Source organism: Saccharophagus sp. K07 (genome assembly GCF_014336955.1).
GTDB lineage: Bacteria > Pseudomonadota > Gammaproteobacteria > Pseudomonadales > Cellvibrionaceae > UBA5868.
The window spans coordinates 115,019-172,689 of record NZ_QRAI01000008.1; the positions used below are offsets into that span (position 1 = coordinate 115,019).

A 57,671-nucleotide genomic window follows, 5' to 3' on the forward strand; every position below is an offset into this window, starting at 1 on the left:
GTGAAGGAACGAATACAGCCAATTTTTCGAATGTCGAGGGTGCTTTTCCTGTATATCTGGGCAGCCTTGACGAATCCGGTATCAGTAATGTTTCCACGATAAAAGGCAACGGCCAAAGTACTTTGGCGGATAGGGGCGATGGTGGTGCTAACTGGCATCTATCTTCCCAGGGAGGGGAATATAAACCCGCTGAAGGAAAAATTGTCAAATTCAGCGAGTTTAATCAGTTGGTTGGAGGCTCGGGTGATGACATTTTTACATTTGATGCAGATCTTCCGGGAGCAGGGGCCAACGTCAATGGAGGTGACGGCAATAACGAATATGTCTTTAACGTTGGTTTTTCTGCAAATGTAACAGGCGGCTCTGGCGATGACCGTTTCAAGGTAGAAGAAGGTGCATTGGTCACGGGTATTTTGGATGGTGGCTTGGGGGGAAATAATAACCTGGAGCTCTATGATAAGGATCTTACCTGGATCATAAAGGCAGCCGCCGCCAATACAAGTGTGCAAGTTAAAGATCCTCTCAAAGACACTACACCCGTCGCAGCGGCGTTTAATATCACCCGTTTAAAAGGTGGTGAGGGCGAAGATACTTTTAAATATTTCGTTCACGATAGGAGTATCAGCGCTGACGGTGGTCGAGGAGTCAATACGGCGGATTTTTCTGGTGTTAAAGGCAAATTTGAAGTTCGTCTCGGCGAAGAGAGTGCTGAATTTGGTGTTACCAATATCGGACATCTGATCGGTAATGGTGCGACTAGTACTTTAATTGGCTCCAATCAAAACAATACCTGGACCTTAGAGAATAACCAGGATTACGGAATATTGAAGTGGGGGCCGGAAGATAATTCGCAGAGCACTGCTTTCAGCGGGTTTGGTCATTGGATAGGGGGTAATGATAAGGATATTTTTATCTTGGAAACTCTTTCAGGAGCTCCAGCTTCTATTCAGGGAGGCGGCGGTAACGACGAGTTGAACCTGTCCGCAATTAATGAAACGGTAAAAATTGGTTTGGGTACAGACACTAGTGAGGCGCTCAACCTACTGGATGTGAGGAAAATCACGGCAAACCCGGATTATGCAAATTATTTGACAAGTGGCGCCTCTCAATCAGACTGGAGTATTACGGGCCGAAATACTGGAACACTTTCGCAAACTGGCACTGTGATCACATTTGCCGGTTTTGCACATTTGCAAGGACTCCAAGCAAATACTTTCGATATTCAGGCAAGTGGATCTCTCGGAGTAGGAAGTTCCGCAGGTAGTGTACAAGGTAGTCTTAACAATAGTGTGCTCAAGTTCAATGAGAATGGTGCTTATACCTGGACATTGAATGGCGCTGGTGAAGGCAATGTGGCACGCGGTGGGTCGACACTTATCAATTTCTCCGGTATGACTGCGCTGCAGGGAGCGGACGGGCGTGATGATTTTGTGCTTAAGGATCAAAAAGCCAGCATCGGTAGTATTGACGGCGGCGGCGGTATCAATTCATTAAGTACAAAGTGGAATGGCAGGGAGCCCTTAATGTGGGCAGTGGTTAATAACGAAGGCAAACTCAATGATCACGTCTCTTCATTCAATAATATCTCCGAGCTGATAGGGCAATCTGGTGTTGATCAATTTCATATAAGTGGATCCACCAAGCTCAATTTTATTGATAGTGGTGACGGAAATGACGAAATCTATCTCTCTGGGGACAGTAAAGTTGATTTGATTCTCGCGGGTGCAGGAGCTGATATTATTGCAATTGCGGAAAATGCCTTTGTCGGCAATCCTGATATTTCGGAAAGAACATCGATTGATGGTGGTGAAGGCAACGATACCCTTGATCTCACCGGGCTGAATCGTAAAGTGCTGTGGGATATAGCAAACCAAAAAATAGGGGATTTTGCTTACTTAAGCATTGAGAAACTCAAAGCCCCCAATGATCCTGCTAACGCCATCCAGGCCCCTAATACCAATAACACTTGGACTATTACCGGTATAAATAGTGGCGAATTAAATGCTGGCAATGGCGTCATTGTAAGTTATGAAGGCATCGCCAACTTGATCGGCGGTAACTTGCGGGATGACTTTATATTGGATAGCCCAGATGCGGTTATTGGTAAAGTAGATGGAGGCTTGGGTGTTAATAAATTGCAGGGAGGCGATGCTGATTACCGCTGGTTCTTGACCGGCGAGAATTCTGGGTATTTGGAAAAAGCATCAGAAAAGATAGCTGATTTTGAGAACATCCAGCATTTAACTGGAGGGAGTGGTGTCGACCGCTTCGAGGTTGCAGAGAATGGCAATCTGTCAGGCTGGTTGGCGGGCGGTGCGGATGATGATCAGATTATTTTCAGCAATGGACAAAACATTTCGGTCTGGCTTGCTGATGGCACAGGGACGGGGCCAAAGGAAGGACAATGGTGGCGTTTGCGCACCGATATTGAAAGCATCTCGGCTCAAATAGCGGAAGGGCTGAATCACCTTCAGCTGGAAAGCAAGGCAACACATAATTGGAGTATTAGTGGCGTCGACCGGGGAAAAATCGAAACAGTCAATTTTTCGGGCTTTGGTCAATTGACGGGCGGTGCTGGTAACGACACATTTGTCTTTGAGAAAGAGGGAGGGGTAAATGGGTTGCTGGACGGCGGTTCAGGTACTAATCTGGTGGATCTGCGATTGTGGGATCCCGAGCGATCGGGTGTAGAGGTGCAGGGGATAGTGGTAGCTTTAGGTGAGCAGGCTGGAGCTGATTTACAGGTCACTAATATTTATAAAATTAAAGCCAATGCAGACCCGAAATTCTCCCACACTCTTCGTGCGAGCGATAATGATAATAAGTGGATCATCAGCGGCAATAATTCTGGGCGTATAGAAAGCAATACAAGGTTAGAGTTTGTTGATTTTGCAATTCTCATCGGCGGCGCAGGGGATGACGTATTTGAATTCTCGGCAAAGGGGGCGCTCAGCGGATCAATTGATGGCGGTGCACATAAAAATCGGGATGAGGTGAAATACTCGGGCCAGAGCAAGGAGTTTACGGTGAATTTGGGCGATAACGCTCATTTGCATAATATTGAGCATTTGGTCGGCAATAATTACTTAAATCTTCAGGTGCCGGCACTAGAGGCTACATGGAAGATTAATGGTCTTGATCAAGGTAGCGTGAGCTATGGTTCCGACCAACATTTGACCTTCGAGCAGGTGCAGCGACTGTTGGGGGGCGAAAACAAGGATATTTTTTCTTTCGAGCAAGGGGGCACGCTTACTAGAGGAGCTGATGGCGGACCTGGAAACGACCTGTTTTTTATAGATTTGGTCACTTCTAAATCAAATCAGCCGACCCGACTTGAGGGTGGGGACGGTTTAGACTTCCTTCTATTCTCGGGCGATGAGCAAGGCTGGAAAGCCACTTATTACGCGTCTGCAGACAATGAAACCAGGTTTGACTTTGATATTTCCGGCCAACAAATGCTCACCAAACGCGTTGGATATAGCGGCATGGAAGAAGTTACTCTGCTAGCCAGCCTCGATTGGGTGACATTAAAAGGGATCGAGGGGAAAAATCGTTTTGTGCTGGGTGAAGGTTACTGGGCATTAAATGATCTGACCAGCGTTCATTTTCAAAATTCAGTTAAGTCCATTGAAGTGCATGCAAATAAAGAAGACGTGATTATGATTGCCGGTCAGGTATCGGTTGAAGACGTGCTGGCGCTCCGGGGTGGGCGAATAGACAAAATGGATGAGAATGCCCTGATCAAAGCGAACCGATTGGATTTGGTCAATATGGGCGAAGTTGGCGCAGCAGAAGCGCCGCTGGATATATCTGTTGCCGAATTGAGCGTGCTCGATAACTCAGGCGCGGTGTATCTGCGAGAAGCGGATGGGGTTGAGCTACTTGGGTTGCGCAGTAACAGTATTTTTGATTTAACGGTTCTGAACGGCAATCTAAGTCAGAAAAAAGATGCCAGCGGCATTAGCGGCTCCGGCGCCTTTAATTTTAGAGCGAAAGAAGGTGAATTGGAGCTTGATGGTAAAAATTCTGTTGCTGGCCCAATTGGGCTTTTCGCTCGTACCGGCGCTCTATTTAAAAATACTACTGCTACGACCCTATCTGAAGTTCGTGCAGCCAATCTTACGGTCACCTCAGATGGTGATATTTCTTCCGAAAATGCATTGCGTGTATCCGATGAAACCAAACTGAATAGCAAAGGGAACATTGTTTTGAAAAACGAGGGCAATGATTTTTCTCGTGTTTCACTAGAGGCTGAAGGTTTTGTCGATCTGGTTAACAACATGGATGGTTCTCCCGAGGGTAGAACTTTGGATTTGACTGGTGGAGATATTGATGGAGATTTGAACGTCCAAACAGGTAATAATGGAATTTTAATTTCCGGCAGGGTGAGCAGCAAGGGCGACATTAGCTTTGTGACTGCTGGAGGAATTAGAAGCAAAGGAGAGGTGAATTCATACATTGAAGCACAGAAATTTATTGCCCGGACAGACAGCGGCATAGGCTCGGAAGATAGGGATCTTAATCTGCAGGTTGGTATCATTGATGCCATAAATAACGGCACGTCACCTATATTGTTAGCCAATAAAGGGATGCTAACAGTTGAGAGAATTCATAGTGCTGGTGACATTTATTTGAAAAACTCTGAAAGTGTCAAATTTCTGAAGAATAGTGTGAGTGCATTTTACCTTGGTGAAAATGAACCATTGTATCCACCGGGAGATAAGGCACAGAAGGAAAATCCGTCATATGGAGGTAATTTTCAGTTGACTCTTGAAACAGGGTATATCCTTACGGATCTTTCTGTGGATAGATATGAGCCTCATATTGCTGCAAGAAATGCTGAAATTCTTAATTATCATGGCGCATTTGGTGCGGTCCCTCCTGTTATCTATGTGCCTGGGAGGCTATTTATTCTCAGTGGCTTATCTCGCCAGCCTCCTATTCAAGGATTCGACGTAAAGCCGCATCCATATGAGGATGACACCATATATACTGGTGTGTTCGGGGCCGGGGAGCAGATAATCGAAGTGGAAAATTTGGCGGAAATCGATCCGGCAATTTTCACCCAGGTTAAAAATTATTTTTATCAAGATATATCCATTCGTCTCTCGTCAGATCAGTTGTTCGAAGATGAGGAATAAACAAATTTGTCCCCGGCTTTTCAGTTTTTTTAATTGCTTGATGTTGAGCTATATGAATTTTCGAATTAACAAAATTTTTCCAAAATCCGCCTTGGCTTTAACGCTTATTTGTTGTTGTTCATTGGGGTACGCCGGCTTTCTTGAGATGCCCACCATCGAAGAAGTCCCAGAACCAGAAAACGACATCCTGCTAAAGGATCTGGATATACCTCCAGTTCGTGACCGGAACCCGAATCCCGAGGCAGGTCCGCGTCTGAACGTTACAGCGTTTCGCGTGCAAGGGGTAGTGGAGTTTCCTGAACTTGGCATTACCTATAGATCGGTCATTGAGCTGATCGAAAACATCCGTTACGACATGATGAAAGAAGGAGAGTTGTTGTATTCGGGGTATACCTTGGAGGAGTTGAGCCAACTGCAAGACCTTATCGGAGAAATCGAAAAAGAGACCCGTGGCCAGCACGTGGAGCCAGTCGATGTGCAGCGTCTGGTCTTTCTCATTCGGGAGCAGCGTCGCAGTCGCGGCGTAACTCTTGGCATGCTGGAAACTGTGGCGGATCAAATTACCGACTATTATCGCCAGCGCGGTTTTGTACTTGCCAAGGCATTTATTCCGGAGCAGAAAGTGCGTGACGGCATAGTGACCATCACTTTGTTGCTCGGTAACCTCGGCGACGTCAGCCTCACCGGAAACAAACGATATTCGCAAAAAACCATAGAGAGTATTTTTCGCAGTTCTATCGGCAAGCCTGTCAACAGTGCCCTGATTGAAGAAAAGCTATTTTACGTAAATGATCTGCCCGGTCTGAATGTGCAAGGGTTTTTCTCTCCAGGAGATCAAGTGGGCGACACTCGGCTTAATATTTCGACGGTCAAAGAAGAGCCTTATACGGTTAATGTCCGGACAGATAACCACGGTTCCGACGTAACGGGCGAATACCGAATTTATTCTGATCTCCTTCTCAACAACCCTCTCAATTACGGTGATCGATTGCATTTGGCTGTTTTGGGAGCGTTTGATCCGGAAACAGCCACTTATGGGATGGCGCGCTATTCTGGTCCGCTCGGTCATTATCGCTGGAAGTTTGATTTTGGGGTTTCGCAGAATGCGTTTGTATCCGGTCTTGGCAACTCCTTGGATATAGGTGGTAAATCCACGACCTATGACTTGGGAATCGATTTTCAGATCAACCGCAGCCGGGTAAAAACCACATCTGTGGGCATTACTGCTTCGCGCATTCACACTACACAGGAGTATCGCAGCGGTTCTATTACCACCACATTTGATGAAGACGAAATAGATAACGTGGAATTGGAATACCGTTTCGATATTTTGCATGGCGCAAAGCGCACGGTGCATATAGGTGGTATTCGCTTGATTCATACCACACTGACTGAATCATTATTTAATGACCATTTAGATGATGGCTTGTTGCTGGATTTGGATTACACCACATTGAGATTTATCAAAATTCCTCTGCTCCAGCCAGAAGCTCGGTTGGTTATGCGCGCTAACGCCCATTACGCGGGGCGGCAGACCGCTTCGGTTAACCAATTTTCACTTGCAGGGCCTACTCGATCGAGAGGTTATCGCACTAATACTTTCTTTGCTGACGATGGCGTCCACCTTGGAGCTGATTTGGTTTTCGAGGCTCCGTCGCTATGGAATATGCGCAATTTTATGCAGCCGTATTTAATGTTTGATGCATCTTATGGGGTTTCGTATCTTACCGACCCTTATGACGGTTCTGAGGAGCTCAGTCATGCAGGACTTGTGAGCGCTGGCTTGGGTTTTAAAATGTTCTGGCGCAATTTTCGCGGAAATCTTTCTGTTGGCTATCCGTTAAAAACCGAATTGCCAAGCACTGCTAATCGGGGTGATGAAGATAAGGCCAAATGGTATTTTGATATGCAATATACATTTTAATCCGCCTTTAATGTTTATCATTCCGTCAACGTCTAATTAAAGGAGCGGGAAATGATGTCGAGTCAATTGCTGCAAGGGCTAAAATGGATATCGACATCTTTTCCGCTCTTCTTCCCTTTATTGTTATTGTCTGGGTGTTCTGGCGAACAGCAGCCTCCGGTGCCAGATAATGTCGGAAAAACAACTCCTTCGGTTGATCCTGTATATCGCCAGGCGCAAGCTCGTCAAAACGATACGGGAATCGTTTTTTCCGGCAATCACCCGCGATCAATCAATGAAAACTGTATCGATGGCGTTATCGATGATACTGACGAGTGGCTTATGGGAGAGCAATTCGCTGAATTGCGTTTTCGCGGGCAGGATTGCCAAAGTGGTCGCGATTTTGAGTTCGCTGATGATGCAGACGGTCATGCGGGATTTTCATTTGTAAAAATCGCGGCCGATGGCAGTGAATTGCCGGCGGATGCCGCTGAATGGCATTGCGTGCTCGATAAGGTCACCGGGCTGATGTGGGAAGTAAAAAGTGCTGCAGATGACATCAAGGGTAATGGCGGTCCCCACGATGCTGATGATGTATTTATGTGGTACAACACGGACACGGCAACCAACGGCGGTCATATCGGCAACTGGAATCGTGATGGCGCGGATTGTTACGGGTACGAAAACGGCAATCCTGCGAGTTTCTGCAATACCCAAGCCTTTGCTGAGCGCGCGAATCAAACCGCATTGTGCTCCTATAGCGATTGGCGAATCCCTTCGGTACGAGACCTGATCAGCATCGTTAATTTCGGTCGTAACCAACCTGCAGTTGATCTCGCCTATTTCCGCGCGCGCACAACAACGTGAACGTTCCTCTGTTTGTCGCCGGTGGCGGCGGTGCGATTGGGTTGAACAAAGTCACTAACGCCAACGGTAAAAACGTTAAAGACCTGTATCAGGCAGTGGCAAATGCTCTAGGGGCAAATGAGCATCCCAATGCGCGCAACTGGTCTTCAAGCCCTATCAGTCTGTAACTCGTGCTGCTTGGCCCATCGGTTCATTGATGGGCCTTTATTTTTCTCTTCTTTAACTCCGCTATTTGTTAGGATTTTGGCTTTTCCTGCTTTTGGATCGCTTTAATGTCCGCTGCGCTCTCTGAAATTCTCATCTGCCCCCGCTGCCACTCAGGTGGTTTGGATTTATCTAAACGTCTTTGTTTTTCGTGTTTCGCGGAATTTTTTGACCTGCAGGGTGTTCCGTGTGTTTTTCCTGCGGGAAAGACACAGCGAAATTTTTGGGAAGATCTGTTTGCCAAGTTTCTTGAGCAAACCGAATTAACGCGTGAACAACATCGAGCGGAAATATCTCGACCGGAATTGCTCGCAGAAACGCGAGAGCGCTTGGAGGAAATGCTGGCCTTGCGCATGGGTACGGCGGAGCGCATCGCAGGTTTATTGCGCGAAGCCGGACTTCGCCCACAAAAACATGTGCAATTCGCGGCATTTACACCGGAGAGTTTTGTGCAGTATTACGAGCTGATGCTGCGCGACTGGGCTTGGCATCCACTAACAAATCAGAATGGACAATATCGCATCTACGAAGATGAAAACCGCCAATCATTCGATGTGGTGCAAGATCTGCTGCAAAACGCGGGAATTACCCAAACGCACCGCATGCTGGTGATCGGCTCTGGAGCAGGGCGCTTGAGTTGGGATCTCCATTGCTCGTTGAAGCCGGAAATAACTGTGGCCTTGGATCAGCATCCGCTGCTGATTTTTCTCTCGCATTTTTTAATCAAAATGCAGCGGACGTTTTCTCTATTGGATACACGCAAATTTCCACAATATTCTCTGCCCAAAGTTCACGAATGGGTTTTGCAATGTCCTGATGCAGATGAGACATTGCGGGAGAGTTGGGTTGCCATTGCCGGAGACGCCTGGGCTGCGCCATTTAAACCGGGATCTTTTGATCTGGTGGTGACGCCCTGGTTTTTCGATATCACCGGGCGCGATGCGAAAAACCTGCTCGCCGTGGTGGAGCGCATGTTGTCGCCGAGCGGATGCTGGCTTAATCATGGGCCGTTGTTATATTCCGATGGTTTGCCGGAAAGTCAGAAATACACCTTTCACGAATTGCGCGAATTATTGCGCGTTGGACATTTTCAAATTCAAAGCGAAGATTTTTCCGTCGGCCCTTATACCTATTCACCTTTAAGTCAGCGCGGCCGTATAGAAGAAGTATGGTCGTTTGTGGCGCGCTCAGCGGATGATCGAGCGCATTTGAAAAATGCGGGAGAGTGCCCCACAACTGTGAGTCGAACAGATCCTCCAGCTTGGCTGATACTGCCGCATCTGCCGATTCCCAAGCTGACAAAACCCGATTTGATTCCTGCGGAACTGCAAGCCATCGCGCGTTTAATTGATGGCACGCACAGCATTAACGATCTCGCGGAAATATTGGCGCCCAATCTTCCGCAAGGACACGATGCAAAGGAATTTGTATACGGCTTTTTTGACGAATATGTTTTAGACAAATAACAAACGACACGAGGCATTTGCGCTAGCTTATGTCTTGGAATTTCGATCCAACCAAAACAACAAACTAAACGCTAAGAGCGCGGCGAGCATATTGGCGGCGTAGAGATTGCGGTAGCCGAATAAATCTGCCACCAGGGCGATCATCAAGGCGCCGAAAATATTGCCAAGCTGATTGGTATTGGTGAATAAAGTGGATGCGACACCAGTTCGGCCAGGCAGCATATTCTGAAAGAAGGTAATCCCAAGTCCGCCCAAACAGCCGACAAAAATAGCGTTGAGAATTTGTAACGCGAACATCTGCCACACAGCGTTCGCCTGCCACACGCACAAATACAGCACCACCGCCGCCGCGCAACCAAAACGAATAATCAGCAATAAACGCAAACGCGCTGCCAGCCAACCCGCCAGCAACATAATAGGAATTTCCAAACCTGCGGCGGTTCCCATCAGCCAGCCCGCCGTTTGTGCGGCACCGTCCAGTTCGCGGGTTACCAACAGCGGTAGGGCGAGCACATAGGCTTGATTGGCTCCGAATAACAGCGCAAATGCCGCCATCGCTAAAATAATTTCCTTGCCGGGGGAAGCAGCTCCCGCAGGCGCAGCGCGTGCCTTTTTGGGAATGCGTGGCAAGGCAATAAAAGCCAATACGCCAATCACGGCGTAAGCGGCTCCCACTGTCAGATATTGCCGCTCAAAACCGATACAGCTCTGCAAAAAAAATCCTGCCGGCGGCGCAGCAACCCAGGCCATGGCAATGCAGGCGCGCACGGCGGAATTAAAAAGGGTTGTCTGGTGGGGTGGTAAACAGTGATCGGCGTACTCCCGACTGAGGGCGAAAATCTGCGGCAGCACCGCATTGGACATACTGAACAGGGTCAGTCCGGCGAGTAATACGGTCCAGTAATTGGGGGCCAGGGCGAAAGCGGCGCAGGCCAGTGCCCCTAAACTCATGCCGGTCAGGATCAAACCATGGCGCTGCTGCAGGCGGTCCGACCAGCGGGCAATCGCCTGGCTGTACACAATGTTCGCCAGCGCTGTGCCGACAAAAAATCCGCCCACCGCCAGCGGGCGCATGCCGAATTGTTCCGCCAGATATAACGTCAAAGTCGGCGCCACCAGCGCATACATGCCGCCGAGCAGCGCGGTCAGCGAATAGATAGCCAGAGCTTGTGGACCGAACAAGGCGTTGCGACTGGACATGCCGGGAGGAGATGAGGCCATACCAAAGAGGATAAGCTGCGAAAGGACGGCGATTCTACCGGAAGTCAGGCGCGACCGCTGTCGCTAAATTGAATTACCCGGTTCAGCACGACGGCGGCATTCGTTACACTGGCGCACTTTTGAATCATGGCCGTTTGCAACATGCCTCAAGAAAATGCCTTGCCCGCTCGCGTCCGCCTGTTTTTGACAGGACACTCAGCCAATTCCCTTAACATCGGTATGCAAATGGTTCTGGTGGCATGGCTGGCCGCAAGCGTTCTGCGCCTGCCGGCTACAGGGATCGCCTGGGTTCAGGCCGCCGTACTGGTTCCCAACTTGATTCTGATCCTGCTCGCCGGAGCACTGACCGACCGGCACCATCCGGCGCGCATTCTGCAACTCACCAATATAGGTCTGTTTCTGGTGCACAGCGTCGTTTTACTGGTGTTGTTGAACGGACACTTCAACGTTGCGGCGCTATTGATCTATGCCTTTTGCCTGGGCTGTGGCAACAGCTTTGTGCAGGCTGCGCGGGAAAAATTAGTGGCGCAGTTGGACGACCGGCGTCTGCAGAAAAACATCTCTCTCGCCGGCATTTGCCAATATCTTGCGCAGGCTATCGGTATTCTGGCAGCCAGTTTAATGGATGTATTGGGCGCGGAGTTGCTGGTTGGTATACAGGCCGGACTTTGCCTGATTGCACTGATCAGTTACAGCTTCCTGGCCCGCCGCACTGATCCCGGCACTCGCACGGCTGAACCGATTGCACCAGCGGTGGGAGCGGCCTTCAAACTCGTCTGGCGGCTGACGGAAGTACGTCATCTTATTTTGCTGGTAGCGTTTAACGGCTGCATGCATTTGGGCATGTTTTTGGTATTGCTTCCCGTGCTGGCGCGCGACTATATGCGGTTCTCATCGTTGGAATACGGCCTATTGCAGTTATGTTTCACCCTCGGCAGCGTCTCGGCTTTTTGGATGCTCTGGCGCCGCCCGCCGGTGCGCTATCCGGGCCAATCGGTGCTGTTCTGTCTGCTCTACACTGGCATGATTGGTTTGGCATTGGCAGCCGGACCCACGTTATATGGATTGTTTGGCCTGATTTTTCTCTGGGGATGTGTGGCGGGGGCGTCGGCTAATTTAAGCCGCTTGGTGCTGCAGTCCACTGTAGCGGACGAGTTCCGCGGTCGCGCTATGTCGGTCTATCAGTTGGCACTGTTTGGCATGGCCCCTGTGGGCGCGCTGCTCGCGGGATTCCTGGTACAAGAGCAAGGCGTGCGCTTTACCTTTCACCTGATCGCTGGTTGCAGCTTTGGGCTGTTTGCCTTGTCTTTGTTATCGCGCGCCCTGTGGTCGGTACAACCGGCAGTGGATCATCAGTAGGAAGTCTGAAATCAACGAAACAGGCGGCGAAACGCCAGCAGACTTGCCGCGACACTGACATTGAGGGATTCCACGCCATTGCACATGGGAATGCTCACCTGATGTGTGCACGCCGCGCGCACTGCCGGTGACAGTCCCGCCGTTTCATTACCCATCACAAAAATACTGCGCGAGTTGGTTGCCAGGGTGGCAATGGATTCTTTGGCGTTGGCATCCAACCCGTAGATCGCACATTTCTGCGCGGCAAATTTCTTCAGCGTCTCCGCCAGATCGCGACAGCGGAAAATTTTTGCTCTGAACAAAGTGCCCGCGCTGGCCTTGATGACGAGTGCGTCCAAACGGGCACAACCTTTTTCCGGTAATAAAATCCCGGTCATGGGGGAGGCGCAGACGGAACGGATAATCATGCCCAGGTTCTGCGGATTGGTAACGCTATCCAGCGCCATCAACTCAAGTTCGGCGGGGAGATCGTTCAGCAAATCCTCGACATCAGTGAAGCCTTCGCACTCGATATCCAGAGCCACGCCCTGGTCCTGCTTGGCATTTTTGGAGATGCGCGACAGCGCCTGTTTGTCGTGGTACAGCACTTCCACACCGCGCTGTTTAGCGGCGGACAGAATCTCGTCCATAATGCCACCTTCCCGATTGCTTTCCGCCAGATGTAAACGGAATGGCTTGAGCTTGCGGTCCTGCAGGGCTTCGAGCACAGGTTTACGGCCAAAGATGGTAAGCATACGGCCAAAAAAGCGTTTCTTGGCCAGATAGGTCGTGCTGTCTTGACTCATAAATGGGAATGGGCTGACGGAAAAGGGGCGCCAGCATACCTCAGGAGTCCCTGATTGACGACAGCTGCCCTGAAAAACGACGGTGGAAAGGGGCTAATCACTGATGGAATAAATAGCAGTCTTCGCTGGTTTCCAGTAAGGCTGCCAACACGCGCGAGCGCGTAATAACACCCACCAAGCGGCCGTTTTGCACCACGGGATAATTTTTCGGTGCGGCGTTCGCCATTTTTTCCGCAACTTCGATGATGGACATGTCCGGCGGTACGGTCAGCACTTGTTTATTCATCACAGAGGTAACGGGCGGTGATTCCTCGCAATAGAAAGAGTCATTCAACATGCCTTTGATGCAGTCTTGTTCGCTGACAAAACCCACCACGTACTTGCCATCATCAACGACAGGAGCACTAATGATTTTGGCTGCGAGCATAGCCTCAACGGCTTTGCGGATCGGGGTGTCTTGATGTATGGCCCGTGGATTTGGGTCCATAAAATCTCTAACCAGAATGGATTGCATAGCGTCCTCCCATAGGGTTGCGCCGCTAAACGGCAATGAACCTATTGATTTTGACTGCTGGAATAAGCTTAGCGTTTTACGCCGCGAGATGTTCGCTATGGTTAGTCAAGATTGGAGTAACGCGGAGATGGCTATAGTCTGCAGTGTTATTTGTTGGAGGGATGAGCCGCCGGGCGACCGGCGGAATTGTTTAACCTGTTTTGCAAAGGTCGAGATAGGCTTTAACCGTTTGTTCCAGGCCCATGCGCAGGGCGTCCACCGTGAGTGCGTGGCCAATGGATACTTCCTGCAGACCCGGCAGATTACGGAACAGGGTCATATTCTCAAGATTCAGATCATGGCCGGCGTTGATACCGAGGCCTAGCGACCTTGCAAGCTCCGCTGCATCGACGTAGCGCTGATACAGGTTTCCAAGTTCTGGATCTTGTTGGGCATAGGCTTCCGCGAACGGGCCAGTATAAAGTTCGATGCGGTCAGCACCGAGCTGCTGGGCTAGGCGAATCTGCTCCAAATCCGGATCCATAAACAAACTCACCCTAACGCCCCAGCTCTGCAATTGTTCAAGGATGGGCACCAAACGCTCGCCGTCGGCTTTCAGATCAAAACCGTGGTCGGAGGTCAGCTGCTGCTGGGTATCCGGTACCAGGGTGCATTGGTGTGGTCGAGTTTCCTCGACCAGAGCCAACAATCCGGGATAAGTGCCGAGCGGTTCGGCAAATGGATTGCCCTCGATATTGAATTCCGTCCCCGCGTATTCCTTTACCAGTTGAGCAATTTCCCGCACATCCTGCGGCCGTATATGGCGTTGGTCGGGGCGCGGATGCACCGTCAATCCTTGCGCTCCTGCATCTAGACAAACCCGACCGTGGGCGGTGACATCGGGATAATTGCCCGCGCGGGAATTCCGGATGAGGGCGATCTTATTGAGATTGACCGATAAGGCTATGGACATGGGTTCAGTTCTTAGGTGTATCTACAGCTTTTGACTTCGTGGGAGCCTCTTTGGCTCCACTTTTTGGAGCTTCTTCTTTAGAAGTCTCCGGGTGGTAGCGATAAGCGCGCTCGATCACTATGGGTTTATTGGGTGCTTCGGCAAAAACACCGCTGTGCGCTCCCCGCGGTTGTTCGGCCATGGCATCTATAACCGCAAGCCCGTCAAGCAATTTGCCGAACACGGCGTAACCGGGTTGACCAGGGCGATAGTCGAGCTGCAGGTTGTCTTTCAAATTAATAAAAAATTGCGAAGTCGCACTGTTGGGATCAAAGGTGCGCGCCATGGATAAAGTACCGCGCAGATTTTTCAAGCGATTATCGGATTCGTTGGCGATGGGAGCCTGAGTGTCTTTGCGTTGATATTCCTGGTCAAAACCGCCGCCCTGCACGACAAACCCTGGCACTATGCGGTGAAAAATCACACCGTTGTAAAAGCCGCTGTCGACGTAATGCAAAAAGTTTTGCACGGTGATAGGCGCTTTATCCGGAAATAATTCAATGCGCAAATCACCCATATTGGTTTGCAAAATCACTTGGGGTGCAACCTGCACTTCCTCGGTTTTTTTATTGTCAGCGGGTGTTTCCGCGAACACGGAATTTACGCCAGCCAAACAGGCCAGACTGAAAAAACAGGCGAGAAATGATCGGCGGTTATTTTTCATGATGTTCTCCGTCAAGTCTTAATTAACCCAATCTGAGTGACGTTTTTGGCGCGCAAAGGCGGGCAAAATCAGCATCAATATCATGCCCAGAATCACCAGCCCGGCACCGAACATCCACTGGTTGATTGTCTGATTGGCTTTCAACTGATCGTTCTCGGCTCGGACGGCGTCAAATTCGGTTTGGATCAGCTCGTGCTTTTCCAGCAAATCCTGGTAGCGCTGATTGAGGTTGACCGCATCGGCGGACAGGGCGCGAATTTTACGCAGCTCTTCTGCGTATTGGTCTTTTTCGGAAGTGAGTGAATTGGACGCTCGCACTAGATTGCTGTGCTCCGCGCGCAGCTGTTTCAGCTCGTTTTCCAGTTCCTGAATTCTGGTGGTGGACGCGGTCAGTTTGGCTTCAGTCGCTGCGAGTTTCATGCGCGCAGGTTGCTCGCGCAAAATGTGCTGCGATCCCATCCAACCTTCGAGCCCGCCTTCGGTGCGGATTTTGGTCCACTCTTTATCTTCGGACACTTCCAGCAGCGTCATTTGCGTGCCGGTGCGAATGCCCTGATGCACGATTCGATACTGGTTACCCGGCCCGCTGCGCACTGGTACGTAAACGATGTCGGACACATAAACCGTCTGCGCCGCGGCATTGGCAGAAAAAACGGCTGTGACGGAAAAAATCCAGAAGCAGCTAAAAATCAATAAAAAGCGCGTCATGAAAATATCTCTGTGATTGGCTTGCCGATATTACGGCAGGACGAGTTTGAATGGCTTTACGGTGACCTGACGATACACGCCAGCGGCGACATAAGGGTCGGCGTCGGCCCAGGCTTGGGCTTCTTCCAAGGAATCAAAACGGGCGACGACTAAACTGCCGGAAAAGCCTGCATCTCCCGGATTTTCTGCGTCGATCGCCGGGTGCGGACCGGCCAGCAGAAGGCGACCGGCCTTGTGCAGTTCTTCGAGGCGTGCAAGATGCGCAGGTCTTGCCTGTTGTCGCAACGGCAGACTGTCCGGCACATCTTCGCAGATGAAGGCGTAATACATAAAAAATCCTCCTGTCCTTAGGCGACAGAGAACGCAATTGTACGGATGAAAAAAATTTAAAGATTAATTCTGATCAGGCTGGATCAGAATTTCCTCCCAGTGTAAGTGGGTTAATTTCGTAATACTGCGAAAGAGATAAAAAAGCGCTCCAATAAACACCAACATTGACGGAATGGTGATGACCGGAAAGCTCAAAGCGGTCATGGTGCCCAGCTCCGCGTTGTATTCCTCGGTGCCCGGAGGGCTGACGAGAACAACCTTCGCCAGTATGTAGTTGAGCGCGGAAGAGAGAAAAAACGACGCTGCCAACATGTAAGTGGCGTAGGTCAGAGTTTTTTCAAATGCCTCGACGTTGCCGAATTGTTCCAGCGCACGATGCACTTTATCCACCTGCATCACCTTATCGTTGTAGAGGAAAGTGCGCACCAACGGAAATGGGGTAAAAACGGATATGAGTGTTGCAAGACCGAGCAAGCCTGGAATAGTGGCCTCTTTAATCGCCATATATTCAGGCGGCAGTTTGAATAAGCTGATACCCCCCGTCAGCATGACGCTGACCAAGCCAATCGCAGAGAAAAAATTGATTTTGCGACTGCGCCAATAATCGTACAGCCCGTAGCCTATAGGAAATGCCAGTGCCACGATCAATCCCCAGGTAGGGCCGAGGTAAGCCTCTTTACTGCCTTTGGTCAGAATCAGTGTGGGAATGACAATATTCAGCAGAATATTCGCCAGCATGCTTTCTTTATGCTGTGGCTTTTCTTCTTTTGGTTTCTTATTGGCTAACAATTCGGCATTTGCCTCTGTAGTGGATGTCGTATCTGGGGAGCGCTTGGATTCCATTGAAGATCCCATAAAGAACAGTAAATTCGCCATCAGCCGCGAAACGCGGCTTTGCCGACGCTGGTTAGTCAGGGCTACAATGACCGGCTCACCCGCTCAGCAGAGGTTGCCTTGATATACGATTTGCACACCCATAGCAATGCCTCGGACGGTATTTTAAGTCCGGAAGCCTTGGTGTCGCGGGCAAAACAGCGTGGTGTCACCCATTTGGCGCTTACTGACCACGATACTGTCCAAGGATTGCAGAGTGCCCGTCAGCAGGCGGCATTGGAAGATCTGGTCCTCATTGATGGCATCGAACTGTCCTGCGTCTGGGCGGGGAGGGGAATCCACGTGGTGGGGCTAAACATAGACCCCGAAAGCGCCGAACTGCAAAGCGCCATAGCCGCCCAGAAAGAAGCGCGGGAAATGCGCGCCATCGAAATTGGCCGCCGACTGGAAAAGGCGGGCATTCGCGGCGCATTGGAAGGTGCTCAGAAACTGGCTGGCGAGGCGGTACTCGGGCGTCCGCATTTTGCGCGATTCCTGGTGGCGGAAGGCCATGTCAACAATATCGCCGGTGCCTTTAAACAGTACCTGGGAGCCGGAAAATTGGGTGATGTAAAACATCGCTGGCCGGATATCGCCGAAGTGACCGCGATCATAGTGCAAGCTGGGGGAGTGCCAGTATTGGCGCATCCGGCGAAATATGAACTGACCCGTACCAAGCTGAGAGAACTGCTGGCGGAATTCAAAGCCTGTGGTGGACTTGCGGTCGAAGTGATCTCCGGCCAGCAACCACCCAATGAAACTGAAACTATGGCAGGGATGGCAAACCTGTTTGGTTTGCACGCCTCCTGCGGCAGTGATTTCCATGTGCCGGATCAGCCGTGGCAAGAACTTGGCGGCTTTTCCGATTTGCCTTCCGGATGTACTCCGGTCTGGCAGCTTTGGCACTGAGTACTGCGTTGATTGCCGGCGATAATCCTTGCATCACCGGCCAAAACCTACAAAACAGGATTAAGTCGTGGCGCAATTTTTTTCTATTCATCCCGAAAACCCCCAGCAGCGACTGATTGACCAAACTGTCGATATACTCCGCCGCGGCGGGCTCATTGTTTATCCAACTGATTCGGCCTATGCCCTGGGTTGCCAAATCGGCGACAAGATGGCGCTAGACCGTGTCCGGGCGATTCGCCATTTGGATAAGCACCACAATTTCACCCTGATGTGTCGCGATCTGTCGGAACTGGCGACCTATGCACGCGTGACCAACGCCGATTTTCGCCTGCTTAAAGCTTATACACCCGGTCCTTTCACCTTTATCCTCGACGCCACCTCCGAAGTGCCGCGCCGCCTGATGCATCCGAAGCGCAAGACCATCGGCATGCGCGTGCCGGACAACCGCATAGCCCTGGCACTGCTGGAGCGTTTGGGCGAACCCTTGATGACCTGCTCGCTGATTCTTCCAGGGGAAGAGTTGCCGCTGACCGATCCTTACGATATTCGCCAGCTGCTGGAGCATCAGGTTGAACTGGTGATAGACGGCGGATTCTGCGGCCTTGAGCCCACCACCGTGGTGGATTTGACCGAAGAGGTTCCCCGTGTGGTCCGCCAGGGCCGCGGCAAAATCGAGGAGCTGGAAACGGAATAGCCCGGAATCCAGCCCAGGATTTTGTTCTAGCCGCAGCAAAACCGAAGTCGCTATAATGCGCGGTCTTTTTGGCCGCCCATCTCTCCGGGTTAAACCATTCCGTCCGCTTGCATGTTGAGGAGATCTGCATTTGTCTGGTGTTCAGCAAAACCCATCCGCCGAAATACCAGAGGAGGAAGTGCAGGTCGCGGGTGCGCCTGACGAAACCGTCAGTGATGAGTCCAGCGCCGCAAGCGAAAACGCTCCGACCCAATCGGAAATGCCTTTTGCCATTGTTTATGGCAAAGCCTTTACCGAGATTCCCAAGGACCTCTACATCCCACCAGATGCCCTGGAAGTCATTCTCGAAGCCTTCGAGGGGCCGCTCGATCTGTTGCTGTACCTGATCCGTCGCCAGAACATCGATATTCTGGAAATCGACGTTTCTGAGATTACCGTCCAATACGTCGCCTATGTGGAAATGATGGGCGCTATGCAGTTTGAGCTGGCAGCGGACTATCTGGTCATGGCCGCCATGCTGGCGGAAATCAAATCCCGCATGTTGTTGCCGCGTAGCAGTAGTGAAGAGGACGAGGAAGAAGAGGATCCGCGTGCAGCTTTGATTCGCCGCTTGCAAGAGTACGAGCGCTTCAAGCAGGCCGCCGAAGATGTGGATGCACTGCCGCGGCAGAATCGCGATTTTTATTTGGCAAAAGCCCAGGCGCCGGATCGCAACCTTACCCGGCCTGATCCGGACGTAGATCTGCGCGAACTGCTGCTCGCCCTAGCCGATGTGTTGCGGCGCGCGGACATGTTCGTCAGTCACCACGTGGAAAAAGAACGACTGTCCACCCGCGAGCGTATGGGGCAGGTGCTGGATCGCCTGCGCGGCCGCCAGTTTGTGCCGTTTGTCAGCCTGTTTACGGTCACCGAGGGACGTTTGGGGGTGGTGGTGACCTTCCTCGCAGTGCTCGAATTGATCAAAGAATCCCTGGTGGAAATCGTGCAAACCGAAGAGTTTGGCCCGATCCACGTTAAAGCCCGCATCAAGGTGGAAGAGGCGCCCGGCGATCCGGCTCAAGACTTCGCGGAGTTGGAGGAGCAGTCTGGTTTCGCAGAGCCATCTGAAGTTGAAGATCAATCTGATTTTGAAGACGAGTCAGATTCTGACGATGATCTTGATGACCTGTCTGATTTCGATGAGCAGACCGATTTTGATGAATTCGGTGAGCGAACCGACCTTGATTCGTCCGCAGAACAAGCCGAAGACTTCAGCGCTTCATTCATCGAAGATCTCGACGGCTCGGTACCTGGCGAGCCTGAAAAAAGCGACCCATCTCCCGACGCAGAACAAGATACTGATCAGACATGAGCTACGACCCACAACTCTTACAACGAATCGTCGAAGGCGCTTTGCTGGCAGCTGGTGAGGCGCTGAGCGTCGATCGCCTTCTCAGCCTGTTCGAAGAGCCGGATGTGCCGGAAAAGCAGGAAGTTCTGGATGCGTTGAAGGCATTACAGAGTACCTGCGAAGGGCGGGGCTACGATCTGGTGGAAGTGGCAAGTGGCTGGCGATATCAGGTGTCTCCGGATTTGGCGACCTGGGTAAATCGCTTGTGGGAGGAGAAACCTCAGCGTTATTCCCGTGCTCTGTTGGAAACGCTTGCGATCATTGCCTATCGCCAGCCGATTACCCGCAGCGATATTGAAGAAATCCGCGGTGTGGCGGTGAGTTCCCATATCATCAAAACCCTTGCCGAGCGGGAGTGGATCAAAGTCGTCGGCCATAGGGATGTTCCGGGCCGGCCTTCGTTATACGCCACCACGCGTCAATTTCTTGACTATTTCGGCTTGAAAAGCCTGGATGAACTGCCGACCCTGGGCGAATTGAAAGATATCGACAGTCTCAATGAAGACTTGGCCTTGCTCGACGATGAAGTAAGCGAGGAGCGCGAACAGATTGCCGTTGCCCAGGATGCGGATGAGCCCGTGACGGAATCCCTGTTCCCAACCGAAACAACCTCGGATGAACCTGCTGCGGATATTTCGGCTTCTGCGGATGTGGAAGACGCTGGTGAAGCTGAAGAAGATTTGCAGGAGCAAGCCGAACAACCACTGTCGCCAGTGGATAAACCCTCATCCCTCTTTGATCAGGTAGACCCTGACGAAAGTGTTAATTGATATGACAGATGAAAAGTTACAGAAAGTAATCGCCGCCGCTGGCCTGTGTTCTCGCCGTGAAGCGGAGCGTGCTATTGAAGCAGGCGAAGTGACGGTCAATGGCCGCACCGCCCACTTGGGAGAACGCGTAAAAGTAGGTGATAAGGTGGTTTGGCGCGGCGAAACTCTGGTTGTGCCCAAGTCGGCCAGAGCAGAAGTGCGCGTACTGTTGTACAACAAACCCGAAGGCGAAATTTGCAGCCGCAACGACCCTGAAGGCCGTCCTACCGTATTCGACGCCTTGCCTCATTTGAGAAACGGCCGCTGGGTTTCCGTCGGCCGGCTGGATTTCAACACCTCTGGCCTGTTGCTGTTCACCAATGACGGTGAACTGGCCAATAAGCTGATGCATCCCTCCAGCGAAATCGACCGCGAATATCAGGTGAGAGTCCAGGGCGAAGTGGACGACGAGGTACTCGAACGCCTGTGCGCAGGTGTGTTGCTGGATGATGGCGTAGCGCGCTTTACTTCCGTTAAACGCGGTGGCTCTGGCGGCGGATCCAACAGCTGGTTTAGCTGCGTCATTATGGAAGGGCGGAATCGTGAGGTGCGGCGTTTGTGGGAGTCTCAGGAGCTGCGCGTCAGCCGCCTGAAACGCGTGCGCTACGGACCTATCCTGATTCCGTCTTTCGTAAAACCGGGACAATGGTTGGAACTGGGTGAGCGCGATGTGGCTGAACTGTTCCGTCGAGCAGGATTGGAACCACCACCGAAGCGCCGTTTCCGCCCGGAAGAGGCCGGCGCGCAAGAAAGACATATCAAAAAATTGCGTGCGGCATCAGGACGACAAGTCCGCAAAAACCCTACGCCAAGCCGCAAGACCAAACCGCAACGGTAACCTCCTGCAGCCGGTCTGACTGCTCAGGGCAGTCAGACAGCGGGTTCTCTTATTTCCGCCGCCTCCCGGTTGATAACTCGGTTTCTCCCTGTACGTTTTGCCTCATACAGCGCCTGGTCACCGCGGCGGAACAGGGAGTCGCGGTCATCTTCCGGCACATTAGTGCATACGCCCAGGCTAATGGTTGCCTGTATTTCTCCAATATCAGTTTGGAACTGGATGTTGGCGAGTTGCTGGCGAATTCTCTCGGCAATATTCACCGCTTCTGAGTTACCAGTGTTTGCCAGCACTACTACAAATTCTTCACCGCCATAGCGAAATACTTGGTCGGTATCTCGCAGAGCTTGTTTGATAACTCGAGCCGCGCCTTGCAGCACCTGGTCGCCGACAGTATGGCCGTAGGTGTCATTGATCGCCTTGAAGCTGTCCATATCGGCAATCAGCAACGACAGAGGTCGGCGATTGCGCTGGCTCAGCTTTAATTCGCGTTGCAGTGTCAGCTCCAGATTGGCGCGATTGCCGAGACCAGTGAGTGGATCGCGCAATGAACTTTCCAATGCATCGCGGTAAAGCAGAGCATTGCGCAACGGCAGAAGCAGTAGGCCTAACAACTCTTCGAGAGTGGAAAGCTCTTTCTCACTAAAGCGCGCGCTGCGGAAAAAGGTCAATTCTCCGACAGCGAAATTGCCGTTGTGCAGGTTGTAATTCACTTTATGGGCGCGATGACTGCCTATGGCCAAGCGAATATCCCGCGCTGGCATTCGGTACTCCATGCCGCAACAGCGAACGGATCTGTGCAGCATTTGGAAAAAGGTGGCGAGTGTCTCGTGCAGCTCAAGGGATTTTTGCAGCGAGTTCGCCAACAAAAGACGAAATTCAGCGAGATTTGCCCCTGAAGCAGCAATATTGGTTGAGGCGTCGGGAGTGGCCAGGGTGCGTATCATAGCGTTTGGTCTCGTATCGGACTTAGATGCCCTCTAAAAGCCAAAGCTATGCCAAACAGGAAATAATATTAAAATTCAATTGGTTATAAATTCTTTTTCTTCTTTTGGCCGCCATTGTTGTCGGCTTTTTGGCGCAAAATGCTTCGCCTTCTAAGCAAGCAAATTGGGGTGCAACGAAACAGTAAATGGCCGTCAAAATCCTGTCATCAGCAGATTCCACATGGGAGGCGACAGACACAGATGTTGTGCCCGCAAGGCAAATGTTGAGAAAATGCGCGGCATTTCTAACCCCCGTTCCCAGGAGTACTAAGTGGCTCAGATCGGTCTTTTTTTTGGCAGTGATGAAGGTAATACCGAATCAGTGGCATATCGTATCCAGCAGCGCCTGGGTTCCGATGTTGTAGACGTGTTCGACGTCGCAGATGTCACCCAGCTGGAGTTCGCTGAGTACGACAAAATCATTCTGGGTATTTCTACTTGGGATTTCGGCCAGATCCAATCCGATTGGGAAGAGTTCTGGGGCGATATTGAACAAGTCCCCTTTGCCGGAAAAACAGTCGCGCTGTTTGGTTTGGGCGACCAATTTGGCTACGGGGATTTTTTCCTCGATGCCATGGGCATGTTGCACGATGTGGTCGTAAAAAATGGTGCGCGTATAGTCGGTCACTGGCCGACCGAAGGTTACGACTTCGAAGCCTCCAAGGCGAAAATTCCCGACCAGGACCTGTTTGTCGGGTTGGCTTTGGATGAAGATCAACAGCCTGAACTGACCAAGTCCCGCCTCGATCAGTGGTGTGCGCAAATCCATCAAGCCTTCGAGCTGACCACACCTTTGCATTCCATTGATGACTGACGCGTGAAAAATACCGGATTCATTCGCCTGCTGAAGGCAAGTCATTATTCCTGGAAAGGCCTTAGGCACGCATTTAAGAATGAGGCCGCTTTTCGCCAGGAAGTTCTCGCGTCTGTAGTGTTGATTCCGCTGGCTTTTTGGCTGAACGTCACATCGGTTGAGCGCATTCTGTTGGTAATGGCAGTGCTGCTGGTGTTGATTGTGGAGTTGCTCAATAGCGGAATCGAAGCAGTGGTGGATCGTATAGGCTCGGACTTTCATCCGCTCGCTGGTGCTGCCAAGGATGTAGGCTCCGCCGCAGTTTTTCTGACGCTGATTTTGGCTGTGTTTGTGTGGGGCAGCATTCTTTTGGGAATACTTTGAATTTTTAAGGAAAGGAGGCTGGGACGGCCTCGTTGGGATTTCGTCGGTTTGTCTATTCTCTAGCCCGGTTTGTCTATCCTTTAGAGAAGCAGGCTCAGGCAATTCGAGTCCGCCAGTGCTACCGTCGGCTGGCTAAGTGGTTGTGTTATGCTCGCCAGTTCCAATCACTTGTCGTACCGGCGAATCCCTTCGATAAAACCATAAGAGGAGCGGACCTTGGAAAGCAAACGATACGCGACCGTAAACGAGTTGTTACAGGACGCTTTTACCCAGCATAAACATCTGCCCGCGTTTACCTGTTTTGGTCACACGTTCAGCTACGCCGAAATCGACGCTCTCAGCGCACGTTTTGCGAGCTATCTGCAAAATCACAGCGGTCTCAAGCCCGGCGATCGCATCGCCATTCAATTGCCCAATATCCATCAGTACCCTATAGCGCTTTATGGCGCTATTCGCGCAGGTTTGGTGGTGGTCAATACCAATCCTCTGTACACCACTCGTGAATTGCTCCATCAATTGAAAGACAGCGGCGCGAAAGCGTTAATTGTGTTGGCCAATGTGGCAAATAGAGCGGCGGAAATTTTGCCGCAAACTCAAGTTGAAACGGTGATTGTGACGGAAGTAGGGGATATGCTTCCGCCGCTCAAGAGAACCTTGATCAACTTTTTTCTCAAATATGTGAAAAAGCAGGTTCCGTCGGTTCACTTTCCACGTTCCATATCATTTCGCGAAGCGCTTGCGCGCGCTGATCAACCCTGGCGACCCGTTGACATCAAGTCGGAAGATCTTGTGGTGTTGCAATATACCGGCGGCACCACTGGCTTGGCCAAGGGTGCCATGCTGACGCACGGGAATTTGTGTGCAAATGTGCACCAAGTTCTCAACCATATGACCAAATTGTTTAAAACAGAGTCGCAAGTCGTGGCGGTTGCATTGCCGCTCTATCATATTTTTGCGTTCAATATTCACGGGTTATGCGCATTGATTGGCGGCGCGCATAGCGTGTTGATTCCAAATCCGCGCGATATTCCAGCGTTTGTCAAAGCGATTAAGCCCTATAAAATATCGCTTTTTGTTGCGGTCAATACGCTTTATAACGCGCTGTTGCACTCTGAAGAATTCCGCCAGCTCGATTTTTCTGAGTTGAAAACTTCCGCCGCTGGCGGCATGGCATTAATGGAAGATGTCGCCAGGAAGTGGTTGGAGCTGACCGGCTGTGAAATTTGCGAAGGCTACGGTTTGACCGAAACTTCGCCAGTGTTGATTACCAATCCGGACAACGCCATTAAAGCCGGTACTATTGGTACACCGGTTGTCGGAACCGAAGTCAAAATTATCGATGAAAAAGGCAATGAAGTATCTGATGGTCAGCCGGGTGAATTATGCGCGAGAGGGCCTCAGATTATGCCGGGTTATTGGCAAAAACCCGAAGCAACTGCGGAAGTATTGAGTGCAGACGGCTGGTTTAAAACCGGAGATATCGCCATTCGCCGCCCGGACGGCTATTACAAAATCGTCGATCGCAAAAAGGATATGATTGTGGTATCCGGTTTTAATGTGTATCCCAATGAAGTGGAAGATGTGGTGACACAGCACCCGGATATTATCGAGGCGGCCGTTATAGGAGTTCCAAGCAAAGATACCGGGGAAGCGGTGAAGCTGTTCGTGGTCACAGGCAAACGCAAAGTGCCAGAAAGTGAAATCATTGCGTTTTGCCGTGAACGCTTGACGGGATACAAAATACCTAAGGTTATTGAATATCGTGACAGCTTGCCGAAATCCAATGTCGGAAAAATTTTGCGCCGTGAATTGCGTGATGAGTCCACGACGCATCATTAATAATTATTAAATCCTATTCATTCATAACACAAAGAGGACGAGTATTTTCATGGAAATTTCAGCCATTATTTTTTTGGGGTTGGCGATTGCGGTGGTGGTGTTGGGGGCCAAAAGCGTTCCGCAAGGACAGGAGTGGACCGTCGAGCGATTCGGTCGTTACACCCGCGTATTGCGCCCTGGGTTTAATTTTATTTTGCCCGTTATTGATTCCATCGGCCAAAAGCAGATTGTGATGGAGCAGGTTCTGGATGTGGATCCGCAAGAAGTCATCAGCTCTGACAATGCCATGGTGACGACTGATGCGGTCTGTTTTTTTCAGGTTATTGATTCCGTAAAAGCTTCATACGAAGTCAATAATTTGCATTTCGCGATGAAAAACCTGGTGATGACCAATATCCGTGCAGTATTGGGGTCCATGGAATTGGATGAGATGCTGTCCAATCGCGACGTAATCAATACCGCGCTTTTGACCAAGGTCGACGAGGCGACAAGTCCTTGGGGCATCAAAGTTACCCGTATCGAAATCAAAGATATCCGCCCTCCGACTGATCTTGTAGAAGCTATGGCGAATCAGATGAAAGCCGAGCGGGAAAAGCGCGCATTGATTCTGCGCGCAGAAGGTGAACGCGAAGCCGCCATTAAAGTTGCGGAAGGGCAAAAGCGCGCACAAATTCTCAAAGCAGAAGGTGAGCGGGAAGCGGCGTTTTTGGAAGCGGAAGCGCGCGAACGTGAAGCCCAGGCAGAAGCCCGTGCGACGGAAGTGGTCAGTGAAGCTATTGCAGCCGGAAATGGTCAGGCGCTTAACTATTTCGTTGCGCAGAAGTATGTGGAGGCACTCGGGAAACTGACAGCGTCCAATAACAGCAAGGTCATTCTGATGCCGTTAGAAGCAAGCCAGGTGATTGGCTCTCTGTCGGGAATTCAGGAATTGATTAAATCGGCTCAAGACTCAAAGAAAGGTTGAGGTAATACATGTTTGATACGCTCAACGGATGGCATTGGTTGGCATTGGGAATAGCCTTATTACTGCTGGATGTTCTAGGTGTCGGAGGAATTCTGATCGGCGCTAGTGGCGGTGCGATTGCTCTGGCGCTTTTGCTGGCCTTTGTCGACCTGTCATGGCAGTTGCAGTTGGTGGTGTTCGGTGTTTTTGCCATGGTCGGCACCTTCATTTTCTGGAAGTTCTTCCGCGTGAAACCCGTGGAAAATGCCACCAGCAAATTGAACAATCGCCGCGCGCAATTGATTGGCATGAGGGCATCCTTGATGCAGCCAGTACAAAGTGGCCGCGGCAAGGTGCAAATTCAAGACGCTCTGTGGACGGTCAGCTGTGATGAAGACCTGCCCCAGGGCACTTTGGTGGAAGTCACGGGGTACGACGACCAAACACTTATCGTGAAAAAAGTCTGAGCGAATTTATGCGCCATCCCCCATACTTAGTGATATCAACGTCAGTGGGGGGGGCTCTGTGCCCACGAATGCTCTGATCTTGTCCGGAGGCGGTGCCCGAGCTGCTTATCAGGTCGGGGTGCTGCAGGCTTTAGCCGATATTCTTCCGAACCTTCACAATCCATTCCCGATTATCTGCGGTACCTCTGCCGGAGCTATCAACGCCACAGCCATGGCTGCCCACAAGGGCGAGTTCCGCCAAGCGGCTCTGGCTTTGGCGGAAACCTGGCGCACGCTGGAAGTGGATAAGGTGTTCCGCTCCCGCGCGCTGGATTTAATGAGTGGCCTGTTCAAAGTCGGAGTTTCCGTTTTTAACGAAGGTGTCGGGCGCGACCGTCCTCTGGCGCTCCTGGACAACTCACCGCTGCGTCAACTGCTTACGGATGTCATCCCGTTTGACAACATAGAGCAACGCATAACGGAAGGGCAGTTGCGGGCGATCAGCATTACCGCCATGAGTTACAGTTCTGGCGAATCAGTTTCCTTTTTCCAAGGGGCTCCGGATCTGCAGCCTTGGCGCCGCGCGCGCCGACTGGGGCGGCCGACTCGTTTGACAGTTGATCATTTGTTGGCATCGTCGGCCATTCCCACCATATTCCCCGCGGTATATCTCGACCGTGAGTACTTCGGCGACGGCGCTATGCGCCAAGTGGCACCTATCAGTCCCGCGCTGCATCTGGGAGCGGATCGTTTATTTGTAATTGGTGTGAGCGCCAACCGCAGCCCTTCGCATTGGGGTAAGTCCAAGGTGCCGCCACGCCACTCGCCATCTATGGCGCAAATCATTGGCCAGATGTTTAACAGCGCTTTCATTGACGCCCTGGAAGGCGATCTGGAACACGTCGAGCGAGTCAATGCTTTGTTGGCTCTGATCGATAAAGACCGCTGCCAACAAACAGACCACCTTCGTTCTGTCGAAACATTGGTTATTTCGCCGTCCAAACCCTTGGACAAAATTGCCGGTCGCCGGGTGCGCGATTTACCAGCGGGACTGCGGTTTTTCCTGCGCCAGACAGGCGCCACTGCGCGCGGCGGCGGTTCAGCGGTAGCGAGCTATTTGCTATTTTCTCACGGCTATTGCAACGAGCTGATGGAGCTCGGTTATCAGGACGCCATGTGGGAGCGCGAGGCCATCGAGAAATTTTTCGCACCGTCGTTCGAAAAGTCTGAATCTCCGGCGGATGCCAATTCAGGCAGCGGAAAAAACTCCTCTCCTCTGCGTACTTTTTAAAAACCATTCCAAGTAGAATTGCTTGTTAGCGCGCTCAAAGAGAAGTGTGCTAGGGGCGTTTTACATTCAAACAATTGAATTGGGGGTTGGCGTGAAAATAGTAAAAGCACTCGCGGTTATTTTAATCGTGGCGCTGGCGTTGTTTATTGTCGGCGGATATTTCCTGCCTAGGCATGTTGTAGTCGAACGGTCAGTAATGATTGAGAGCGACCCTGCCACTGTATTTGAATTTGTGAATGACATTAAAAAGTATCACGCCTGGTCACCCTGGGCGGATATGGATCCAAACATGAAGCTGGAATATTCCGGCCCCGCAACTGGTGTCGGTGCCGCTATGAGTTGGTCTAGCGAAGTTCCTCAGGTTGGCAAAGGCTCGCAAAAAATCACGGAATCCATTCCGGAAAAACTCGTTGTCTATGAGTTGGAATTTGATGGCGAAACGGGCAACTCGACTGAGTTCGAGTTAGTACCTCAGTCCGCAGAAACCAAAGTTATCTGGCGTTTCCGCGCAGATTTCGGCGGCAATCCGGTCAAACGCTATTTTGGTCTGGTGATCGATGATGCGCTTGGAGATATATTCACAGCGGGTTTGGCAAAATTAGAGAATGCGGTGGAAAGTCAGCCGCGCATTGTGATCGAGGAAATTCACTATAACGTAGGGGATACGCAGTTGACCGGATACTTTGCCTATCCGAGCAATGTAGATAAAGCTCCTGGGGTTTTAATTGTGCACGAATGGTGGGGCCTCAATGATTACGTGCGCAAACGCGCAAATATGCTGGCAGAACTGGGCTATGTTGCTTTTGCACTGGATATGTACGGTGATGGCAAAGTGACTGGCCATCCAAAAGAAGCCAACGCCTTTATGATGGAAGTGATCAACAATGCCGAAGCGGCGAAAGCGCGTTTTGATAAAGCCTTGGAATTGGTGAAAGACCACTCTGCAACCGACGCGGAAAAAATCGCCGCGATCGGCTATTGCTTTGGCGGTGCGGTCGTACTGAGCATGGCGCGTTCGGGTGTGGATCTGGATGGGGTCGTGAGTTATCACGGATCCCTCGCAGGCTTGGCGCCTATCAATCAGGATCAGGTAAAAGCGCGGTTTATGGTATTTAATGGCGCAGCCGATCCATTTGTTGCGGAAGAAGCAAAACAAACTTTCAAAGCGGAAATGGACGCAGCAAATCTGCAGTATGAGTTCATCGATTATCCGGGTGCTTTGCATGGTTTTACCAATCCGGGTGCGGATGAAAAAGGCGAAGCCTACGGTCTCCCTCTGAAATACGATCCCGCAGCAGACCAGGATTCTTGGCAAAAAACTCAGGAATTTTTCCGCGCTATTTTTAATCCCTAATCTTTTAAATCTCTATTCATTTTCGCGGCGGATTTTCCGCCGCGTTTCTTCCATTTTTCGTCCGATCTTTCATGAACAGAACTCACCTGGCAACGCTTGTTTTGTTGTTTTCATCAACGCTTTGGGGGTTGGTGTGGATACCATTGAAAGCGTTGGAAGCGCGGGGAATGCACGGCCTATTGTTGATTGCTCTTTGTTATTCCGCAATGGCGATTGTGATATCGCCTTTAGCATGGCGGCATCGTGATTATGTTTTTACTCATCCTCTACCTCTTTTGGGAATTTTTCTGGTCGGTGGAGTAGCCAATATCTGTTTTAGCTTGGCCATGATCTATGGCGAAGTGGTGAGAGTGATGGTGCTGTTTTATTTGCTGCCTGTCTGGGGAGCATTGGGGGGCAAATTTATTTTGGGGGAGAGGACCAATATTTGGCGTTGGCTCGGTGTGGCGCTCGCTATTATGGGCGCGTTTATTTTATTGGGCGGGTTCGACATTCTGGCGATGCCTCCGAGCTGGCTGGATTTATTGGCCTTGCTTGCGGGAATCTTTTTTGCGATCACCATTATGTTGTTTCGCGCGGTAAAAACGCTTCCGGTCAGTGTTAAATTGAATTCCTTATTTCTGGGTGGGGCATTGATTTCCGCTGTCGCACTATTGGTGGGTGCTGGCGGCGAAAAAGGAGAGTTTCCTTCTCTAACGATTATTCTCTGGACATTGTTATATGCGCTGACCTGGTTGTTGCTTGCGAATATCGGCTCTCAATGGGCAATGACGCAACTGCCTGCGGGGCGCACATCCATTTTAATGGTGATGGAATTAGTCGCCGCCGTTTTATCGGCAATCTGGATTGGCGGGGAGATTTTGACGCCGCAGGTTGTGATAGGAGGGCTTTTAATTGTGTCGGCAACGGCAGTGGAAATTTGGCAGGGTGTAACGTCTTAAAGCGACTTCGATTTTTCTGAAATGTCCAAAAACAAAAAGCCCCCAAAATTGGGGGCTTTTTTTGACGTGGAAACCGCAGTTTTAGATACGGATTTCTTCGATTTGTGTTGCTGCAATACGTTTGCCTTCTTCCGCACCTTTTACGAACTGGGCAATTTGATCGAAGTTCATGTAACGGAAAATTTCTCCGCTCATGGAATCAATTTCTTTTGCATAGTTCAGGTACTCTTCCGGAGTCGGCAAGCGGCCCAGAATACCGCCAACAGCAGCCAGTTCCGCAGAGGTCAGGTACACGTTGGCACCATTACCCAAACGGTTGGGGAAGTTGCGGGTAGAAGTCGACAGAACAGTTGCACCGTCTGCTACACGCGCTTGGTTACCCATACACAGGGAGCATCCGGGCATTTCTGTGCGCACGCCGTTGCGACCGTAGATGTTGTAATAACCTTCTTCCATCAACGTGTGCTGATCCATTTTGGTCGGCGGTGACATCCAGAAGCGGGTTTTCAAACCAGCTTTGTTTTTCTCCAACAATTTTCCTGCAGCGCGGAAGTGACCGATGTTGGTCATGCACGAACCGATAAAGACTTCGTCAACCTTATCGCCGGCAACTTCGCTCAACAGACGAGCGTCATCCGGGTCGTTCGGTGCGCAAACGATAGGCTCTTTAATTTCGCTCATGTCGATTTCGATTACGGCGTTGTATTCCGCATCGGCATCGGCTTCCAACAATTCCGGGTTGGCCAACCAAGCTTCCATTTTGCGCGCACGGCGCTCCAGAGTTCTCTTATCGCCATAGCCTTCGCTGATCATCCAACGCAACAGCGTGATGTTGGAAGTCAGGTATTCCGCGATGGTTTCTTTCGACAACTTGATGGTGCAACCCGCAGCAGAACGTTCAGCAGAAGCGTCAGACAATTCGAATGCCTGTTCTACAGTGAGATTCTCCAGGCCTTCGATTTCCAGGATGCGGCCGGAGAAGACGTTTTTCTTGCCTTTCTTCTCGACGGTCAACAAACCTTGTTTGATGGCGTAATAGGGGATTGCATGCACCAGATCGCGCAAGGTGATGCCGGGCTGCATCTGACCTTTGAAGCGCACCAGAACAGATTCCGGCATATCCAGCGGCATTACACCTGTAGCGGCTGCGAACGCCACCAGACCGGAACCTGCAGGGAAGGAAATACCAATCGGGAAGCGGGTATGGCTGTCGCCGCCGGTACCAACGGTGTCAGGCAGCAACATGCGGTTCAACCAGCTGTGGATGATGCCGTCGCCAGGACGCAGAGACACACCGCCGCGGGTCATGATGAAGTCGGGCAGAGTGTGCTGAGTTTCAATATCAACCGGCTTCGGATACGCAGCGGTGTGACAGAAAGACTGCATAACCAAGTCAGCTGAGAAGCCCAAGCAAGCGAGGTCTTTCAGTTCGTCGCGGGTCATAGGACCAGTGGTGTCCTGCGAACCCACAGTGGTCATACGTGGCTCGCAGTAGGTGCCGGGACGGATGCCCTGAACACCGCAAGCTCGACCAACCATTTTTTGCGCCAGGGTGAAGCCCTTGCCTGTGTCGGCAGGCGCAGCAGGTGTGCGGAACAATGTAGAGGGTGGCAGACCCAGGCTCTCACGCGCTTTGGCAGTCAGGCCGCGACCGATAATCAGGTTGATACGGCCACCAGCGCGGACTTCGTCGAGCAGCACGTCGGACTTCAATTCGAACTCGCTGATCACTTCACCTTTCTCATTGAGGATCTTGCCGTCGAATACGCGGATCTCAATGACGTCGCCCATGTTGATTTGCTCAACCGGGGCTTCGAATACCAGGGCACCGGCATCTTCCATAGTGTTGTAGAAGATCGGCGCAACTTTTCCGCCGATGCAGATACCGCCGCCGCGCTTGTTGGGAACGCCGGAGATATCGTCACCGAAGTACCACAACACGGAGTTGGTAGCAGATTTACGGGAAGAACCTGTACCTACAACGTCACCGACAAATGCGACGGGCAGACCCTTGGCTTTGATTGCTTCGATTTGCTTCAGCGGACCTTTTACACCGGGCTCGTCAGGGGTAATGCCATCGCGCGCCATTTTGTACATGGCCAGGGCGTGGAGCGGGATGTCGGGACGGCTCCAGGCATCAGGAGCAGGGGAGAGATCATCGGTATTGGTTTCGCCGGTCACTTTGAACACAGCGACCTTGATGCTTTCTGCCAGGGCAGGCTTTTGGGTAAACCATTCGCCTTCTGCCCAGCTTTGCAGAACTGCTTGTGCATGCGAGTTGCCTTTTTTAGCTCGCTCTTCCACGTCGTGGAAAGAATCGAACATCAGCAGGGTGTGCTTGAGTTCTTCTGCGGCAAAAGGCGCGTATTGGGCGTGATCCAGCAGCTCAACAAGGGTTTCGATGTTGTAGCCACCGTGCATATTGCCGAGCAGTTTGATGGCGTGTTGGGCATCGATCAATGGAGAAGTGGCTTCGCCTTTGACGATAGCGGTCAGGAACCCAGCTTTTACATAAGCTGCTTCGTCCACGCCGGGCGGTACTCGCTCGGTAATCAGCTCCACCAAGGTAGCCTCTTCACCCTTGGGCGGGTTTTTCAGCAGCTCAACCAGTTCCGCAACCTGTTCTGGTGAAAGGGGTTTGGGGGGAATGCCTAGGGCAGCACGTTCGGCAACGTGTTTACGGTAAGCTTCGAGCACTGGGAAATCCTCTATTGAATGGGGGTTTACTCGCCATAACAGGATCGCTGCCAAGCGAGGCTATCGATAAGCGTATCGATGGGGCGGGCCTTAGACCGCAAGGTGCGGCCCGGTGGGCGGGCCTTTTTTCGGGCGCGAATTCTACACTATACGCGCCAGCGCTGTTAAGCGGGCTCGTCGACTGCGATTCGCCAGATTTTGCTCCTCTATTCTAGCAACGCCAAAAGTTCTTGCTGTCCGGCGCTGTGGCTGTGTCGCTCGTTCCCGCTTTTGGTAGGCCCAACTGGCATATCTGTGGTACCATCGCCGGCTTTTAATGACCGCATGAAGCTCGCCGACCAAAGCTTTGTCAGTAATGACGTTTTATTTGGCCGAGAGCTTCGTCCGTCCTCCAATTTTCTGCGTAATTGACAATAAGGAATGCCTGGGCTCATGGGCGAAATCGCAAAAGAAATTCTTCCCGTCAATATCGAAGACGAACTTAAACAATCCTATTTAGATTACGCCATGAGCGTTATCGTCGGGCGCGCCTTGCCCGATGTGCGCGACGGTTTGAAGCCGGTGCATCGCCGCGTGTTATTTGCGATGAATGAGCTCGGCAATGATTACAACAAGCCATACAAAAAATCTGCTCGTGTGGTGGGTGACGTTATAGGTAAATACCACCCGCACGGCGACTCGGCGGTATACGACACCATAGTCCGTATGGCGCAGCCGTTTTCTCTGCGCTACACCCTGGTCGATGGACAAGGTAACTTCGGTTCGATCGACGGCGACAGCGCTGCGGCCATGCGATATACCGAAATTCGCATGTCGAAAATCGCTCACGAACTCTTGGCCGACCTCGATAAAGAAACCGTCGACTTTGTGCCCAACTACGACGGCCAGGAGCAGATTCCGGATGTTTTACCTACCCGTGTTCCCAATCTGCTGGTCAACGGCTCTTCGGGGATTGCGGTGGGTATGGCCACCAATATTCCGCCGCATAATTTGCGCGAAGTCATCAAGGCGTGCATTGCGCTGATCGACAACCCCGATTTGACCATCGATGATTTGATGGAATATGTCCCCGGCCCGGATTTTCCCACTGCCGGCATCATCAATGGCCGCGCCGGTATAGTTGAAGCTTATCGCACCGGTCGTGGACGTATTTACGTGCGCGCCCGTGCTGAAGTCGTTACTGACGAAAAAACCAATCGCGAAACCATCGTCATTCACGAGATTCCTTACCAGGTCAACAAAGCGCGTTTGATTGAGAAAATCGCCGAGCTGGTAAAAGAGAAAAAGATCGAAGGCATCTCGGAAATCCGCGACGAATCCGATAAAGACGGCTTGCGCGTCGTTATCGAAATCAAGCGCGGTGATATGGGTGAGGTTGTGCTGAACAATCTTTATTCCCAGACGCAAATGGAAACCGTATTTGGCATCAATATGGTGGCTCTGGTCGATGGCCAGCCGCGCCTGTTGAACTTGCTGGAAATGCTCGAGCTGTTTATCCGCCACCGCCGCGAAGTGGTTACGCGTCGCACGGTCTATCTGTTGCGCAAGGCGCGCGAGCGCGGTCATGTGTTGGAAGGTTTGGCCATTGCCATTGCCAATATCGACGAGGTCATTGCACTGATCAAACAATCCTCTACGCCTGCGGATGCGCGTGAGGCTTTGATTGCGAAAGGTTGGCCAGTGTCGGTGGTCAGCCAATTCCTGGATCGCGCAGGCGCAGGCGCTTGCCGTCCGGATGATCTGGAGCCGCAATACGGCTTGCGCGAGGGGCACTACTATTTGTCACCTGTGCAGGCCAAAGCAATTCTCGATTTGCAATTGCATCGTTTGACCGGCATGGAGCACGACAAGCTGCTCGCCGAGTACGAAGAAAAACTCAATCAAATCGCCGAGTACCTGGAAATTCTGGGCAATCCTGTGCGTTTGATGGAAGTTATCCGCGAAGAACTGGAAGCGATCGAGCGCGATTACGGCGACGAGCGCCGTACTGAGGTGCAAACATCCCGCTCAGATCTGACGCACGAAGATTTGATCAACGAAGAAGATCGCGTCGTTACCATTTCTCACCTGGGCTACGCCAAGAGCCAGCCGCTGGATGCCTATCAGGCACAGCGTCGCGGCGGCATGGGTAAAGCCGCAACTGCGGTGAAAGATGAAGACTTTGTCGAACACCTACTTATTGCCAATACGCACGACTATCTTTTGTGCTTCACCAATATGGGCAAGGTGTTTTGGTTAAAGGTCTATCAAATTCCGATCGCCAGCCGCACCTCGCGCGGCCGCCCTATGGTCAACTTGTTGCCACTGGAGGAAGGTGAGCGCATTACCGCCATTCTGCCGGTCAAAGAATTCGACGAGAATCGTTTTATTTTCATGGCTACTGCGCTGGGTACGGTGAAGAAGACTCCGTTGGAGCAGTTCTCCCGTCCACGCAGTGTTGGCTTGCGCGCAATCGAATTGGATGAAGGCGACGTGCTGGTAGGTACCGCCATCACCGACGGCAGTCGCGACGTGATTCTGTTTGCTTCCAACGGCAAGGCTGCTCGTTTCAGCGAAGCGCAAGTGCGCTCCATGGGACGTATTTCCCGCGGTGTGCGCGGAATTCGCCTGGAAGAAGGGCACAAAGTTATTTCCATGGTGATCCCACAGGAAAACGGCAAAGTGCTGACCGTGAGCGAGACCGGCTACGGCAAACGCACCCAGGTAGAGGATTTCCCGAAGAAAGGACGTGGATCTCAAGGCGTTATCGCGCAGCAAACTACCGAGCGCAACGGCGCTTTGGTTGGCGCGGTGCAAGTTTTTGATGGCGATGAGATTATGTTGATATCCGACCAGGGAACCTTGGTGCGCACGCGTGCGGATGAAGTTTCGCTGTTGAGCCGTAACACTCAAGGCGTGCGACTCATTAAGACTAAGGAAGGGGAGAGAATTGTGGGGCTGCAGCGTATTGAAGAGCAGTCCGACGAGGATGGTGAAGTAATCGCCGAAGAGTAACCATTATTTGATGCTATCGGCAGCCGAGCGCAAGCGAGATCTGTCGATAGCGATTGAGAGATTCCGACGTGAGTCAGACCGACCAACCCGGCGGCGAACAGACCGCCACTGAGAAAGAACTGTTGGCACAGCTGCGCGACAAGATCGACGAGATCGATGCGAAGATCGGCGATTTGATCAGCGCCCGCGCTGTCTGCGCCCAAGAGGTCGCCGAAATTAAAAAGCGTTTCAGCCCGGGTGAAATGCCGATTTTTTATCGTCCCGAGCGCGAGGCGCAGGTGTTGCGGCGGGCGATGGAGCGCAACAAAGGGCCTCTGAACAATGAAGAAATTGCCCGTCTGTTTCGCGAAATCATGTCGGCCTGTCTGGCGTTGGAAAATCCCATCAAGGTTGCTTATTTAGGTCCCGAAGGGACTTTTACCCAACAGGCAGCACTCAAGCATTTTGGCCACTCGGCAATTACTGTTTCCCTGCCGGCCATTGATGATGTGTTCCGTGAAGTCGAAGCGGGCGCCGCTCAATTTGGTGTAGTGCCGGTCGAAAATTCTACTGGTGGAATCGTTGCCCACACGCTGGACAACTTTATGGATTCCAATCTCAAGATCTGCGGTGAAGTGGTACTGCGAATTCACCATCATTTGATGGTCTCTGACATCACCAAGATCGACAAAATCTCCCGCATTTATTCCCACTCACAATCATTTGCCCAATGTCGCAAATGGTTGGAAGCGCATTATCCAAACGCGGAAAAAGTCCCGGTCAATAGCAATGCCGAGGCGGCAAAACGCATCAAGAGCGAATGGAATTCGGCTGCAATCGCCGGCGATATGGCGGCAAAACTTTACGGCCTCACGATTTTGTCCAGCAACATTGAGGACCGTCCGGACAACGCCACGCGTTTTCTGATTATTGGTGCGCAGGATGCCGCGCCCAGTGGCGACGACAAAACATCACTGGTGGTTTCCATGCGCAACGAGCCGGGAGCGCTGCACAACCTGCTCGAACCCTTTCGGCGGTTTAATATCGACTTAACTCGAGTGGAAACACGTCCGTCACAAACAGGGCCTTGGACTTACGTATTCTTTTTGGATTTTGTCGGGCATCAACAAGATAGCAATGTGAGCGCCGCTTTAGCGGAAGTGGCTAGAAATGCCTCGGATTTGAAGATTTTGGGTTCCTATCCCAAAGGGGTGCTTTAAGCAGCCCTGCCAAATCATCTATTGGAAATGCCTCTGAGCAGGTGAGTGATATAAGAATGGCGGTGAGTCAGTCGATACCCGTGCGGCGGTTGGTAGTCATAGGTTTGGGCCTGATTGGTGGCAGTCTCGCTAAGGCGGCACGTCAGCGCCAAATTTGTGAGCAGGTTATTGGTATCACTCTTAGCGAGGAGGTTGCGGCTCAAGCACTGGCTCTGGGGGTGGTAGACCGCGCAAGTACGTCACTTGCAGAGGTGGCTCCAGAGTTGGGTAAAGGCGATGTAATTTTTATTGCAGTTCCAACCTTGTCGGTAAAAGCCGTTCTACAACGGGTAAAGGAATTGGTTTCGTCCCCGGAAGTCACCATCACAGATGGTGCCAGTGTTAAGGGCAGTGTGTTGCAGGACGTGAAGGACGTTTACGGCATTGTGCCGCCGCAAGTGGTGCTGGGGCATCCGATAGCTGGTTCCGAAAAAAGTGGTGTGACGGCATCCAATGGCGATCTCTACGTCCGTCACAGAGTGATTCTGACCCCGACCGAAGAGACTGCCGAAGAGCATCTCCAGCGTGTCACAACATTATGGGAAGGCGTTGGTGCTGAGGTTCTGCATCTATCGGTTCCCGAACACGACGAAATCCTCGGCGCGACCAGCCATCTTCCACATGCCATTGCGTTTTCTCTGGTCGATACCCTCGCGCACGACAGCAACAATGAGCAAATTTTTCGCTATGCGGCTGGCGGTTTTCGAGACTTTACCCGCATCGCTTCCAGCGACGCCGTTATGTGGCGCGACATAATGCTCGCCAATAGTGAAGCGGTGGTGAAAGCCATCGACCTGTTTACTGCAAACGTCACGCGGTTACGCCAAGCGATACACGACCGCGATGGTGACGCGCTCTTGCAGACATTTCAGCGTGCCAAAGCGGCGCGTGACCATTTCTCCAAAATGCTAGCTTTGCGTGAAGGAATAGCCTTAGAACAAGAATGATGTTTGGCTAGCGCAAGAGTTTTCCTATAATGGCCGCCATTTTGACCTAGGCCAGTTCTTCTCAGGATTCCAAAGATTTATGGCAACACAATATTCCATGACGCACCTCAAGCAACTTGAGGCCGAGAGCATCTATATCATCCGTGAAGTCGCTGCGGAATTCGAAAATCCGGTGATGCTGTACTCCATCGGCAAAGACTCTGCCGTCATGATGCATTTGGCTATGAAAGCCTTCGCTCCGGGCAAACCGCCGTTCCCACTGATGCATATCGACACCACTTGGAAATTTCGTGAAATGATCGAGTTTCGCGATAAACGAGTGAAAGAACTGGGCTGGGACTTGCTAGTGCACATCAATGAAGATGGCCTGAAAATGGGAATCAACCCCTTTATTCATGGCAGTGCCAAGCACACCGATATCATGAAAACCCAGGCGCTCAAACAGGCTTTGGATAAATACGGCTTCGATGCCGCTTTTGGCGGTGCGCGTCGCGACGAAGAAAAATCCCGCGCAAAAGAGCGCGTTTATTCCTTCCGCGATCGCAATCATCGCTGGGACCCGAAAAATCAGCGCCCAGAACTGTGGAATTTGTATAACAGTCGAGTCGACAAGGGCGAAAGCATCCGCGTATTTCCTTTGTCAAACTGGACTGAGCTGGACATTTGGCAATATATCCACCTGGAAAATATTCCGATTGTTCCGTTGTATTTCGCCGCTAAGCGACCCGTTGTGAAGCGCGATGGCGTTTTGATTATGGTGGACGATGACCGCATGCCCCTTAAAGAAGGCGAAGTGGTCGAAGAGAAAATGGTTCGATTCCGAACCCTGGGATGTTATCCGTTGACTGGCGCGGTTGAGTCTACTGCGCAGACATTGCCCGAAATCATTCAGGAAATGTTATTGACGAAAACCTCCGAGCGCCAAGGTCGTGTTATCGATCATGACAGTGCCGGCTCTATGGAAAAGAAAAAACAAGAAGGTTATTTCTGATCTGAAGTTGTTTCTTATCCAATAATGGCATCAAAACTTTGACAGGCGACAACGCCATCTGTAGCAGGTTTAATTTTTAGGAGTCTGTACGTGTCTCACCAGTCGGAATTAATCGCGACCGATATCAATGAATATCTTGCTCAGCATGAGAAAAAAGAACTGCTGCGCTTTTTGACGTGCGGATCGGTGGACGATGGTAAATCCACATTGATCGGGCGCTTGTTGCACGATTCAAAAATGATTTACGAAGATCAGTTGGCGGCGGTGAAATCTGACTCGCTCAAGCATGGCACGACTGGCGAAAAAATTGATTTGGCTCTGCTCGTCGATGGTTTGCAAGCCGAGCGAGAACAGGGCATCACTATTGATGTTGCCTACCGTTATTTTTCCACCGCCAAGCGAAAATTCATCATTGCCGATACTCCCGGACATGAACAATACACTCGCAATATGGCGACCGGCGCTTCGACCTGTGATTTGGCGATTATTTTGATCGATGCCCGCCACGGCGTTATGACACAAACACGCCGTCACTCCTATATCGCTTCACTGTTGGGCATTCGCCATCTCGTAATCGCAATCAATAAAATGGATTTGATGAATTTTGACGAAGCGCGTTTTGAAAGCATTAAAAACGATTATCTCGAGTTTGCAAAAAATCTCGGTCAGCGCGAATTTTTCTTTGTGCCTATTTCGGCGCTGGATGGCGATAACGTCGTCAACGTAAGTGAGCGTACTCCTTGGTACAAAGGTCAGTCGCTTATGCAGATTCTTGAAACGGTGGAGTTGTCCGGAGATAAAAATACAACGGATTTCCGTTTCCCTGTTCAGTTCGTCAATCGACCCAACCTCGATTTTCGCGGTTTCTGCGGTACAGTTGCTTCAGGGTTAGTGCGTCGTGGCGACGAAATCAAAGTGCTGCCATCGGGCAAAACCAGCAAAATCAAAGATATCGTTGTTTACGAAGGCAGCTTGGGAGAAGCGTTTGTCGGCCAGTCTGTCACTCTGACTCTGGAAGATGAAATTGATATCAGTCGCGGCGATATGTTGGTGAAAAAAGACGATGAGGTGCCGCTGACCCAATATCTCCAGGCACATCTTGTTTGGATGAATGATGCCGCTTTGCAACCGGGCAAACAGTATCTATTCAAATTCGCCAGCAAAGTGACTCCAGGCGTCGTTTCAGCTATCGAGTATCGCGTCGATATTAATACTCAGGCACATATCGAAGCGGCCGAAATGCAGCTGAATGATATTGCGGTAGTGCAGGTCGACCTGGAACAAAAAGTTGTGGCCGATGCTTACTCCGTGAATCGTGCAACTGGTGCTTTTATCATGGTCGACCGTTTGACCAATGCGACGGTCGCAGCGGGAATGGTGATAGCGCCATTGCAACAAAAGAAACTTGCCGAAACCGCGCAATATTCCGCCTTTGAGCTGGAGTTGAATGCGCTGATCCGCAAGCATTTCCCACACTGGAATGCGGTGGATCTGCAGAGCCTGCTTAAAGACAAATAGAGTCAATAAAAGCGCACATAATGTGCGCTTTTTCTTACATGTTTTTCCGCTTTTTTCCTTTAGACAAAACATGGGCAGGCCAATATATTTGGCTCGTCGGCTTGGTCTGCTGCGTTCATTCACCTGGCGAGAGGAAGGTTATCTCGTTATATCCGACGAGAGTTTGTAGCAGAGCGACAACTTAATGCATTGGGTCACGGAGTCGACCCTTTCCTCGCCAAACAAAAGAAGGAGCTTTTTATGAAATCATTCTCTCGTTCCCTGAGTCATTTCTTTCTCGCCTTTGTGCTGGCAAGCTTTGCCAGTGTCGCCCCCGCCGTATTTGCGGCCGATCAGTCGTCTTCAGTCCAAAAAGAAGCGGCTGACATCAAGGTCAATATCAATACAGCCAGTGCAGACGCTTTAGCGGAAATCTTGAACGGTGTAGGGCCAGCGAAGGCGGCGGCGATTGTCGCTTATCGTGATGAGCATGGTCCTTTTACGTCGGTTGACGATTTGATCAAGGTGAAAGGGATTGGACCCGCTACCTTGGAGAAGAACCGTCACTTGATCTCTCTTTGATACAGCCTTCCATTTGCCAAAAGCCCGAGGAAACCCCAACTCGGGCTTTTTTATGTCAAAATCTGCGGATCGTTGTGCAGTCCGGAGTTTTTATGGGGTCCCCCAGTCAAACAAATCCTAAACAAATCGTGGTGGCGTTGGATTTCGACTCCATCTCTCCTTGTGAACAATTATTGAATCGATTGGACCCAAGCTTGTGCCGAGTCAAGATCGGCAAGGAGCTTTTCACTTCTGCCGGGCCTAAGGTGGTTGAGCTGGCTCAGGCGCATGGTTTTGACGTATTCCTCGATCTGAAATTTCACGATATCCCCGTCACAGTCGCCAAAGCAGTAAAAGCCGCAGCCAATTTGGGCGTGTGGATGGTGAACGTTCATGCATCGGGCGGAAGGCGAATGCTGGATGCAGCTGTAGAAGCAATAGCGAATGTACAGAACCGGCCAATTCTGATTGGTGTTACGGTTTTGACCAGTATGGAACAGAGTGAACTGGAGCAGATTGGCGTGGCAGGTCCGCTGGATCAGCAGGTCGTGCGGTTAGCGAAATTGGTGCGTGATTCAGGGCTTGATGGTGTTGTTTGTTCTGCTCAGGAAGCGCGCCAGCTCAAGACCAATTTCGGTTCGGATTTTGTGCTTGTTACACCGGGTATCCGATTGCCGGGAGCCGCAGCGGATGACCAGCGCCGCATAGTCACGCCAGCGGACGCAGTTTCTTTGGGGAGCGATTACCTTGTAATAGGTCGCCCAATTACTCAGGCTGCGGACCCTGTCGCTGTTTGTCGGCAAATTGCCGAGTCCCTTTCCGCGTAATGTCTTCTATTTATTACTTCTTTATTGAGTGTTGGTCATGGCAAACCCAAACGAAAACACCGTACCTGTAATCGCAATAGATGGCCCAAGCGGAGCGGGCAAAGGTACTTTGTGTCGATTGGTGTCGCAGAGGACGGGATACCATTTGCTGGATAGCGGTGCGCTGTACCGGCTGACGGCTTTGGCGGCTATGCGAGCAGGCGTTTCGCTGGGTGATGAAAGAGTGGTTGCGGATGTCGCGGCCAATTTGGATATTCGTTTCGACGCAACTCCGGAAGGAACCCGCGTTTTCCTGAGCGGCCAAGATGTCTCCAGTGACATTCGCCGGGAAGAGGTAGGTATGAATGCATCCAAAGTGGCGGCCTATCAACCCGTGCGCGCCGCGCTTCTGGATCGACAAAGAGCCTTCGCCAGAACCCCTGGGTTGGTGGCGGACGGGCGGGATATGGGAACCGTAGTGTTCCCTGATGCCAAGGTCAAAATCTTTCTCACCGCATCAGCGGAAGAGCGGGCGAGACGCCGCGTGTTGCAGCTGGAAAGTGCAGGGCAGCAAGCTCACTTTGATGAGATTCTTGCCGATATTCGCGCGCGTGATGGACGGGATTCCAAACGATCGGCAGCACCTCTGGTCGCGGCCGATGATGCTTTGGTTATCGACAGTACAAACCTTTCTATAGAACAGGTGTTGGATCTCATCTTGCAGCAGCTGAAAAAGCAAAGCTTGGAAGGAAATCGTGATGCTTAAAAAGCTACTAAAGCGCATCGGTTGGGTGCTGTTGGTTATATGGTGCTTGGGCTTGGTGTTGCTGGGTGCGCGCTTTGCTCAAAATAATCCAGGTTTGATAGAGCTGGACCTGATTTTTTGGCAGGTTCCCCCCTTGTCAGTCGGTTTGCTATTCAGCATTTGTCTCTTGCTGGGCGTACTTGTGGGATCTCTGATGTTTCTACCTATGTTTCTCCTCGCTAAAAACCGTGTTCGTCGGTTGCAGGCTGAACTTCACAAAATCCAGCAAAATCAACTTCCTTCCCGCCCATAGAAAGCAGTGGGATGGTTGGGAATGGTTATAAATTGATCTTCTCAAGCCTGATCATCTCCTAACCTGCTTTAGTGCATGCCGATTGCATTGGGTCTGTGTTTCTGGTAAGGTCGCGCCGCCTAAAAGTGTGCACTGCATCAATCAGTCGTGCCTTTGGGTTTCGGTCGTAAAAATAGGCGATGGGCGTGATGCCAGCTTTGTAGCGTCTTGTCGTTTTTGTCAAAAACAACCCCGTGGTCTGGTAACGCGGAATCCCGGCTTTGTATCCGGGTTAATTGTGAAGGTTATTTTAATGAGCGAGAGCTTTGCAGAACTCTTTGAGGAAAGTTTAAGAACCATCGATATGGAACCCGGCACCATCGTGACCGGCGTAGTTATTGATATCGATGATGAATGGGTGACAGTTCACGCAGGACTGAAATCCGAAGGTGTTATCCCTGCGTCCCAATTTTTGGATGAATCCGGCAAATTGACTCTCGCCATCGGTGACGAAGTTCAGGTAGCTCTGGAAACTGTAGAAGACGGTTTCGGTGAGACCCGCCTGTCACGCGAGAAAGCAAAACGAGCTGAGTCCTGGAAGATCCTGGAAGCTGCCAATGCTGCTGACACCGTTGTTAAAGGTGTTATCAATGGCAAAGTTAAAGGTGGCTTCACTGTTGATGTTGCTGGTATCCGAGCGTTCCTGCCCGGTTCTTTGGTTGACGTTCGTCCAGTGCGCGAAACCACTCACCTGGAAGGCAAAGAACTCGAATTCAAAGTTATCAAGCTTGATCAGAAGCGCAACAACGTTGTTGTTTCTCGTCGTGCCGTTATGGAGCAGGCGAACTCTGACGAGCGCGAAGAATTGCTGGCTACCTTGCAAGAAGGTATGGCTGTCAAAGGTATCGTCAAGAACCTCACCGATTACGGTGCGTTCGTTGACCTGGGCGGCGTAGACGGCTTGTTGCACATCACTGACATGGCTTGGAAACGCATCAAGCATCCGAGCGAAATCGTCAGCGTTGGCGATGAAATCGAAGTTAAAGTCCTCAAATTCGACCGCGAGCGCAACCGTGTATCTCTGGGCTTGAAACAGCTCGGCGAAGATCCGTGGCATGAAATTACTCAGCGCTATCCAGAAGGTTCCAAAGTTAAAGCTCGTGTTACTAACCTCACCGACTACGGTTGCTTTGCTGAAATCGAAACCGGCGTTGAAGGTCTGGTTCACGTGTCCGAAATGGATTGGACCAACAAGAACATCCACCCATCCAAAGTCGTGCAGTTGGGCGACGAGATCGAGGTGATGATTCTGGATATCGACGAAGAGCGTCGTCGTATTTCTCTTGGTATCAAGCAGTGCCAAGAAAACCCATGGGATGCCTTCTCTCGTCAATACGCTAAAGGCGACCGTATCAGCGGTAAGATCAAGTCCATCACTGACTTCGGTATCTTCATCGGTCTGGAAGGTGGCATCGACGGCCTTGTGCACCTGTCCGACATTTCTTGGAACGAGCCAGGCGAAGAAGCTGTACGCAAGTTCAAGAAAGGTGAAGAGATCGAAACCGTTGTTCTGGCTATCGACCCAGAGCGTGAGCGTATCTCCCTCGGCATCAAGCAACTGGATGAAGATCCATTCTCCGTTTACGTTGCTCAGCACGACAAAGGCAGCATCGTTAAAGGTGTCGTAAAAGAAGTTGACGCTAAGGGTGCAGTCATCACTCTGGCGAACGACGTCGAAGGTACTTTGAAAGCGTCTGACCTCAGCCGTGACAAAGTAGAAGATGCGCGCAATGTGCTGAAAGAAGGCGAAGAAGTAGAAGCTAAAATCACGAACGTTGATCGCAAGAACCGCACGATCATACTGTCCGTAAAAGCTAAAGACGCCGACGACGAAAAGACCGCCATGAAAGAATTGAGCGCCAAAGCAGATCAAGTGGCGCCAGCTACCATTGGCGATCTGATCAAAGCTCAAATCGAAAAGCAAAGTTAATCATTTGTTATAAACAAACGGCCCCTTATGGGGCCGTTTTTGTTTGTGCGTCCAAAATTCCTGCGTTTAAATTGGTTTTGCTACCATTAAAAAGATTTTTGTTGTATAACAAAGACTTGCGGTTTGGCCGAGCATCTCAGTTGCTTGTCTCTGTAGCGCTATGTTGGGCGACCTTTCCATTGGACGAATCCCCGGAGCGAGTATTTCTATGACGAAGTCGGAATTAATCGAGCGTATCGCTGAGCGTCAGGATCAACTATCCCCCAAAGACATAGAACTGGCAGTTAAATTAATCCTGGAATATATGTCCCAGAGTTTGGCCAGCGGATCGCGCATTGAAATCCGTGGCTTTGGCAGTTTTTCCATCCACTATCGAGCTCCCCGGGTTGGCCGCAATCCAAAAACAGGAGAGTCTGTGCAGCTGGAAGGAAAATATGTTCCTCACTTTAAACCCGGAAAAGAGTTGAGGGATAGAGTTAACGAGACCCTTCGTTAATACAAAATCATCACAATTTTCTTCTAACTTTCGTTTGAGACTTCGTTATAATCCACAACTTTTGGATCACCCACTAAAGTAGGTGATCGATTGCCGCTTGCTATCGTCCTGACGTTAACGGCCCGATCAGCCAGTGATTAAACGCAAGGTTCATATGCCAACAGTCATACCGGTCATTCTTTCTGGTGGTAGCGGTAGCCGCCTCTGGCCAAAATCCCGTCATCATTATCCCAAGCAACTTCACCGTCTCTACGGTAATCACACCATGCTCCAGGAAACCTTGAAGCGGGTAGAGTGGCTTGGCGGTCGTCAATTTGTCATCTGCAACAACGATCAGCGCTTTATGGTTGCGGATCAAGTACAAGAAATCGGCATTGATGCAGAAATTATTCTTGAGCCGGTGGCGCGTAACACAGCGCCTGCTATAGTCATTGGTGCGTTAAAAAGCTTGGAAATCTCGCCAGATGCAGTGATTGCGGTATTTCCCGCCGATCACCTTGTTAAGGATTTGGATAAATTCAAAGAGTGCTTGACACAGGCGATCGAAATAGCCAGTAAAGAGAGGTTGGTCACATTTGGTGTTGTGCCAACAAGACCGGAAACTGGATACGGCTATATCAGAGCAGAGCAAGAAAACCAGGAAGGCTTACTGCGCATTGCCGCATTTGTTGAAAAGCCAAATCTGGAAACAGCGGAAAGTTATTTACGTAGTGGGGATTATTACTGGAACAGTGGGATGTTCATTTTTTCAGCAAGTCGTTTAATTGAGGAAGTGGAGCGTCTTCAACCTGAAATCCTCAAACACTGTCGCGATGCGCTGAACAAAAGTGTAAAGGATTTGGATTTTCTCCGGCTTGATAAGGCCGAGTTCGAAAAATGCCCAAATGTATCGATCGATTATGCTGTCATGGAGAAAACCCAGGATGGATACATGGTGCCGTTTTCTGCTCAGTGGAGTGACGTGGGAAGTTGGCAAGCGCTTTGGGAAGTTGGCGATAAAGATTCCGCAGACAATGTTTTTTACGGCGATGTCATTTCCGAGAACAGCCAAGGTTGTTATGTCAGCTGTGATGGCAGGCTTGTTGCGCTAGTTGGCGTTAAAGACCTGGTCGTCGTAGAAACTGCTGATAGCGTATTGGTGGCTCATAAGGATAGTTCGCAGGATGTAAAAAAAATCGTCGATGCATTAAAAGACGATTGCCGCAGTGAATATCTCGCTCATAGAGAAGTGCATCGTCCTTGGGGGAGTTACGATCTTGTTGATACTGGAAACCGTTATCAGGTTAAGCGAATCACAGTAAAACCGGGTGCGTCATTATCGTTGCAGATGCATCACCATCGTGCGGAACATTGGGTTGTGGTGTCAGGAACGGCGCAAATTCAAAAAGGGGAGCATAAGCAGATTCTTACTGAAAATCAGTCTGCTTTTATACCTTTAGGGGAAAAACACCGACTTTCAAATCCCGGTCTTGTTCCGCTGCATTTAATAGAAGTTGCCAGCGGGGCATACCTTGCCGAGGATGACATAGTCCGCTTTGAGGATGGTTATGGAAGAGCCTAGCTTATTTTTCTAGGCTTTTATCGGTATGAATGTTGTTTGGCGCACTATTGCGCAAACTTCAAAATGCCAAAATTTGTTACATAAACAAACATTCGATATTAACGTCAGTATAATTTGCGTAAATCATTGGGGGCTTTCAGCTTGGGAGCAAATGCATGGAAATAGGACTTGCAGTTTTGCTTGTGGCTTTTTTGATCACCTTCGGTATGGTTAAGGTGCTACAGCCTCTAGCGTACTTGATCGATTTAGTTGATAAACCTGGAGGACGCAAACAACATGATGGCGTCATTCCTTTAATTGGTGGCATCGCTGTCTTTATTGGTATTTTTTTAACTGCCTATCTGTTTCTCGATCAGCCAACCTTCATACGCTTGTTTATGGTGGGAGGTGGCTTTATGGTGTTCCTCGGTGCGGTGGATGACCGCTACGATCTAAGTCCTCGCCTGCGTCTAGTTGGTCAAATTCTTGTTGCTTCCATATTTGTATACGGGCTCGATATATACCTCGCCAATTTTGGCAATTTGGTTGGATTGGGAAATATAGAAGTCGGCTGGGCTGGATATTTCCTCGCCATTCTATCTCTGGTTGGTGTCGTTAATGCTTTTAATATGCTGGATGGTATTGACGGATTGATTGGCTCCTTTGGGCTTATCTCCTTTATGGGGCTTGCGTACTTATTTGGCGGCGCTGGGCAAACTAATCTTGCCCTTTTATCGATGCTGTTTATTGGCGCTGTTTCTGCGTTTCTGATTTTTAATATTTGGGGTGTTCCAAGCCGTCAGAAGCGGATCAATAAAATCTTTATGGGGGATGCCGGGAGTATGTTTCTGGGGTTGGCTTTGGGGGTGTTACTGATATACGGCTCTCAAGCGGAAATCAAAGCCTTCGACCCGGTAATTGCCATCTGGTTTGTATTGCTGCCTATGACGGATATGTTTACCCTGATGTATCGCCGTATTCGTCGAGGTAAATCTCCCGTCGCCCCAGATAGAACCCATATCCATCACATATTGATGCGAGCTGGGTTTAAGCCTTGGCAGGCGCTTTATATTCTGGTGCTGGTGCAAACGGTGCTTGTGCTATTTGGAATAACAGCCAGCGTATATGAATTGCCAGAATATGTTTCTTTTGCAGCAGCGCTTGGATTTGTCGGTTTTTACCAAGTGTTGATGAAGCGGTCTTGGCAGTTTATTAGGTGGAATAAGCGGCGGTTTGCAGCCGCTTCTTAAAAACGCTCGAAAGAGCGTTTTTTTTGTGTTGTTGTGTTCAATTGTTGAACATTCCGAAGATCATATATTTGTATATGTCAAATAACATCGACGAGACACGCTATCAATTGATCAGGCTTATTGAGAGGAATCCCGATATTAGCCAAAGGGAGTTGGCAAATCAGTTGGGTATTAGTGTTGGTAAGGTCAATTATTGTTTGAAGGCATTGATCAGTGTGGGCTGGATAAAGGCCGGCAATGTCGTTCGTTCTAACAATAGAATGCGCTACGCCTATGTTCTTACTCCTGCAGGTTTGCGCGAAAAAACAAAGATTGCGGCGAAGTTTCTGCAAAAAAAACAATCGCTATATGAATCTCTGAAAGAGGAGATTGCGCGTCTTAAACTGGAATTGAAAGACGACTCTGCTGAGTAGTAGTTGCCTCCAAGATTAAGGTCCGCTTTGTTTCTACTGTTCGGAATATAATAGCAATTTTTACAAAGATCAGAGAATTACCATGAAGGAAATAAATACTTGTTCAGGGGTTAAAGGCTGGCAGGAGGCAGAAGAAATAAAAGCGAAACATTCTCGCGTCCGAGAAGGGGGGTTAATTGATCTTTCCTTATTGATAGGTCGGTTGTGGATTAACAAATGGAAGGGAGGAGGGCTTGTAATTGTTTTCTCATTGGCTGCTATGGCTTACACCTATACTCTCCCAAACACTTATAAAGTGGAAGGTATATATGCTCCTGCTCAGAATTATAGTGGGAGTAATATGTCACAGCTTAGCGGGATTGCAGCTCTGGCTGGTCTGAACATCGCAAATTCAGATAGCAACGAAATAGACCGAGGGATTGCGCTTGTTAATAGCTTTCCTTTTCTTGAAAAAATCATAACGGAAAATGGACTGAAACCATACTTAATAGCAGTAAAGGAGTGGGATAAAAAGACGGGAGAGCTCGTTTGGGATAGAGATATATTTGACCCAATCACAAATAAGTGGGCTCTGGAGTCTCAAGAGGCTGCAGGGGAGCCATCCAATTACGAAGCATATAAACGTTTTAAAAAAATATTTAATGTATCCAGAGATGTTAAAACTGGAATGATAACTGTCGGCGTTGAATTTTATTCTCCAGATTTGGCCGTTCAGTGGGTTGATTTAATTGTCGGGAATTTGAATAAGCATTTTCAGGAAAGAGATATTGAACGAGCCAAACGCAATATTCTCTATTTGGAGAAAAAGATTCAGGAAACGAGCCTGTCTGGAATGCATGCCATTTTCTATTCCATGATAGAGGGGCAAACAAAAACGCTAATGCTGGCGGAAGTTGATGAAGAGTATCTTCTAGAGATGATTGTCGAGCCCCGCGCTTCTCTGGTTGCAGTCAGCCCGAATCGAGCCCTCATAATTGCTGGAGCAGCTTCCATTGCTTTATTGCTTTTTATGGGATTTGTTTTCGTTCAAAGTGTTCGTGATTGAGTGGCCTAGACAATGAAAATGAGTCAAGCGCTCGAGCATTTTTGGGCAAAAGGAGTTCTTTGCTTATTTTTTGGGGTGTCGATTCTATGCTTTATATCACCAGTCCAGACTGGACTCGATACTCAGCCTTATTATCTCATTCTCTCTTTTTTGGTTTTTATTCTTTATCATCAAACCAAATTTGATAAATGTATGGCGGCCCTCCTTCTTGTTTTGGTGTCTGGAGTCCCTCTTTATATTTTGGCGATTTGGGAGGCCAATATAAGATCTTTTATTATTTATATTTCTATATTTCCTCTTGTTTTCTCTATGTACCGGATATTTCTCTATGATGGCTGGAAAGAACGATATGTTATGTGTTTCGTGTTTTTATATTTTGGGGCTGCAATACTTCAAATAATCTATGGTAAAGACCTTTTTGGAGGGATTCTGCAGAGCAGGACTACTGAAAATAGGGGGGTGTCCTCGCTTGCAAATGAGCCAACCCTATATGCGTTGATGTGTCTTCTGGTTGGATTGATTTGTCATATATCTAGGTTTCCAAAACGAACAAAAATAATAATTTACGTTCTTTTGTTGTTGCAAATAGTTTTTCTGGCAAGATCATCGATGGCTTTGTTGGTTTTGGTTTTCTGGCTTTTTATGTACGTGTTAATTGTTAATCCCATTAGCGCCTTTTATTTTTTGGTTGTTGGTGCGGGCATTGCTTGGGTTGTGATAGGAATTCTGCCTGAGGACTCAAGAATTTTTTCGTTATTTAGAATAATTTTGGATTCCCCTCTGTTTTTGATTCAGAAGGATGCGAGTGTAAATGAGCGTATCGCTCACTTGGTGCTTCCCGTGTATGCATCTTTTGATAATTATCTTTTTCCCCAAGGGTTCTCCTCATTTTCAAATGTTTTGGGTCGGAGAGATGAGCTATTTGGTGGGGTTTTTTTTTGGGGGCCTAACACTAATAAAATTATGTCCGGATTTGGAGCTGTTTTATGGGAGATGGGGGTGGTTGGTTTGGCTGTCTTGTTTTGTTTTGCGTGGAGTTGTTTAAGTGCAGCTCATCTTCAGGTTAGAGATCGCCTATTTCTGCTTGCGGCATCGCTATCACTTATGTTTACAGCTATTCCCATAATTAATCCGGTATTCTGCGCGCTTTGGGGGGCTATTGAAGCTGACAAAATAAGATATGAAAGATAAAATTTTGATGTTTTTTGGTTTTATATTGTCCTCAATTGCGTATTTGATTTTTGTAAAGATAGTTTCGCAAAACTCATCTCCTGAATTTTGGGGGCAATTTCTTCTTGATATTGGGCTTGCCACAATTTTAAGTGTAGCGAGTTTTGAGTGGATAAAAAATTATTATTCAAGATTTTTTATAAAAAAAATAGAGGGAAAAATTGCAACTTGTGTAATTGCATTTTCTCTATTGGCATTATTGATGGCAGGTATCTTTGGGTATTGGAATCTATGTGTTCTAATCATTTCTATATCGATTTATAATATTTTTTTGCAGTGGCTAAGATGTCGGGGAAAGGGAAAGAGAATGGCATTATTTGTCCTTTTCCGGTGGGGTATGTTGATTATGGGAACTTTGGGAATATTGCATGCAGGAAGGCATGAGTTGCTTTATCCGCACTTTTTAATTTCGGCGCTGGTGAGCGTGTTGTTTTTTTTGCCTTGGGGGCAAGTGCATCTTATGGTGGTTAAGCCGAAAGAATGTTGGGAGATGATAAAGTATGGCGGCGGTATCTCGGTTTCAACGCTTGCCTCGACATCTGTTGTAATGTCCGATCGGGTATTATTGTCTGCTGCATTTGGTGCAGGTGCCGTAGCATCTTATTCGTCGACTTTTGATCTCGTCCAAAAAGCGGTGCTTATGCCATTTATGGTATACAACTTTATTTTCTTTCCAAAATTCGTTTCTTTCGGAAAGTGGGAGTATCCAAGGTTAAATATAGTATGGGTTGTCGCCATTTTATTGATATGTTCTTCATCGCTTATATTTCTGCCTAAAATCTTTACTGCGTTTTTTCCTGCTATTTATGATGAATCTCTTTACGATGTGTTGAAGTTGTGTTGTTTTATTGTTTTGTTTCAGGCTTATAAGGCATTCTATTTGGATCACTATTACATGATAAAAAAGAGGAGTGCCATGATATTAACTCTGGCAATATCTCTATTATCAATATACGGAATTTTATTGTTTTTTTGTGGAATTGCTACGCCGATTGATATCTATTTTTACATGTTGTATTCATACGTGATTATATGTCTTGTTAGTCTAATTTTTATTTGTTTAAAAGGGGGCAGAGTGCAATTTTTCACTCATTCCCTCCATTTTTATTGTTGATTTTGTTGGGTGCTTTTTTGCTATAAGAGCCTTGTGATGATTCTGAGAATAGTAAGTAATAATTTGAAGGGGGGTGCTCGCCGTTATTGCTATATTTTAAATCGAGCACTGCAAGATAGCGGTAGAAAAACTGCAACTTTTATTCCGAGGGCTCCCTCTGCCGATCCATTTTCTGATGCGGAACTGGTGCCGTTTGAATATCATAACACCCGATCGTTCCTTAAATTGCTTCTGTATGCATATCGCAATCGTACTAAGATTACTTTGATCCACTCTCATTTGAGAATGGCTAATATTTATGGGTTTATAATTTCATTGATTATTGGAAAGCCTTTGGTCATAACTTGCCATGGCCCTGATCCGAAGAAAAAAACTATTAGAGAGAGTTTTTTAATTTTTCTAAATAAATGCGCTGTTAAAAGGGCGAAAAGAATAATTCATATTAGCGAGTTCGTTAAACAAAACTTTCTGGAATATCATTCAATACTGGAATCAGATAAGCATGTTGTTATATACAATGGGTCTGATGATTTGGGTGTCAAATGTCGTGAACCATCTACTGTTTTGAAAATTGTAGTTGTGGGAGAGCTCACAGAAAGAAAAGGAATTCCTCGCCTTATCCAGGAATTGGAAAAGCTTGAGAAAGAGGGTGTAAAAAAAAGCATCGAGTTTCATATTTACGGGGAAGGAATCTATAAAAATGATCTCATAAAGCTCTCCAGGAAGGTTAAAAATTATAAGGTGAATGTGCATGGTTACGAAGATGATCTTGGAAAGATATATCATAATGCGGATTTGCACCTGATTTTGGCGATAAACGAAGGATTTGGTCGTGTTGTAACAGAAGCAATGAGTGCTGGGGTTCCAACAATCGCGTATAGATCAGGAGCTTTCCCTGAATTAATTCGTCATAAAGTCACTGGATATCTTCTCGGTGACGAGCCTTTAAGTGATGCTATTTCGTTTTTTAGTGACTCTAATATTTTGAGTGCGATTAGCCATCATTGTCGGTTGGAATTTGAAGATAGATTTTCCTCAATTGCGTTTTCTATCAATACTATACGTGCAATAAGTAGTTTATGAATATTCAAAAACTGGTTGTGGTAACTAATGTCTTTGGTCCGTTAAATCTCGGTGACTTTGAGTTATTTAGTGCACTTGTAGAAAAGGTACATAAGTGTTCTGATCGGGTCAGCTTGTCCGCTATTGCAAGGGATCCCGAATTGAGTAAAGGGTTCTTTCCTAGAGTGGCTTTTTATGAGCAGCTTGGCAAAGCCGAAGGCGCCGGCTTAAGACTCTTGAGGCTGTCTGCATCACTTTTATTTGTTAAATGGAAGTTTCCTGCTCGGGTGCTGTTGCCCAAAGCTCAGTATGATGGATTAGTCGAGCTAACGAAAGCGGACTTGGTTATGGGATGTCCAGGAGGTTTTCTAGAGGATTCTTCTTGTTCTTTTTATTCTCACTTAATTCAGGTTTTTTTAGCTAAAAAGTTGGCAAAAAAATACATGCTCGCACCCATGTCTATAGGGCCGGTAAGAAATCGTATTAATAAATTTTTATTGTTAAAAGTGTTAAAGGGGATAGACGCGATATATGTTCGGGAAAGAACTAGTCTGCGATTGTGCGAATCTCTTGGGGTTGAGTGCAAATTGAGCAACGATCTGGCATTTGATAAGTTTCAGAATAGTGTTGATTCGGTAGCGTCTTCTTCAAGTTATTTTTGTATGACGATTATTGACTGGAGTTTCCCTAGTGCTCCTGATGTTGCATCCGCAAGGAAGGCATATTTAGATGCTCTATCCCGTACAGCAGTGTATGTTTCGAGGAATTTTGGCTTGTCCTTAAAGATAATCGTCCAAGTGGCGAGCGATATGCCGGCAATAAAGGATTTTTGTGCTCTATTAGATGGACAAGGAGTTGATTATTGCTTGGTGACAGATGATCTAACCCCTGACAATATGATGAATTTAATATCTAAAGCTAGATTGGTCATTGCATCAAGGTTTCATAGTGCGATTTTTGCTTTAAATGTCGGAACCCCTGTTATCGCAATCAGTTATTTGCCTAAAACCACAGGGATGCTGGATCTTTATGATGCAAAGGAATTATATGTAGATATCGAAACTGTAACTTCTGATAGACTTATAAATATTGCGCAAAGATTTCTTCTGAATCCTGGGGAATTTCTTATAATTAGGAGTAAGTTTGCAAAGAGATTAACGGAGGTGGGTAGCGTTTTTGTTAATGATTTGGAGCGTGTTTTGTCATGATCTTGGCTATAGGTCCTTTGCCGCCTCCTGTCACGGGGCAGGCAAAAGCGTTTGAAGCGTATGTTTTGGGGACGCAAAAAAAGTGTCATGTAATTGACATAAATTATGAAGGTTTTGGCCATTATAAAAAAATTTTTAAAGCAACCAAATATTTGGTTCGGCTTTTGCTTTTGGTTTTTGGAAAAGAATTTTCCGTTCTTTATATCACAAATTCAAGGACAGTGTCGGGTTCTTTAAGGGATATAGCAGCAATCTTGCTTTTTAAATTGGGAGCAAGAAAAAGAAGTGTTGTTGTTCATCTGCACGGCTCTGATTTTTCGGATTTTTATTCTTCTCAAAAAGGGTTTTTCAGATTTTTATTGAGGTGTGCGTACGATAAGGTTGATTTCGGCATTGTATTAACTAAAGGCATGGTTGAGCAATTTGAGCATTTTCCAAAAATAAAGGTTTTTGTTGTTTCTAATTATTGTGAGGATTTTCTGCCGATTGGTTTTAGTATTGATGAAAAAATTTCAAATATTGAGGCGGCCCAAGAAATTAATGTTTTGTATATGTCAAACTGCATTAAATCGAAAGGACTTTGTGAGCTGGTTGAAGCGGTCGTTGCTTTTAATGAGGTTGCATTAAATGATGGTTTTAGGCCGATTGTTCTGAATATTGCGGGCCTTCCTATGGCCGATGAATATGCTACCGAAGAAGAAATGAGATCTTTTTTGAGCTTATTTAATAGTGAATATATTAGGTATCATGGATTTGTAGAGGGGCGAGCAAAGGCTGAATTATATATGGATGCGCATGTGGTGGCTTTGCCAACTTATTATAAATCGGAAGCTCAGCCCCTTTGTCTCATTGAGGGTGCTTATGCAGGTAATGCATTGTTGGTATCTCGTCACAACTACAATGAGGAAATGTTGAAGGTTTTGGATGGAGTCTTGATTGATAAGCGATCTGTATCTTCGATTGTTGAGGCATTTCAGGAGTTACAAGATGTTGGTCGTTTATCATCGATCTGCCGTGTCAATTATCATCGAGCGCGCGCAAATTTTTCAAAAATTAAATACATCGAAAGCATCGACGATGTCGTAGGAATTGGAATATGAAAAAGGCAATTATTACGGGTATAACAGGTCAAGATGGCTCATATTTGGCAGAGTTTCTGTTGTCCAAAGGTTATGAAGTCCATGGCATAAAACGTCGAGCGTCGCTTTTCAACACTGAGCGTGTTGACCATATTTATCAAGACCCTCATGAGGTTAACCCTCGGTTTTACCTGCATTATGGCGATCTAACGGACACGTCAAATCTTACTCGTATTTTGCGTGAAGTTCAGCCTGACGAAGTTTACAACTTGGGCGCTCAATCTCATGTGGCTGTATCTTTTGAGTCTCCAGAATACACTGCCGATGTTGATGCGATTGGTACGCTGAGATTGCTCGAGGCTATTCGCTTTTTGGAGCTTGAAAAGAAAACGAGATTTTATCAAGCATCAACTTCTGAATTGTATGGGTTGGTTCAGGAGATTCCTCAAAAAGAAACCACACCATTTTATCCACGCTCTCCTTATGCGGTGGCCAAGCTCTATGCTTATTGGATTACTGTAAACTATCGGGAGAGTTATGGAATCTACGCCTGTAACGGAATTTTATTTAATCATGAGTCTCCTCGTCGCGGTGAAACTTTCGTAACGCGAAAAATCACGCGTGGCATCGCGAATATTGCGCATGGTCTGGAAAAATGTCTATATCTTGGAAATCTAGATGCTTTACGTGATTGGGGGCATGCAAAAGATTATGTGCGTATGCAATGGATGATGTTGCAGCAGGAAAAACCTGAAGATTATGTTATTGCAACCGGAAAGCAAATCTCGGTTAGAGAGTTTGTTCGTATGGCGGCTAGGGAAGCCGGAATTGCGCTAGAGTTCTCAGGTGAGGGGGTTCAGGAAATTGCTACGGTTATTGAAGTTGATAACTTGATTTCGCCAAAAGTTAAGATTGGCGACGTAATTGTGCGAGTAGATCCAAGATATTTTCGTCCGGCCGAAGTAGAAACTTTGTTGGGGGACCCTTCGAAGGCCAAAGCTCTGTTGGGGTGGGAGCCGGAAATTACTGTTGAGGAGATGTGTTCAGAGATGGTGCTTTCTGATCTTGAAAAAGCAAAGAGACACGCATTGTTGAAGTCTCATGGGTTTGATGTCGCTGTCGCGCGGGAGAATTAAAATGACATCAAAAAAGCGCGTCTTTGTTGCTGGGCATAAAGGAATGGTTGGTTCTGCGATTGTCCGAAATCTAGAAAAACGGAATGATGTCGAATTAATCTTGGTAGACCGAAATTCTTTGGATTTGACAACTCAACAGGCTGTAAAAGAGTTTATGGAGAACTCTAAGCCTGACGAAGTGTATTTGGCAGCGGCTAAGGTTGGGGGGATTCACGCTAATAACGTATATCCCGCGGACTTCATTTATCAAAATCTAATTATTGAATGCAACATCATTCACAGTGCACACTTGGCCAACGTTCAAAAGCTCCTGTTCTTGGGATCGTCTTGTATTTACCCCAAGTTTGCAGAGCAGCCGATGCAGGAATCCGCCTTGCTAACCGGAGTCTTAGAGCCAACTAACGAACCCTATGCTATAGCCAAAATTGCCGGTATTAAACTGTGTGAAAGTTACAACAGACAATATGGTCGAGACTATCGCGCAGTTATGCCGACGAATCTATATGGCCCAAATGATAATTTTCACCCTGATAATAGTCATGTCATTCCTGCGCTTTTAAGGCGTTTCCATGAGGCGAAGTTGCGTGGTGATGTTGAAGTCGTGGCTTGGGGAAGTGGAACCCCTAAGCGCGAATTTCTTTACGTAGACGACATGGCTTCTGCTTGCATTGTAAGCGCTCGACAAACCCCACCCTAGCCA

At 49.1% G+C, this 57,671-nt stretch carries 49 protein-coding genes and 2 pseudogenes (1 of these 51 cut by a window edge); 41 read left to right on the forward strand and 10 right to left on the reverse strand.

What is annotated here, in order from left to right:
- The 5 genes from DWB84_RS18180 to DWB84_RS18200 all read left to right on the forward strand — a co-directional run.
- Nucleotides 1–5,141, forward strand: partial view of a filamentous hemagglutinin N-terminal domain-containing protein gene (locus DWB84_RS18180; protein ID WP_187411241.1) — the 3' portion only. 4,720 nt of this gene lie to the left of the window's left edge; only the last 5,141 of its 9,861 coding nucleotides appear in the window; the start codon falls outside the window, past its left edge; it ends in the stop codon at nucleotides 5,139–5,141.
- Between the two features lie 52 nt (nucleotides 5,142–5,193).
- Nucleotides 5,194–7,065, forward strand: coding sequence for a ShlB/FhaC/HecB family hemolysin secretion/activation protein (locus DWB84_RS18185; protein ID WP_187411242.1), 1,872 nt, complete (start codon nucleotides 5,194–5,196; stop codon nucleotides 7,063–7,065).
- A 51-nt stretch (nucleotides 7,066–7,116) separates the two neighbouring features.
- Entirely contained in the window at nucleotides 7,117–7,911 is a 795-nt protein-coding gene (locus tag DWB84_RS18190) for a DUF1566 domain-containing protein (RefSeq protein ID WP_187411243.1), read from the forward strand.
- The gene (locus DWB84_RS18195; protein WP_187411244.1) at nucleotides 7,908–8,078 is read left to right on the forward strand and encodes a hypothetical protein; all 171 of its coding nucleotides are present in this window, start codon (nucleotides 7,908–7,910) and stop codon (nucleotides 8,076–8,078) included. The genes DWB84_RS18190 and DWB84_RS18195 overlap by 4 nt, the downstream gene beginning before the upstream one ends.
- Before the next feature lie 105 nt (nucleotides 8,079–8,183).
- Nucleotides 8,184–9,581 (forward strand): hypothetical protein, encoded by a 1,398-nt coding sequence (locus DWB84_RS18200; protein ID WP_187411245.1) that lies wholly within the window; start codon nucleotides 8,184–8,186, stop codon nucleotides 9,579–9,581.
- Between the two features lie 27 nt (nucleotides 9,582–9,608).
- On the opposite strand, the gene DWB84_RS18205 is transcribed toward DWB84_RS18200, so the two are convergent.
- Complete coding sequence (locus DWB84_RS18205) at nucleotides 9,609–10,802, reverse strand: sugar efflux transporter (RefSeq protein ID WP_187411246.1); 1,194 nt, start codon at nucleotides 10,800–10,802, stop codon at nucleotides 9,609–9,611.
- Nucleotides 10,803–10,943: 141 nt separating this feature from the next.
- On the opposite strand from DWB84_RS18205, the gene DWB84_RS18210 reads away from it, so the two are divergent.
- Complete coding sequence (locus DWB84_RS18210; protein WP_187411247.1) at nucleotides 10,944–12,161, forward strand: MFS transporter; 1,218 nt, start codon at nucleotides 10,944–10,946, stop codon at nucleotides 12,159–12,161.
- An 11-nt stretch (nucleotides 12,162–12,172) separates the two neighbouring features.
- Here the strand turns inward: DWB84_RS18210 and DWB84_RS18215 are convergent, their stop codons facing one another.
- The 7 genes from DWB84_RS18215 to DWB84_RS18245 form a co-directional block, all read right to left on the reverse strand.
- Nucleotides 12,173–12,946, reverse strand: a complete 774-nt coding sequence (locus tag DWB84_RS18215; RefSeq protein WP_187411248.1) for an RNA methyltransferase — start codon at nucleotides 12,944–12,946, stop codon at nucleotides 12,173–12,175.
- 97 nt (nucleotides 12,947–13,043) lie between these two features.
- Entirely contained in the window at nucleotides 13,044–13,460 is a 417-nt protein-coding gene (locus tag DWB84_RS18220) for a CBS domain-containing protein (protein WP_187411249.1), read from the reverse strand.
- A 190-nt stretch (nucleotides 13,461–13,650) separates the two neighbouring features.
- Complete coding sequence (locus DWB84_RS18225) at nucleotides 13,651–14,412, reverse strand: pyridoxine 5'-phosphate synthase (protein ID WP_187411250.1); 762 nt, start codon at nucleotides 14,410–14,412, stop codon at nucleotides 13,651–13,653.
- 4 nt (nucleotides 14,413–14,416) lie between these two features.
- On the reverse strand, nucleotides 14,417–15,115 hold the full coding sequence (locus tag DWB84_RS18230) for a peptidylprolyl isomerase (protein WP_187411251.1): 699 nt from the start codon (nucleotides 15,113–15,115) through the stop codon (nucleotides 14,417–14,419).
- A gap of 18 nt (nucleotides 15,116–15,133) precedes the next feature.
- Nucleotides 15,134–15,823, reverse strand: coding sequence for a TIGR04211 family SH3 domain-containing protein (locus DWB84_RS18235; protein WP_187411252.1), 690 nt, complete (start codon nucleotides 15,821–15,823; stop codon nucleotides 15,134–15,136).
- 30 nt (nucleotides 15,824–15,853) lie between these two features.
- A complete protein-coding gene (locus DWB84_RS18240; protein WP_187411253.1) occupies nucleotides 15,854–16,153 on the reverse strand; it encodes a YciI family protein in 300 nt (99 codons plus the stop codon).
- A 63-nt stretch (nucleotides 16,154–16,216) separates the two neighbouring features.
- Complete coding sequence (locus tag DWB84_RS18245; protein WP_187411254.1) at nucleotides 16,217–16,996, reverse strand: VC0807 family protein; 780 nt, start codon at nucleotides 16,994–16,996, stop codon at nucleotides 16,217–16,219.
- A 60-nt stretch (nucleotides 16,997–17,056) separates the two neighbouring features.
- Between DWB84_RS18245 and DWB84_RS18250 the strand changes: the two genes are divergently transcribed.
- The 5 genes and pseudogenes from DWB84_RS18250 to rluB all read left to right on the forward strand — a co-directional run bounded on the left by DWB84_RS18250 (nucleotide 17,057) and on the right by rluB (nucleotide 21,666).
- Complete coding sequence (locus tag DWB84_RS18250) at nucleotides 17,057–17,935, forward strand: PHP domain-containing protein (RefSeq protein ID WP_255429078.1); 879 nt, start codon at nucleotides 17,057–17,059, stop codon at nucleotides 17,933–17,935.
- A gap of 67 nt (nucleotides 17,936–18,002) precedes the next feature.
- Nucleotides 18,003–18,629: an L-threonylcarbamoyladenylate synthase gene (locus tag DWB84_RS18255; RefSeq protein ID WP_187411255.1), complete on the forward strand. Its 627-nt coding sequence runs from the start codon at nucleotides 18,003–18,005 to the stop codon at nucleotides 18,627–18,629.
- Nucleotides 18,630–18,759: 130 nt separating this feature from the next.
- Nucleotides 18,760–19,659, forward strand: a pseudogene (locus tag DWB84_RS18260) (ScpA family protein); the annotation flags it as partial.
- Between the two features lie 317 nt (nucleotides 19,660–19,976).
- On the forward strand, nucleotides 19,977–20,789 hold the full coding sequence (gene scpB, locus DWB84_RS18265) for an SMC-Scp complex subunit ScpB (protein WP_187411256.1): 813 nt from the start codon (nucleotides 19,977–19,979) through the stop codon (nucleotides 20,787–20,789).
- A 1-nt stretch (nucleotide 20,790) separates the two neighbouring features.
- The gene (gene rluB / locus DWB84_RS18270; RefSeq protein WP_222868267.1) at nucleotides 20,791–21,666 is read left to right on the forward strand and encodes a 23S rRNA pseudouridine(2605) synthase RluB; all 876 of its coding nucleotides are present in this window, start codon (nucleotides 20,791–20,793) and stop codon (nucleotides 21,664–21,666) included.
- 32 nt (nucleotides 21,667–21,698) lie between these two features.
- On the opposite strand, the gene DWB84_RS18275 is transcribed toward rluB, so the two are convergent.
- Entirely contained in the window at nucleotides 21,699–22,610 is a 912-nt protein-coding gene (locus DWB84_RS18275; protein WP_187411257.1) for a GGDEF domain-containing protein, read from the reverse strand.
- Nucleotides 22,611–22,920: 310 nt separating this feature from the next.
- Between DWB84_RS18275 and DWB84_RS18280 the strand changes: the two genes are divergently transcribed.
- The 8 genes from DWB84_RS18280 (at nucleotide 22,921) to DWB84_RS18315 (ending at nucleotide 30,640) form a co-directional block, all read left to right on the forward strand.
- Entirely contained in the window at nucleotides 22,921–23,463 is a 543-nt protein-coding gene (locus DWB84_RS18280) for a flavodoxin (RefSeq protein WP_187411258.1), read from the forward strand.
- A gap of 3 nt (nucleotides 23,464–23,466) precedes the next feature.
- The gene (locus tag DWB84_RS18285; RefSeq protein WP_187411259.1) at nucleotides 23,467–23,826 is read left to right on the forward strand and encodes a diacylglycerol kinase; all 360 of its coding nucleotides are present in this window, start codon (nucleotides 23,467–23,469) and stop codon (nucleotides 23,824–23,826) included.
- Nucleotides 23,827–24,042: 216 nt separating this feature from the next.
- Entirely contained in the window at nucleotides 24,043–25,665 is a 1,623-nt protein-coding gene (locus tag DWB84_RS18290; protein WP_187411260.1) for an AMP-binding protein, read from the forward strand.
- Between the two features lie 49 nt (nucleotides 25,666–25,714).
- Nucleotides 25,715–26,629 (forward strand): SPFH domain-containing protein, encoded by a 915-nt coding sequence (locus tag DWB84_RS18295; RefSeq protein ID WP_187411261.1) that lies wholly within the window; start codon nucleotides 25,715–25,717, stop codon nucleotides 26,627–26,629.
- Nucleotides 26,630–26,637: 8 nt separating this feature from the next.
- Entirely contained in the window at nucleotides 26,638–27,075 is a 438-nt protein-coding gene (locus DWB84_RS18300; RefSeq protein ID WP_187411262.1) for an NfeD family protein, read from the forward strand.
- A 58-nt stretch (nucleotides 27,076–27,133) separates the two neighbouring features.
- Nucleotides 27,134–28,345 (forward strand): patatin-like phospholipase family protein, encoded by a 1,212-nt coding sequence (locus tag DWB84_RS18305; RefSeq protein ID WP_187411263.1) that lies wholly within the window; start codon nucleotides 27,134–27,136, stop codon nucleotides 28,343–28,345.
- A gap of 91 nt (nucleotides 28,346–28,436) precedes the next feature.
- Nucleotides 28,437–29,699 carry a dienelactone hydrolase family protein gene (locus DWB84_RS18310; RefSeq protein ID WP_187411264.1) on the forward strand — a complete coding sequence of 421 codons (1,263 nt, stop codon included), beginning with the start codon at nucleotides 28,437–28,439 and terminating at the stop codon, nucleotides 29,697–29,699.
- 71 nt (nucleotides 29,700–29,770) lie between these two features.
- On the forward strand, nucleotides 29,771–30,640 hold the full coding sequence (locus DWB84_RS18315) for a DMT family transporter (RefSeq protein ID WP_187411265.1): 870 nt from the start codon (nucleotides 29,771–29,773) through the stop codon (nucleotides 30,638–30,640).
- A gap of 81 nt (nucleotides 30,641–30,721) precedes the next feature.
- On the opposite strand, the gene acnB is transcribed toward DWB84_RS18315, so the two are convergent.
- A complete protein-coding gene (acnB, locus tag DWB84_RS18320) occupies nucleotides 30,722–33,337 on the reverse strand; it encodes a bifunctional aconitate hydratase 2/2-methylisocitrate dehydratase (RefSeq protein ID WP_187411266.1) in 2,616 nt (871 codons plus the stop codon).
- Between the two features lie 432 nt (nucleotides 33,338–33,769).
- On the opposite strand from acnB, the gene gyrA reads away from it, so the two are divergent.
- The 22 genes and pseudogenes from gyrA to DWB84_RS18430 all read left to right on the forward strand — a co-directional run.
- Entirely contained in the window at nucleotides 33,770–36,331 is a 2,562-nt protein-coding gene (gene gyrA / locus DWB84_RS18325; RefSeq protein WP_187411267.1) for a DNA gyrase subunit A, read from the forward strand.
- Between the two features lie 53 nt (nucleotides 36,332–36,384).
- Nucleotides 36,385–37,530, forward strand: a complete 1,146-nt coding sequence (gene pheA, locus DWB84_RS18330; RefSeq protein WP_187411268.1) for a prephenate dehydratase — start codon at nucleotides 36,385–36,387, stop codon at nucleotides 37,528–37,530.
- A gap of 41 nt (nucleotides 37,531–37,571) precedes the next feature.
- The gene (locus tag DWB84_RS18335) at nucleotides 37,572–38,516 is read left to right on the forward strand and encodes a prephenate dehydrogenase/arogenate dehydrogenase family protein (protein WP_370589746.1); all 945 of its coding nucleotides are present in this window, start codon (nucleotides 37,572–37,574) and stop codon (nucleotides 38,514–38,516) included.
- Nucleotides 38,517–38,595: 79 nt separating this feature from the next.
- Nucleotides 38,596–39,507 (forward strand): sulfate adenylyltransferase subunit CysD, encoded by a 912-nt coding sequence (gene cysD, locus DWB84_RS18340; protein WP_187411269.1) that lies wholly within the window; start codon nucleotides 38,596–38,598, stop codon nucleotides 39,505–39,507.
- Between the two features lie 90 nt (nucleotides 39,508–39,597).
- Entirely contained in the window at nucleotides 39,598–41,025 is a 1,428-nt protein-coding gene (gene cysN / locus DWB84_RS18345) for a sulfate adenylyltransferase subunit CysN (RefSeq protein WP_187411270.1), read from the forward strand.
- A gap of 240 nt (nucleotides 41,026–41,265) precedes the next feature.
- Nucleotides 41,266–41,586, forward strand: a complete 321-nt coding sequence (locus DWB84_RS19455) for a ComEA family DNA-binding protein (RefSeq protein WP_187411271.1) — start codon at nucleotides 41,266–41,268, stop codon at nucleotides 41,584–41,586.
- Nucleotides 41,587–41,678: 92 nt separating this feature from the next.
- Nucleotides 41,679–42,392, forward strand: a complete 714-nt coding sequence (gene pyrF / locus DWB84_RS18355) for an orotidine-5'-phosphate decarboxylase (protein ID WP_187411272.1) — start codon at nucleotides 41,679–41,681, stop codon at nucleotides 42,390–42,392.
- Between the two features lie 37 nt (nucleotides 42,393–42,429).
- On the forward strand, nucleotides 42,430–43,137 hold the full coding sequence (gene cmk, locus DWB84_RS18360) for a (d)CMP kinase (RefSeq protein WP_187411273.1): 708 nt from the start codon (nucleotides 42,430–42,432) through the stop codon (nucleotides 43,135–43,137).
- Nucleotides 43,130–43,429 carry a lipopolysaccharide assembly protein LapA domain-containing protein gene (locus DWB84_RS19460; protein ID WP_187411274.1) on the forward strand — a complete coding sequence of 100 codons (300 nt, stop codon included), beginning with the start codon at nucleotides 43,130–43,132 and terminating at the stop codon, nucleotides 43,427–43,429. The genes cmk and DWB84_RS19460 overlap by 8 nt, the downstream gene beginning before the upstream one ends.
- Before the next feature lie 292 nt (nucleotides 43,430–43,721).
- Nucleotides 43,722–45,398: a 30S ribosomal protein S1 gene (rpsA, locus tag DWB84_RS18370; protein WP_187411275.1), complete on the forward strand. Its 1,677-nt coding sequence runs from the start codon at nucleotides 43,722–43,724 to the stop codon at nucleotides 45,396–45,398.
- Between the two features lie 208 nt (nucleotides 45,399–45,606).
- Nucleotides 45,607–45,894: an integration host factor subunit beta gene (ihfB, locus tag DWB84_RS18375; protein ID WP_187411276.1), complete on the forward strand. Its 288-nt coding sequence runs from the start codon at nucleotides 45,607–45,609 to the stop codon at nucleotides 45,892–45,894.
- A 154-nt stretch (nucleotides 45,895–46,048) separates the two neighbouring features.
- Entirely contained in the window at nucleotides 46,049–47,455 is a 1,407-nt protein-coding gene (locus tag DWB84_RS18380; protein WP_187411292.1) for a mannose-1-phosphate guanylyltransferase/mannose-6-phosphate isomerase, read from the forward strand.
- 155 nt (nucleotides 47,456–47,610) lie between these two features.
- Nucleotides 47,611–48,684: an undecaprenyl/decaprenyl-phosphate alpha-N-acetylglucosaminyl 1-phosphate transferase gene (locus DWB84_RS18385; protein ID WP_187411277.1), complete on the forward strand. Its 1,074-nt coding sequence runs from the start codon at nucleotides 47,611–47,613 to the stop codon at nucleotides 48,682–48,684.
- Nucleotides 48,685–48,758: 74 nt separating this feature from the next.
- Complete coding sequence (locus tag DWB84_RS18390; RefSeq protein WP_187411278.1) at nucleotides 48,759–49,097, forward strand: MarR family EPS-associated transcriptional regulator; 339 nt, start codon at nucleotides 48,759–48,761, stop codon at nucleotides 49,095–49,097.
- Nucleotides 49,098–49,179: 82 nt separating this feature from the next.
- Nucleotides 49,180–50,142: a Wzz/FepE/Etk N-terminal domain-containing protein gene (locus tag DWB84_RS18395; RefSeq protein WP_187411279.1), complete on the forward strand. Its 963-nt coding sequence runs from the start codon at nucleotides 49,180–49,182 to the stop codon at nucleotides 50,140–50,142.
- Between the two features lie 18 nt (nucleotides 50,143–50,160).
- The gene (locus tag DWB84_RS18400) at nucleotides 50,161–51,333 is read left to right on the forward strand and encodes a hypothetical protein (protein ID WP_187411280.1); all 1,173 of its coding nucleotides are present in this window, start codon (nucleotides 50,161–50,163) and stop codon (nucleotides 51,331–51,333) included.
- Complete coding sequence (locus tag DWB84_RS18405) at nucleotides 51,323–52,486, forward strand: hypothetical protein (protein ID WP_187411281.1); 1,164 nt, start codon at nucleotides 51,323–51,325, stop codon at nucleotides 52,484–52,486. The genes DWB84_RS18400 and DWB84_RS18405 overlap by 11 nt, the downstream gene beginning before the upstream one ends.
- Before the next feature lie 36 nt (nucleotides 52,487–52,522).
- Nucleotides 52,523–53,569: a glycosyltransferase family 4 protein gene (locus DWB84_RS18410; protein WP_187411282.1), complete on the forward strand. Its 1,047-nt coding sequence runs from the start codon at nucleotides 52,523–52,525 to the stop codon at nucleotides 53,567–53,569.
- Nucleotides 53,566–54,756, forward strand: a complete 1,191-nt coding sequence (locus tag DWB84_RS18415; protein WP_187411283.1) for a polysaccharide pyruvyl transferase family protein — start codon at nucleotides 53,566–53,568, stop codon at nucleotides 54,754–54,756. The genes DWB84_RS18410 and DWB84_RS18415 overlap by 4 nt, the downstream gene beginning before the upstream one ends.
- The gene (locus DWB84_RS18420; RefSeq protein WP_187411284.1) at nucleotides 54,753–55,856 is read left to right on the forward strand and encodes a glycosyltransferase; all 1,104 of its coding nucleotides are present in this window, start codon (nucleotides 54,753–54,755) and stop codon (nucleotides 55,854–55,856) included. The genes DWB84_RS18415 and DWB84_RS18420 overlap by 4 nt, the downstream gene beginning before the upstream one ends.
- The gene (gene gmd / locus DWB84_RS18425) at nucleotides 55,853–56,971 is read left to right on the forward strand and encodes a GDP-mannose 4,6-dehydratase (protein ID WP_187411285.1); all 1,119 of its coding nucleotides are present in this window, start codon (nucleotides 55,853–55,855) and stop codon (nucleotides 56,969–56,971) included. The genes DWB84_RS18420 and gmd overlap by 4 nt, the downstream gene beginning before the upstream one ends.
- Nucleotide 56,972: 1 nt before the next feature.
- Nucleotides 56,973–57,653: pseudogene (locus DWB84_RS18430) on the forward strand (GDP-L-fucose synthase family protein); the annotation flags it as partial.
- Nucleotides 57,654–57,671 lie beyond the last annotated feature (18 nt).

Coding starts and splice junctions, on each gene's coding strand:
- DWB84_RS18185 (WP_187411242.1), top strand. CDS start 5,194: ATGAATTTTCGAATTAACAAAATTTTTCCAAAATCCGCCTTGGCTTTA.
- DWB84_RS18190 (WP_187411243.1), top strand. CDS start 7,117: ATGATGTCGAGTCAATTGCTGCAAGGGCTAAAATGGATATCGACATCT.
- DWB84_RS18200 (WP_187411245.1), top strand. CDS start 8,184: ATGTCCGCTGCGCTCTCTGAAATTCTCATCTGCCCCCGCTGCCACTCA.
- DWB84_RS18205 (WP_187411246.1), bottom strand. CDS start 10,802: ATGGCCTCATCTCCTCCCGGCATGTCCAGTCGCAACGCCTTGTTCGGT.
- DWB84_RS18210 (WP_187411247.1), top strand. CDS start 10,944: ATGCCTCAAGAAAATGCCTTGCCCGCTCGCGTCCGCCTGTTTTTGACA.
- DWB84_RS18215 (WP_187411248.1), bottom strand. CDS start 12,946: ATGAGTCAAGACAGCACGACCTATCTGGCCAAGAAACGCTTTTTTGGC.
- DWB84_RS18220 (WP_187411249.1), bottom strand. CDS start 13,460: ATGCAATCCATTCTGGTTAGAGATTTTATGGACCCAAATCCACGGGCC.
- DWB84_RS18225 (WP_187411250.1), bottom strand. CDS start 14,412: ATGTCCATAGCCTTATCGGTCAATCTCAATAAGATCGCCCTCATCCGG.
- DWB84_RS18230 (WP_187411251.1), bottom strand. CDS start 15,115: ATGAAAAATAACCGCCGATCATTTCTCGCCTGTTTTTTCAGTCTGGCC.
- DWB84_RS18235 (WP_187411252.1), bottom strand. CDS start 15,823: ATGACGCGCTTTTTATTGATTTTTAGCTGCTTCTGGATTTTTTCCGTC.
- DWB84_RS18240 (WP_187411253.1), bottom strand. CDS start 16,153: ATGTATTACGCCTTCATCTGCGAAGATGTGCCGGACAGTCTGCCGTTG.
- DWB84_RS18245 (WP_187411254.1), bottom strand. CDS start 16,996: ATGGAATCCAAGCGCTCCCCAGATACGACATCCACTACAGAGGCAAAT.
- scpB (WP_187411256.1), top strand. CDS start 19,977: ATGAGCTACGACCCACAACTCTTACAACGAATCGTCGAAGGCGCTTTG.
- rluB (WP_222868267.1), top strand. CDS start 20,791: ATGACAGATGAAAAGTTACAGAAAGTAATCGCCGCCGCTGGCCTGTGT.
- DWB84_RS18275 (WP_187411257.1), bottom strand. CDS start 22,610: ATGATACGCACCCTGGCCACTCCCGACGCCTCAACCAATATTGCTGCT.
- DWB84_RS18295 (WP_187411261.1), top strand. CDS start 25,715: ATGGAAATTTCAGCCATTATTTTTTTGGGGTTGGCGATTGCGGTGGTG.
- DWB84_RS18300 (WP_187411262.1), top strand. CDS start 26,638: ATGTTTGATACGCTCAACGGATGGCATTGGTTGGCATTGGGAATAGCC.
- DWB84_RS18315 (WP_187411265.1), top strand. CDS start 29,771: ATGAACAGAACTCACCTGGCAACGCTTGTTTTGTTGTTTTCATCAACG.
- gyrA (WP_187411267.1), top strand. CDS start 33,770: ATGGGCGAAATCGCAAAAGAAATTCTTCCCGTCAATATCGAAGACGAA.
- cysD (WP_187411269.1), top strand. CDS start 38,596: ATGGCAACACAATATTCCATGACGCACCTCAAGCAACTTGAGGCCGAG.
- DWB84_RS19455 (WP_187411271.1), top strand. CDS start 41,266: ATGAAATCATTCTCTCGTTCCCTGAGTCATTTCTTTCTCGCCTTTGTG.
- pyrF (WP_187411272.1), top strand. CDS start 41,679: ATGGGGTCCCCCAGTCAAACAAATCCTAAACAAATCGTGGTGGCGTTG.
- cmk (WP_187411273.1), top strand. CDS start 42,430: ATGGCAAACCCAAACGAAAACACCGTACCTGTAATCGCAATAGATGGC.
- DWB84_RS19460 (WP_187411274.1), top strand. CDS start 43,130: ATGCTTAAAAAGCTACTAAAGCGCATCGGTTGGGTGCTGTTGGTTATA.
- rpsA (WP_187411275.1), top strand. CDS start 43,722: ATGAGCGAGAGCTTTGCAGAACTCTTTGAGGAAAGTTTAAGAACCATC.
- ihfB (WP_187411276.1), top strand. CDS start 45,607: ATGACGAAGTCGGAATTAATCGAGCGTATCGCTGAGCGTCAGGATCAA.
- DWB84_RS18380 (WP_187411292.1), top strand. CDS start 46,049: ATGCCAACAGTCATACCGGTCATTCTTTCTGGTGGTAGCGGTAGCCGC.
- DWB84_RS18385 (WP_187411277.1), top strand. CDS start 47,611: ATGGAAATAGGACTTGCAGTTTTGCTTGTGGCTTTTTTGATCACCTTC.
- DWB84_RS18390 (WP_187411278.1), top strand. CDS start 48,759: ATGTCAAATAACATCGACGAGACACGCTATCAATTGATCAGGCTTATT.
- DWB84_RS18395 (WP_187411279.1), top strand. CDS start 49,180: ATGAAGGAAATAAATACTTGTTCAGGGGTTAAAGGCTGGCAGGAGGCA.
- DWB84_RS18400 (WP_187411280.1), top strand. CDS start 50,161: ATGAGTCAAGCGCTCGAGCATTTTTGGGCAAAAGGAGTTCTTTGCTTA.
- DWB84_RS18405 (WP_187411281.1), top strand. CDS start 51,323: ATGAAAGATAAAATTTTGATGTTTTTTGGTTTTATATTGTCCTCAATT.
- DWB84_RS18410 (WP_187411282.1), top strand. CDS start 52,523: ATGATTCTGAGAATAGTAAGTAATAATTTGAAGGGGGGTGCTCGCCGT.
- DWB84_RS18415 (WP_187411283.1), top strand. CDS start 53,566: ATGAATATTCAAAAACTGGTTGTGGTAACTAATGTCTTTGGTCCGTTA.
- DWB84_RS18420 (WP_187411284.1), top strand. CDS start 54,753: ATGATCTTGGCTATAGGTCCTTTGCCGCCTCCTGTCACGGGGCAGGCA.
- gmd (WP_187411285.1), top strand. CDS start 55,853: ATGAAAAAGGCAATTATTACGGGTATAACAGGTCAAGATGGCTCATAT.